General features: G+C 68.1%; 53 protein-coding genes and 1 tRNA gene (2 of these 54 only partly in view). 20 read left to right on the forward strand and 34 right to left on the reverse strand.

Annotated elements, in window-relative coordinates; all coding sequences use genetic code 11:
• Window positions 1–246, forward strand: partial view of a metallophosphoesterase gene (locus IEV67_RS07230; RefSeq protein ID WP_188435919.1) — the 3' end only. The gene continues 7,005 nt to the left of window position 1, outside the view; 246 of the gene's 7,251 nt are visible here — the last part of the coding sequence; its start codon lies off the left edge, out of view; it ends in the stop codon at window positions 244–246.
• An 85-nt stretch (window positions 247–331) separates the two neighbouring features.
• On the opposite strand, the gene IEV67_RS07235 is transcribed toward IEV67_RS07230, so the two are convergent.
• From IEV67_RS07235 to IEV67_RS07260, 6 genes are all read right to left on the reverse strand, one after another.
• Entirely contained in the window at window positions 332–1,474 is a 1,143-nt protein-coding gene (locus tag IEV67_RS07235) for a 5-(carboxyamino)imidazole ribonucleotide synthase (protein ID WP_188435920.1), read from the reverse strand.
• A 122-nt stretch (window positions 1,475–1,596) separates the two neighbouring features.
• Window positions 1,597–2,151, reverse strand: coding sequence for a PH domain-containing protein (locus IEV67_RS07240; protein ID WP_229702877.1), 555 nt, complete (start codon window positions 2,149–2,151; stop codon window positions 1,597–1,599).
• Window positions 2,152–2,227: 76 nt separating this feature from the next.
• Window positions 2,228–2,992 carry a biotin--[acetyl-CoA-carboxylase] ligase gene (locus IEV67_RS07245; RefSeq protein ID WP_188435921.1) on the reverse strand — a complete coding sequence of 255 codons (765 nt, stop codon included), beginning with the start codon at window positions 2,990–2,992 and terminating at the stop codon, window positions 2,228–2,230.
• A gap of 33 nt (window positions 2,993–3,025) precedes the next feature.
• A complete protein-coding gene (locus IEV67_RS07250) occupies window positions 3,026–3,412 on the reverse strand; it encodes a type II toxin-antitoxin system VapC family toxin (protein WP_188435922.1) in 387 nt (128 codons plus the stop codon).
• On the reverse strand, window positions 3,412–3,648 hold the full coding sequence (locus tag IEV67_RS07255) for a type II toxin-antitoxin system Phd/YefM family antitoxin (protein WP_188435923.1): 237 nt from the start codon (window positions 3,646–3,648) through the stop codon (window positions 3,412–3,414). Before IEV67_RS07255 ends, IEV67_RS07250 begins: the two co-directional genes overlap by 1 nt.
• A 50-nt stretch (window positions 3,649–3,698) precedes the next feature.
• Window positions 3,699–4,988 carry a CDP-glycerol glycerophosphotransferase family protein gene (locus IEV67_RS07260; RefSeq protein ID WP_188435924.1) on the reverse strand — a complete coding sequence of 430 codons (1,290 nt, stop codon included), beginning with the start codon at window positions 4,986–4,988 and terminating at the stop codon, window positions 3,699–3,701.
• Between the two features lie 49 nt (window positions 4,989–5,037).
• Here IEV67_RS07260 and IEV67_RS07265 point away from each other — a divergent pair, with 49 nt between their 5' ends.
• Window positions 5,038–6,111 carry a glycosyltransferase family 2 protein gene (locus tag IEV67_RS07265; RefSeq protein ID WP_505712048.1) on the forward strand — a complete coding sequence of 358 codons (1,074 nt, stop codon included), beginning with the start codon at window positions 5,038–5,040 and terminating at the stop codon, window positions 6,109–6,111.
• 5 nt (window positions 6,112–6,116) lie between these two features.
• Here IEV67_RS07265 and IEV67_RS07270 read toward each other — a convergent pair whose 3' ends face one another.
• The 3 genes from IEV67_RS07270 to IEV67_RS07280 form a co-directional block, all read right to left on the reverse strand.
• Complete coding sequence (locus tag IEV67_RS07270; RefSeq protein WP_188435925.1) at window positions 6,117–7,553, reverse strand: CDP-glycerol glycerophosphotransferase family protein; 1,437 nt, start codon at window positions 7,551–7,553, stop codon at window positions 6,117–6,119.
• A complete protein-coding gene (locus IEV67_RS07275; protein ID WP_188435926.1) occupies window positions 7,550–8,803 on the reverse strand; it encodes a CDP-glycerol glycerophosphotransferase family protein in 1,254 nt (417 codons plus the stop codon). The genes IEV67_RS07270 and IEV67_RS07275 overlap by 4 nt, the downstream gene beginning before the upstream one ends.
• Before the next feature lie 71 nt (window positions 8,804–8,874).
• Window positions 8,875–10,488 carry a S1C family serine protease gene (locus IEV67_RS07280; RefSeq protein WP_188435927.1) on the reverse strand — a complete coding sequence of 538 codons (1,614 nt, stop codon included), beginning with the start codon at window positions 10,486–10,488 and terminating at the stop codon, window positions 8,875–8,877.
• A gap of 93 nt (window positions 10,489–10,581) precedes the next feature.
• Here IEV67_RS07280 and IEV67_RS07285 point away from each other — a divergent pair, with 93 nt between their 5' ends.
• On the forward strand, window positions 10,582–11,784 hold the full coding sequence (locus IEV67_RS07285) for an aminotransferase class I/II-fold pyridoxal phosphate-dependent enzyme (protein ID WP_188435928.1): 1,203 nt from the start codon (window positions 10,582–10,584) through the stop codon (window positions 11,782–11,784).
• Window positions 11,785–11,850: 66 nt separating this feature from the next.
• On the opposite strand, the gene IEV67_RS07290 is transcribed toward IEV67_RS07285, so the two are convergent.
• Window positions 11,851–12,672, reverse strand: coding sequence for a carbon-nitrogen hydrolase family protein (locus tag IEV67_RS07290; RefSeq protein ID WP_188435929.1), 822 nt, complete (start codon window positions 12,670–12,672; stop codon window positions 11,851–11,853).
• Between the two features lie 69 nt (window positions 12,673–12,741).
• On the opposite strand from IEV67_RS07290, the gene IEV67_RS07295 reads away from it, so the two are divergent.
• Window positions 12,742–12,815, forward strand: a tRNA-Met gene (locus tag IEV67_RS07295).
• A gap of 233 nt (window positions 12,816–13,048) precedes the next feature.
• Here the strand turns inward: IEV67_RS07295 and IEV67_RS07300 are convergent.
• A complete protein-coding gene (locus IEV67_RS07300; protein WP_188435930.1) occupies window positions 13,049–15,973 on the reverse strand; it encodes a UPF0182 family membrane protein in 2,925 nt (974 codons plus the stop codon).
• Window positions 15,974–16,054: 81 nt separating this feature from the next.
• Window positions 16,055–17,149, reverse strand: coding sequence for a YlbL family protein (locus IEV67_RS07305; protein WP_188435931.1), 1,095 nt, complete (start codon window positions 17,147–17,149; stop codon window positions 16,055–16,057).
• 117 nt (window positions 17,150–17,266) lie between these two features.
• Between IEV67_RS07305 and IEV67_RS07310 the strand changes: the two genes are divergently transcribed.
• The gene (locus IEV67_RS07310) at window positions 17,267–18,724 is read left to right on the forward strand and encodes a zinc-dependent metalloprotease (RefSeq protein WP_188435932.1); all 1,458 of its coding nucleotides are present in this window, start codon (window positions 17,267–17,269) and stop codon (window positions 18,722–18,724) included.
• A 936-nt stretch (window positions 18,725–19,660) separates the two neighbouring features.
• Here IEV67_RS07310 and IEV67_RS07315 read toward each other — a convergent pair.
• Both IEV67_RS07315 and nudC read right to left on the reverse strand, forming a co-directional pair.
• On the reverse strand, window positions 19,661–21,382 hold the full coding sequence (locus IEV67_RS07315; protein ID WP_188435933.1) for an ATP-dependent helicase: 1,722 nt from the start codon (window positions 21,380–21,382) through the stop codon (window positions 19,661–19,663).
• Between the two features lie 28 nt (window positions 21,383–21,410).
• On the reverse strand, window positions 21,411–22,322 hold the full coding sequence (nudC, locus tag IEV67_RS07320) for an NAD(+) diphosphatase (RefSeq protein ID WP_188435934.1): 912 nt from the start codon (window positions 22,320–22,322) through the stop codon (window positions 21,411–21,413).
• Window positions 22,323–22,386: 64 nt separating this feature from the next.
• On the opposite strand from nudC, the gene IEV67_RS07325 reads away from it, so the two are divergent.
• Window positions 22,387–23,733 (forward strand): phosphotransferase, encoded by a 1,347-nt coding sequence (locus tag IEV67_RS07325; protein WP_188435935.1) that lies wholly within the window; start codon window positions 22,387–22,389, stop codon window positions 23,731–23,733.
• On the opposite strand, the gene IEV67_RS07330 is transcribed toward IEV67_RS07325, so the two are convergent.
• On the reverse strand, window positions 23,679–27,137 hold the full coding sequence (locus tag IEV67_RS07330; protein ID WP_188435936.1) for an ATP-dependent helicase: 3,459 nt from the start codon (window positions 27,135–27,137) through the stop codon (window positions 23,679–23,681). The two genes, IEV67_RS07325 and IEV67_RS07330, sit on opposite strands and share 55 nt — an antisense overlap.
• On the reverse strand, window positions 27,134–30,406 hold the full coding sequence (locus tag IEV67_RS07335) for an ATP-dependent helicase (protein WP_188435937.1): 3,273 nt from the start codon (window positions 30,404–30,406) through the stop codon (window positions 27,134–27,136). The genes IEV67_RS07330 and IEV67_RS07335 overlap by 4 nt, the downstream gene beginning before the upstream one ends.
• A gap of 161 nt (window positions 30,407–30,567) precedes the next feature.
• Here IEV67_RS07335 and IEV67_RS07340 point away from each other — a divergent pair, with 161 nt between their 5' ends.
• Together IEV67_RS07340 and IEV67_RS07345 are read left to right on the forward strand one after the other, a co-directional pair.
• Entirely contained in the window at window positions 30,568–30,792 is a 225-nt protein-coding gene (locus tag IEV67_RS07340; RefSeq protein WP_033104783.1) for a DUF3107 domain-containing protein, read from the forward strand.
• A 6-nt stretch (window positions 30,793–30,798) separates the two neighbouring features.
• On the forward strand, window positions 30,799–31,086 hold the full coding sequence (locus IEV67_RS07345; RefSeq protein WP_188435938.1) for a hypothetical protein: 288 nt from the start codon (window positions 30,799–30,801) through the stop codon (window positions 31,084–31,086).
• Window positions 31,087–31,110: 24 nt separating this feature from the next.
• Here the strand turns inward: IEV67_RS07345 and IEV67_RS07350 are convergent, their stop codons facing one another.
• Window positions 31,111–31,821 carry a ferritin-like fold-containing protein gene (locus IEV67_RS07350; RefSeq protein WP_188435939.1) on the reverse strand — a complete coding sequence of 237 codons (711 nt, stop codon included), beginning with the start codon at window positions 31,819–31,821 and terminating at the stop codon, window positions 31,111–31,113.
• Window positions 31,822–32,007: 186 nt separating this feature from the next.
• Here IEV67_RS07350 and IEV67_RS07355 point away from each other — a divergent pair, with 186 nt between their 5' ends.
• The gene (locus tag IEV67_RS07355) at window positions 32,008–33,522 is read left to right on the forward strand and encodes a DEAD/DEAH box helicase (protein ID WP_188435940.1); all 1,515 of its coding nucleotides are present in this window, start codon (window positions 32,008–32,010) and stop codon (window positions 33,520–33,522) included.
• 62 nt (window positions 33,523–33,584) lie between these two features.
• Here IEV67_RS07355 and IEV67_RS07360 read toward each other — a convergent pair whose 3' ends face one another.
• Complete coding sequence (locus IEV67_RS07360) at window positions 33,585–34,475, reverse strand: PHP domain-containing protein (protein WP_188435941.1); 891 nt, start codon at window positions 34,473–34,475, stop codon at window positions 33,585–33,587.
• A gap of 124 nt (window positions 34,476–34,599) precedes the next feature.
• On the opposite strand from IEV67_RS07360, the gene IEV67_RS07365 reads away from it, so the two are divergent.
• The gene (locus IEV67_RS07365) at window positions 34,600–35,616 is read left to right on the forward strand and encodes an endonuclease/exonuclease/phosphatase family protein (RefSeq protein WP_188435942.1); all 1,017 of its coding nucleotides are present in this window, start codon (window positions 34,600–34,602) and stop codon (window positions 35,614–35,616) included.
• Between the two features lie 8 nt (window positions 35,617–35,624).
• Here the strand turns inward: IEV67_RS07365 and IEV67_RS07370 are convergent, their stop codons facing one another.
• A complete protein-coding gene (locus tag IEV67_RS07370) occupies window positions 35,625–36,014 on the reverse strand; it encodes a DUF3054 domain-containing protein (RefSeq protein WP_229702878.1) in 390 nt (129 codons plus the stop codon).
• 36 nt (window positions 36,015–36,050) lie between these two features.
• On the opposite strand from IEV67_RS07370, the gene IEV67_RS07375 reads away from it, so the two are divergent.
• Both IEV67_RS07375 and IEV67_RS07380 read left to right on the forward strand, forming a co-directional pair.
• Window positions 36,051–37,463 carry an aminopeptidase P family protein gene (locus IEV67_RS07375; protein ID WP_188435943.1) on the forward strand — a complete coding sequence of 471 codons (1,413 nt, stop codon included), beginning with the start codon at window positions 36,051–36,053 and terminating at the stop codon, window positions 37,461–37,463.
• Window positions 37,460–38,077: a YdcF family protein gene (locus IEV67_RS07380; RefSeq protein ID WP_229702880.1), complete on the forward strand. Its 618-nt coding sequence runs from the start codon at window positions 37,460–37,462 to the stop codon at window positions 38,075–38,077. Before IEV67_RS07375 ends, IEV67_RS07380 begins: the two co-directional genes overlap by 4 nt.
• A 44-nt stretch (window positions 38,078–38,121) precedes the next feature.
• Here IEV67_RS07380 and IEV67_RS07385 read toward each other — a convergent pair whose 3' ends face one another.
• Genes IEV67_RS07385 through IEV67_RS07400 form a run of 4 tightly spaced genes read right to left on the reverse strand, consistent with a single transcriptional unit; the run spans window position 38,122 to window position 40,905 of the window.
• Entirely contained in the window at window positions 38,122–38,787 is a 666-nt protein-coding gene (locus tag IEV67_RS07385) for an SDR family oxidoreductase (protein WP_188435944.1), read from the reverse strand.
• Window positions 38,788–38,806: 19 nt separating this feature from the next.
• Window positions 38,807–39,454: an alpha/beta hydrolase family protein gene (locus tag IEV67_RS07390; RefSeq protein ID WP_229702882.1), complete on the reverse strand. Its 648-nt coding sequence runs from the start codon at window positions 39,452–39,454 to the stop codon at window positions 38,807–38,809.
• The gene (locus IEV67_RS07395; protein WP_188435945.1) at window positions 39,451–40,083 is read right to left on the reverse strand and encodes a DUF4870 domain-containing protein; all 633 of its coding nucleotides are present in this window, start codon (window positions 40,081–40,083) and stop codon (window positions 39,451–39,453) included. Before IEV67_RS07395 ends, IEV67_RS07390 begins: the two co-directional genes overlap by 4 nt.
• A 33-nt stretch (window positions 40,084–40,116) precedes the next feature.
• Window positions 40,117–40,905, reverse strand: a complete 789-nt coding sequence (locus IEV67_RS07400) for a YflT domain-containing protein (protein WP_188435946.1) — start codon at window positions 40,903–40,905, stop codon at window positions 40,117–40,119.
• Between the two features lie 67 nt (window positions 40,906–40,972).
• Here IEV67_RS07400 and IEV67_RS07405 point away from each other — a divergent pair, with 67 nt between their 5' ends.
• From IEV67_RS07405 to IEV67_RS07420, 4 genes are read left to right on the forward strand one after another with little or no spacing between them, the layout of a single operon-like run.
• The gene (locus IEV67_RS07405) at window positions 40,973–42,241 is read left to right on the forward strand and encodes a magnesium transporter MgtE N-terminal domain-containing protein (RefSeq protein WP_188435947.1); all 1,269 of its coding nucleotides are present in this window, start codon (window positions 40,973–40,975) and stop codon (window positions 42,239–42,241) included.
• Window positions 42,241–42,798, forward strand: a complete 558-nt coding sequence (locus IEV67_RS07410) for a DUF1003 domain-containing protein (RefSeq protein ID WP_188435948.1) — start codon at window positions 42,241–42,243, stop codon at window positions 42,796–42,798. The genes IEV67_RS07405 and IEV67_RS07410 overlap by 1 nt, the downstream gene beginning before the upstream one ends.
• Window positions 42,795–43,934 carry an Mrp/NBP35 family ATP-binding protein gene (locus IEV67_RS07415; RefSeq protein WP_188435949.1) on the forward strand — a complete coding sequence of 380 codons (1,140 nt, stop codon included), beginning with the start codon at window positions 42,795–42,797 and terminating at the stop codon, window positions 43,932–43,934. Before IEV67_RS07410 ends, IEV67_RS07415 begins: the two co-directional genes overlap by 4 nt.
• Before the next feature lie 31 nt (window positions 43,935–43,965).
• Window positions 43,966–44,469, forward strand: a complete 504-nt coding sequence (locus IEV67_RS07420; RefSeq protein ID WP_188435950.1) for a YcxB family protein — start codon at window positions 43,966–43,968, stop codon at window positions 44,467–44,469.
• Between the two features lies 1 nt (window position 44,470).
• Here IEV67_RS07420 and IEV67_RS07425 read toward each other — a convergent pair whose 3' ends face one another.
• A complete protein-coding gene (locus IEV67_RS07425) occupies window positions 44,471–44,884 on the reverse strand; it encodes a twin-arginine translocase TatA/TatE family subunit (RefSeq protein ID WP_188435951.1) in 414 nt (137 codons plus the stop codon).
• 91 nt (window positions 44,885–44,975) lie between these two features.
• Between IEV67_RS07425 and IEV67_RS07430 the strand changes: the two genes are divergently transcribed.
• Window positions 44,976–45,611, forward strand: coding sequence for an O-methyltransferase (locus IEV67_RS07430; protein ID WP_188435952.1), 636 nt, complete (start codon window positions 44,976–44,978; stop codon window positions 45,609–45,611).
• Between the two features lie 64 nt (window positions 45,612–45,675).
• Here the strand turns inward: IEV67_RS07430 and IEV67_RS07435 are convergent, their stop codons facing one another.
• The 3 genes from IEV67_RS07435 to dapE all read right to left on the reverse strand — a co-directional run bounded on the left by IEV67_RS07435 (window position 45,676) and on the right by dapE (window position 48,209).
• Window positions 45,676–45,843 carry a DUF3117 domain-containing protein gene (locus IEV67_RS07435; protein WP_084595462.1) on the reverse strand — a complete coding sequence of 56 codons (168 nt, stop codon included), beginning with the start codon at window positions 45,841–45,843 and terminating at the stop codon, window positions 45,676–45,678.
• A gap of 93 nt (window positions 45,844–45,936) precedes the next feature.
• Window positions 45,937–47,154 (reverse strand): putative hexosyltransferase, encoded by a 1,218-nt coding sequence (locus tag IEV67_RS07440; RefSeq protein ID WP_188435953.1) that lies wholly within the window; start codon window positions 47,152–47,154, stop codon window positions 45,937–45,939.
• Window positions 47,136–48,209, reverse strand: coding sequence for a succinyl-diaminopimelate desuccinylase (gene dapE, locus IEV67_RS07445; protein ID WP_188435954.1), 1,074 nt, complete (start codon window positions 48,207–48,209; stop codon window positions 47,136–47,138). Before dapE ends, IEV67_RS07440 begins: the two co-directional genes overlap by 19 nt.
• A gap of 148 nt (window positions 48,210–48,357) precedes the next feature.
• Here dapE and dapD point away from each other — a divergent pair, with 148 nt between their 5' ends.
• Window positions 48,358–49,311 carry a 2,3,4,5-tetrahydropyridine-2,6-dicarboxylate N-succinyltransferase gene (dapD, locus tag IEV67_RS07450; RefSeq protein WP_188435955.1) on the forward strand — a complete coding sequence of 318 codons (954 nt, stop codon included), beginning with the start codon at window positions 48,358–48,360 and terminating at the stop codon, window positions 49,309–49,311.
• Between the two features lie 258 nt (window positions 49,312–49,569).
• Window positions 49,570–51,006: a DEAD/DEAH box helicase gene (locus tag IEV67_RS07455; RefSeq protein WP_188435956.1), complete on the forward strand. Its 1,437-nt coding sequence runs from the start codon at window positions 49,570–49,572 to the stop codon at window positions 51,004–51,006.
• Between the two features lie 86 nt (window positions 51,007–51,092).
• On the opposite strand, the gene IEV67_RS07460 is transcribed toward IEV67_RS07455, so the two are convergent.
• From IEV67_RS07460 to IEV67_RS07485, 6 genes are all read right to left on the reverse strand, one after another.
• Window positions 51,093–52,388: a citrate synthase gene (locus tag IEV67_RS07460; protein WP_188435957.1), complete on the reverse strand. Its 1,296-nt coding sequence runs from the start codon at window positions 52,386–52,388 to the stop codon at window positions 51,093–51,095.
• Between the two features lie 181 nt (window positions 52,389–52,569).
• Window positions 52,570–53,682 (reverse strand): succinyldiaminopimelate transaminase, encoded by a 1,113-nt coding sequence (dapC, locus tag IEV67_RS07465; protein WP_188435958.1) that lies wholly within the window; start codon window positions 53,680–53,682, stop codon window positions 52,570–52,572.
• Between the two features lie 6 nt (window positions 53,683–53,688).
• Complete coding sequence (gene fdxA, locus IEV67_RS07470; RefSeq protein WP_188435959.1) at window positions 53,689–54,009, reverse strand: ferredoxin; 321 nt, start codon at window positions 54,007–54,009, stop codon at window positions 53,689–53,691.
• Window positions 54,010–54,018: 9 nt separating this feature from the next.
• The gene (locus IEV67_RS07475; RefSeq protein WP_188435960.1) at window positions 54,019–54,402 is read right to left on the reverse strand and encodes a histidinol dehydrogenase; all 384 of its coding nucleotides are present in this window, start codon (window positions 54,400–54,402) and stop codon (window positions 54,019–54,021) included.
• Window positions 54,403–54,479: 77 nt separating this feature from the next.
• Window positions 54,480–54,794: an AzlD domain-containing protein gene (locus tag IEV67_RS07480; RefSeq protein ID WP_188435961.1), complete on the reverse strand. Its 315-nt coding sequence runs from the start codon at window positions 54,792–54,794 to the stop codon at window positions 54,480–54,482.
• The gene (locus tag IEV67_RS07485) at window positions 54,791–55,504 is read right to left on the reverse strand and encodes an AzlC family ABC transporter permease (RefSeq protein ID WP_188435962.1); all 714 of its coding nucleotides are present in this window, start codon (window positions 55,502–55,504) and stop codon (window positions 54,791–54,793) included. The genes IEV67_RS07480 and IEV67_RS07485 overlap by 4 nt, the downstream gene beginning before the upstream one ends.
• A 96-nt stretch (window positions 55,505–55,600) precedes the next feature.
• On the opposite strand from IEV67_RS07485, the gene IEV67_RS07490 reads away from it, so the two are divergent.
• On the forward strand, window positions 55,601–56,149 hold the full coding sequence (locus IEV67_RS07490; RefSeq protein ID WP_188435963.1) for a helix-turn-helix domain-containing protein: 549 nt from the start codon (window positions 55,601–55,603) through the stop codon (window positions 56,147–56,149).
• Window positions 56,150–56,167: 18 nt separating this feature from the next.
• Here IEV67_RS07490 and IEV67_RS07495 read toward each other — a convergent pair whose 3' ends face one another.
• Window positions 56,168–56,808, reverse strand: the 3' end of a protein-coding gene (locus IEV67_RS07495; RefSeq protein WP_229702884.1) for an MFS transporter. 991 nt of this gene lie beyond the right edge of the window; only the last 641 of its 1,632 coding nucleotides appear in the window; its start codon lies beyond the right edge, outside the window; the stop codon is at window positions 56,168–56,170.

A 56,808-nucleotide genomic window follows, 5' to 3' on the forward strand; every position in this document is an offset into this window, starting at 1 on the left:
ATCGTGATGCAGAACGGAACCGTCATCGCCTCCGCGCAGATCCTCATCAGCGCGGGAGCCGACGGCGGTGCAGGCGACGGGGGCGCAGGCGGAAACGTCGACCCGAACGAGGGCGTCGGCGGCCACCTGCCTGCGACCGGTGCCGACTACGCCTGGCTCGGCTGGGTCGCGGGAGGCGCGATGCTCGTGCTCGCCCTCGGCGCGGTGCTGATGATCCGACGCCGTCGGATGGCACTCACCGAGTGATCGGAACGGTCTGAGCGACGCAGAACGCCTCCCTGCCCGTCGAAAGGCAGGGAGGCGTTCTGCGTTGCTGAATGACCCGCCGAACTCAGGCGAAGTGGGCGGCTGCGGCGCGCGCGGTGTAGACGACGTCGTCGAGGTCGTCGCCCACGACGTTCACGTGACCGACCTTGCGCCCCGGGCGTGCGGCCTTGCCGTACGTGTGGATCTTCGCCGACGGATGCTCCGACATCGCGGCGTCGAAGCGGTCTTCGAATGCGCCCTCAGCAGGGCCACCGAGGATGTTCACCATCGCCGCCCATGCCGCACGGGGCGAGGCATCGCCCAGCGGAAGATCGGCGACCGCGCGCAGGTGCTGCTCGAACTGCCCGGTGACGGCTCCGTCCTGGCTCCAATGTCCGCTGTTGTGCGGGCGCATCGCGAGCTCGTTGACCAGGATGCGCTCATCGTCCGTCTCGAACAGCTCGACCGCCAGCATCCCGGTCACACCGAGTCCGTCTGCGATCTGCCGCCCGATCCCCTCGGCGACCTGCACCAGCCGCTCACTCGTCCCCGGTGCGGGTGCGAAGACCTCTGCACAGACCCCGTCACGCTGCACGGTCTCCACGACGGGGTACGCGACCACCTGTCCGCTCGGCCGGCGCGCGACCTGCTGAGCGAGTTCGCGAGTGAACGACACGAGTTCTTCCACGAGCAGCGCATCGCCTGCGCCGGTCGTCTCGTCGGCTGCGAGGGCATCGAACCAGTCGGCGGCGTCCTCAGCGGCGCGCACGACACGCACGCCCTTGCCGTCGTACCCGCCACGCGGGGTCTTCACGACGGCCCTGCCGCCGTGGTCGTCGAGGAACGTCTGCAGCTCGGCGGCGTTGCGCACGGCGGCCCAATCCGGCTGCGGCACGCCGAGTTCGGCGAGGCGCGCACGCATGACGAGCTTGTCCTGCGCGTACTGCAGGGCGTCCGGACCCGGATGCACGGCTACTCCTTCGGCGACAAGCGCGTGCAGAACGTCCTGGGGCACGTGCTCGTGATCGAACGTGACGACGTCGACGTCCTTGACGAACGCGCGCACCGTGTCGAGGTCGCGATAGTCCCCCACTGCGGTCGCCGCCAACTGCGCCGACATCCCTTCGGTCTCAGCCAGCACCCGGATGTCGAGCCCCAGCTCCACCGCCGGAGCGATCATCATCCTGGCCAGCTGTCCGCCGCCGATCACTCCTACACGCAACGCCATCGAGATCTCCGTTCGTCGCGTCCATTCTCTCGCATGGCGTGGGACGTTTCGACTCGCTGGCGCTCGCTCAACGCGTTTCGTCTCGCTGCGCTCGCTCAACGACCCGCGAAGGAGGGGTGCGCTCAGTGGTCGGAGTCGGGATCGGACATCGACTGCGCGTCGCGGTGAGCGAGGATCTGGTTCACTTCGATCTGATCCGCCAGAGCCTCGTGCACGAGTGTGACGTTGGGCACGTTCGCGAGCCGCAACGGGGTGTCGACCCCGTTGGAGAGTGTGATGGTTCCCGCACCCCACATGCGCTGCACGACACCCCGCCGCACGCCGATCGAGTACCCGCGCACGTGGGACATCTCACGACTCCGTCGCGCGCCCATCCCCTCGCGCACGACCACGCGCCGCGTGGTGACCACATAACTGCGCGATGCCCAGATGAGAAACGGAATCAGCACGCCGAACAGCACCAGGGCGGCAGCTGCGGCGATCAGCATCCAGTCCTCGAAACCGGCAGGAAGGTTGCCGTAGAAGAAGCCAGTGGCGCCAGCGACCGCGATGAGCAGCAAGGCCGACCAGAACAGCCCCCGCGCATGACCGCGGAACCGCGCGATGAGAAGCTCTTCGGCGGGTGCGCCTGGCGGCGGCATCATCGGCCGCCCTCCGAGTGTCACGGGCTGGGTCACCACTCCATTGTGCCTGGCACCACGGACATCGTCCGCCAGCGGTCGGCGTGTCCCGCGCGGGCGGTGGGATGTTCGCTCACCTGAGGCTCGCGTGCACGACGTCGCCCGCCGCGATCAGATGCTCGACGCCGTCACTGCTGACGCAGAGCCGCCCGTCCGGTTCCAGGCGCAGCGCGGTGCCGTGCAGGACCGTGCCGTCTGGCAGCGAGACGTCGACCTCTCGTCCGAGGCTGGCGCAGCGCGCCGACACCGCGGCGTGCACGCCGCTGCGCACAGCATCCCCCCACATGACGAGCGACGCGACGAGATCGCCCAACCGGCCGACATATGCGGCGACGAGCAGATCGGCGTCAGCGCTCTCGCCCAGGGCGGCGAACGACGTCGCCGTGGGAACCGGCAACTGCTGCCCGGTCATCGCAGTGTTGACGCCGGCGCCGACGATGACCGCGTCACCGGTCGATTCGGCCAGGATGCCGCAGATCTTGCCCCCGTCGACCAGGACGTCGTTCGGCCACTTGACGCCGACGTCGTGACCAGGGAGCTGTGCGGAGACGGCCTGCGCCATCGCCACTCCGGCGATGAGAGGGATCCATCCCATCGCTTCCGGCGAGGATGGCAGGTCTCGGAGGAGAACCGAGATCGCCAGCGCGGAGCCGGCCGGCGACACCCAGGAGCGGTCGAGCCTCCCCCTTCCGGCCGTCTGGTTGTCGGTGAGGAGCACCGACAGGTGCGGCCACGCCTCGGTGTCGGACGAGAGCACGCGCAATGCCGCGTTCGTCGATGCGGACTCGTCGATCACCTCGAAACGGGATGCGACGGCTTCGGCCTCTGGGAACTGCATGACCGTCAGTCTACGGAGCGGGAGTGTCCGGCTTCAGAGTCGCGCATCGCTGATCCAGTCTTCGTCCAACGCAAGCAGCGTCGCGTCGCTGGTCAAGAACGTGAACCGTTCCTGCTTGGCCTGCGCGAGCAGAAGCCGATCGAACGGATCATGCCTGGCGAGAGATTCGAATCCCAGCAGGGTCCGGGCGTGTGAAGCAAGCAGCGGAAGCTCGGTCAGGCCCGACGATCGGAAGATCTCGGGGAACGTCTCACCCCCGGGCAGCGACATACGCCCCAGCATGTGTTTGATCGTGATCTCGGTGACGGATACTGACGAGTAGTGCACCTGAGTCGCGGCATCTATGCTCCTGCGGCTCGCCTGACCGAGTCGGGGGCTGTCGTGCACCAGCCAGATCAGCGCGTTCGTGTCGAGCAGCATCAGCTGCGTCGCCCGTAGAACAGCTCGTTGATCTCGTCGTCCACGCCGTCGAACAACGACGTATCGTGCTCGGGTTCGTCTGCCGCGAGACCGTAGACGACAGTGAGCTCACGGTGAGGGACGATGTCCACAAGCGGTCGGCCCGCACGCGCGATCGTGACCTTCTCGCCTTCGAGAACGCGTGCGATCAGCGAAGAGAGCTGACTCTTCGCTTCGTGCATGTTCATCTGGGTCATCGTCCTAGCTTAGCTAAGTCGGGCCCGCTCTGAAAGAGGTTCCGGGGGGCTCAACCGTGGAGCTCTTCGTCTTTGTCCTCTTCGTCGTCGTCGTCCTCGTCGGACTTGATCGTGCCCATCTCGCGGATCTGCCACTCATCCCACTCGGCCATCAGCTGAGCGATCGCGGCGTGGAACTTCGTGGTGGCGACGCCCGGCGTCGTGTCGCCGAAATAACGCTGCACCCACATGCGCAGCTTCTTGATGGCGTCCTCGTCGCCACGGACGCGTTCGACTTCGCGCACGACGTCGGCCGCGGCATCCGCGCTCAGCCACTCGCAGTCGGAGAGGTACCCGCCGGTGTCGACTGACGCGCGCTCGTCGACCGGGCGGGTGATCATGAGGGGCTTGCCGGCCGCGAGACGGTCGTAGACCATCGCCGAGATGTCGACGATCGCGACGTCGGCGGAGGCGAGTTGCCAGCCGAGCTCTGGACCGTCGTCGTAGACGTGCTGTGCGCGGGGGTCCGCATTGTTCGCCGCAGCGATCGCCGCGATGATTCGTCGGTGTGCGGCACCGTACTCGTCGTCGACGACGCCGCTGCGCGGGTGAGGACGATAGACGACACGGTGCGTTCCGGTCGCCAGCAGTGCACCTACGAGAGTCTCGCCATGAGTGACGATCGATCCATAGTGCGCGCTGGGGCGATCGCCCTCCCACGTCGGGGCGTACAGCACGACGACGCGCTCATCGGGCGAGTAGGGCAGCGTGCCCGAGAAGTGATCGGCCTGCGGACGCCCGATCTCGATCGTGCGGCGGTCGACGTCGTAGTCCCAGAGCGTACGGGACAGACGATCACGCGCGGCCTGGCCTGCGACCAGCGCGTAGTCGTAGGCCTTGTACTGGTTCGTCGTCATGTACATCTTGTCGGACTCGCCGTGGTTGATGAACACGTGCCAGCGCCGGCCGTAGCGGAACATCTGAAAATTGCGCGTGTTCTGGTTCACGTACAGCACGACGCGGATGTCCTGGTCGCGGATGAAGCGCTCAAGATCGCGCACCGTCGGCACGAACGCGACCGGCGGCGCATCCTCCGCGATGAGGTGCTCCGCCCCGATCGGGTTGCGCGCGAGCACGACCACAGGCCAGAGCTTGTCGAGTTCGGCGAGCGGGCGGTACCACTGGCGCATCTGGTACATGTTCACCGCACCGTCTGCGAAGTACACCGCGACCCTGTAGTGCTGCTCCGGATGAGGAGGCATCGCCTCGAGGGTGCGTCTGACGCGCTGCACCGCCATGCGCGAGCGCACCGCCTTGCGCAGCAGGCGATACGCCTTCTTGACATCTTTTACAGCACCCACATGACAAGAGTACGCAGGCGGCGCCACCTCGCCATGACATGATCGGGGGGTGGCAGAGAACGATTCGGCAACGCCTTCGAACGGCGTGTCGTTCGTCATGCCCGTACTGAACGAACGCGCCTACCTCGAGCACGCCGTCGCCTCGGTGCTCGAGCAGGAGCTGGAAGGGCCCGCGGAGCTCGTCCTCGCACTCGGGCCTTCGACCGATGGGACGACCGAACTCGCGCAGCGCCTCGCCGCAGACGACGACCGCATCCGCCTGGTCGACAACCCCGACGCGCACATCCCCGTCGGCCTCAACGCCGCGATCCGCGCCAGCCGCTACCCGACGATCGTCAGGGTCGACGCGCACTCGGAGCTCTCCCCGGGATACGCGCATCGTGCGCTCGCGACCCTTCGCCGCACCGGTGCCGCGAACGTCGGCGGGGTGATGCGGGCCGACGGGCGCACGCCATTCCAGACCGCTGTCGCCCGCGCCTACAACTCTCCCATCGGACTCGGCGGCGGTGCGTACCACGGCACCGCTCACGAGGGTGAGGCTGAATCCGCCTATCTGGGTGTCATGCGCCGCACCGTGCTCGAGCAGGTCGGACTCTTCGACGAATCGATCCGTCGAGGTGAGGACTGGGAGCTGAACCTGCGCATCAGGCAGGCCGGGCACAAGGTGTGGCTCGATCCGCAGCTGTCGGTGACCTACTGGCCGCGCGAGAGCTGGTGGCGTCTGGCGCGTCAGTTCCGGGCCACCGGCGCCTGGCGAGGCGAACTCGTGCGGCGCTACGGCCGCAGCAACGGCCTGCGATTCTTCGCGCCGCCGGCACTGGTGCTCAACGTCGTACTCGCCCTGATCGTGGCGGTACTCCAGGTGACGGGCATTCTGAGCGGCGCCTGGTCGATCGTGGCATCCGTCGTCTATCTGCCCCTGGTCGCCTACCTCCTGCTCGTGATCGCGATGGCACTGCGCACGGGAGGCGGCAGAACCCCGCGCGAGCGCATCTGGACACTCGCGGTGCTTCCGACCATGCATCTGGCGTGGGGGGCGGGCTTCCTCGTCGGTGTGCTCCGGGGCGCCCGCGGCACCGTCGACGCCTCGCGCCTCGGTACGCAGAACACGCCGCTGCCATAGGCGCGCTACGCGTCGACGAACCCGAGATCCAGCAGCCGGGAGACCACCCGCTCGGCCGCATGCCCGTCGTCGCGGGAGTTGAACTGCCTGCGCCACGCGGCGTATCGCTCGGCGAAGAACCCGGGCAGCGATTCGTCCATGAGGGCGTCGGCGAGCTCGTTCTGCGTCGTCACCAGCGGCCCCGGCGCGCGTTCCGCGAGATCGAAATAGAACCCGCGCAGTTCGCCGCGATAGTGGTCGAGGTCGGGAACCATGAAGTACATCGGCTTGCCCGTCACGCTGTAGTCGAACATCACCGAGGAGTAGTCCGTGATGAGTGCGTCGGCGACCAGCAGCAGCCGTGCCGTCTCCGGATAGCCGGTCACATCGATCACCCGCGCACCGGACTGGTCGCGCCCAGGACGCAGCGTGCGCGAGTGCCCGCGCACCAGCACCACGGCATCCGTCTGCTCTGCGAGCAGCTGCGGGTCGACGAAATCGACGATCTCGCTGCGGTCATCGCGCCATGTCGGCGCATACAGCAGCACCCGCTCATCGGGACCGATGCCCAGCGCCCTGCGCGTCGCCGACCCGTCATCGGTGGTGAGGATGTCGTTGCGCGGGTAGCCGTCGGTCCAGATTGGCCGGCCGAAGAACGCGTATGCCTTCTTCAGGATGCGCTCCGAGTACGTGTTCTGGGCGAGCAGTACGTCCCAGCGGCGCGACTCTTTCACGACCGCGGCCATGCGCCTCGGGTCGAATCCGCGCCGATGCAGAGCGAGGCGTTTCAGCGGCGTCCCGTGCCACGTCTGCAGCACCTTCTGTCCCGCCTTGCGTGCGAAGCGGCGCCGCATCCAGTCGTTCACGACGAGCAGCCGCGCTGCTCCCCGCGCGCGCCACCACTCAGGGCTCCCCTCGACCACCGCGATCGCGCCCTCCGGGACGGCGATCGACATGTCGACGACGCTCCAGTACCTGGTGACATTCGGGGCGCGTGCCGCGAGCTCCCGGTCGATCGCCCGCGGGTTGCAGCCGACGCTCTGCCCGTAGAAGCTCTCGAAGAACACGGCGTTCTCGTCACCGCCGGCCTGAGCGACGTAGCGCTCCTCCAGCGTCGACTGCCCCTCGCTCGTCTCGTGGATCAACGCGAGCGGAGCGGCGATCTCGACGTGGGCACCGTGCAGGGCTATCCGCATGCTCGCGAGCAGCGAAGGGTCGATCTCGACGTCGTCGAGATCGACGCCGTCGACGCCCAGCGCGTACGATCCCGATGGCAGCGGTAGCTCTTCACTCCCCCAGCGGATGCTGCGAAGCGGGATGACCGCCTTCCAGGTCTTGCCCCCACCGGTGATCCTGCCCAACGCGCGCGCCCGCGGTCCTTCGAGCGTCGCCGTGGTCGGCTTCGGCCCCGTGCCTGCGATGACCAGTGTCTCCGCCTGCTCATCGATCCGGGCAGTCGTCATCGTGCTCCCTTCGGCGCGGGGATCCCCCGCAGGCGGATCGCCTGGTACACCCGACGGCTGTTGTGTCCGTCGCGGTATGCGTGCATCTGTGCGCTGAGCGTACTGGATCGCGAGGAACGCGCGGCGAACGCATCGCCGTCCGCGAGCAGCGCACCGAGCTGGGCGAGAAGATCGGTCCATTCGGTCGCCGCGTCGTCACCTGCGACGTCTTCGAATCGTCCGTAGAACCCGCGCGTGCGGGCGTAGTCCGCGGCATCCGGCGCGAGATACAGCACCGGCATTCCCAGAAGCCCCACGTCGTATGCCAAAGACGAGTAGTCGGTGATGAGCGTGTCGAAACGCGGCAGCGCGGGAGTGATGTCGGGGACGACGTCGGATCCCAGCATCCGCACTCGGGCGCTGGGCAGCGGCGGCTGATAGGCCCCGGCCCCCAGCGGGTGCGAACGGATGAAGAGCACGGCATTCTGCTCCTCGAGCAGCGCGATGATGCGCACCCATTCCGCGGCGGTCGGCACGGCGACGTCATCGCCGCCGTCGCGCCAGGTCGGTGCATACAGAAGTGCGCGAGCGTCCTCAGTGAGCGGACCGGACGCGGCATCGAGCAGGGCGGATGCCGTCTGCCGCCGCTCTTGGTCGGTGCCGGACGACAGCACGTCCACGCGCGGTTCCCCTGTGACGACGACGCGCGCATCGCCCAGTGCGAACGCGGACTCGAGCCGGCCCCGTGAGCGATCGGATGCCGCGGGCAGCACGCGGATGCGTTGTGCGGTGCGGCGGTACAGTAGAACCACCAGGCGCCGCAGCGGCCCCGCTCCTGGAACGTTCGGAACCTGCGTGGTCGCGGGTGAGTCGAGTCCGATGCGCTTGAGCGGGATGCCGTGCCACAGCTGCACGACGAATCCGCCCGAGACGGCATAGCGGTTCACATCGCCGAGACCATGCGTCACGACGAGCACGCCGGCGCGTGCGGTGGCCCACCAGCCGCGCAGCGACGACTTCGAGATCGTCGGGATGCCGAGAGCCGCGGCATCCGCTCGCTCACGAGCAGAGGAAGTGAGCCAGACGGCGTCGTGTCCCTCGGCCGTTGCGATCTTCCACATCGCCAGCGCGCCGTCGCCGATTCCTGCGCCGCAGCCGAACACCCAACGCTGTGCACGAGGCACCAGGGCAGCGCCTATTCCGCCGACGGCATACAACGGGATGCGAAGAAGCTTGGCCGCATTGCCGGAGCCGAAAGAGAAGGACGCCACCCCGCGAGCCTATCGCGGGGTGGCGTCCTTCTCTGGGAAACCAGTGGCTGCAGACCACCGATTCGGCCATGTCAGAGGCTGAGCTCTCCCAGTGTCACGTCGATGTCGTACGACTTGCCGTCGCGGACGTAGGTGAGGCTCGCATCGCTGCCGGCCGCCGCTGCACGCACCTGGGCGGTGAGGTCGGTGGCGCTCGCGATCGGTGCGCCGTTGAAGGCGGTCACGATGTCGCCCTTCCGCAGACCCGCGGTCTCGGCCGCACCGCCGCTCACAGGAGCGTCGGCGATGTACGCGCCGGCGACCTCGGATCCTTCCACAGATGATGCGTCGCTGACAGAGGCGCCGAGCAGACCGTGCGTCGCGGCGCCGTCCTCGATGATCTCCTCGGAGATGCGCTTGGCGACATCCGACGGGATCGCGAAACCCACGCCGATCGAGCCGGACTCCTCGGCACTGCCGGCGGTCGCGATGGCGACGTTGATGCCGATGAGCTTGCCCTCGCTGTCGACGAGCGCACCGCCCGAGTTTCCGGGGTTGATCGCGGCATCCGTCTGGATCACGGCGATCGAGATCGACTCGGTCGCGTTCTGGGTCTCGGTGCCTGGAAGGTCGAACTGGAACGGACCGCCCTCCTGACCGGAGTCGCCGCCGTCATCCTCGCTGTCCTGATCTGCCGAGTCCGGAAGTGCGGACGACGCGATCTGGATGCTGCGGTTCAGCGCGCTGACGATGCCGGTGGTGACCGAGTTCGATAGGCCGAGCGGTGCGCCGACGGCGACCGCTGTGGAGCCGACGTTGAGCTCGGACGAGTCCGCGAACTCGATCGGTGTCAGGTCCTCAGCGCCCTCGAGCTTGATGACCGCGAGGTCGTAGATCGGGTCGGTGCCGACGATCGTCGCGTTGTAGATGTGGCCGTCGGAGCCGGTCACCCTGATCGTGGGATCAGCGGCCGCACCGCCGAGGGTCACGACGTGCGTGTTCGTGAGAACGTAGCCGTCCTTGTTGAGGACGACACCGGATCCGCTGCCGGACGCGTTCTCGCCGGCGACCTCGATCGTGACGACCGAGGGCAGCACTGTGGTCGCGATCGCGGTGGTCTCGTTCACGGAGCCGGGGTTGTTCACAGTGATGGTGTCGGTCCCCGTTGCGGTGGAGCCGACCGGCTGCGACCAGAGGTTGCTGCCGAGGTAGCTGCCACCGAGCCCGGCCGCGCCACCGACGAGCGAGGCGGCGACGATCAGCGCGGCCACCTTGCCTGCGCCGAACGGCTTCTTGTCCTTGGTCTTCGTCGCGGTCTGCGTCGTCGTGCCGTCAGATGCGACCGAAGCGCTCGCAGCACCCGCGCCGTACTCGCCGAAGAGCGGCGTGGTCGGCTGAGTCTGGTGCGCCCTGGTGTGCTCGCCCTGCTCGGGATACGTCGGTGCGGGAATGCCGAACGCGGCGCCCTGTGCCTGATTTGACGGGGCCTGATCCGACGGGGCCTGGCTCGACGGGGCCTGGCTCGACGGGGCCTGGCTCGACGGGGCCTGGCTCGACGGGGCCTGGGCCGACGGGCCCTGAGCCGTCGGCGCGTGATGCGACGCGAACGACGCAGGCATGTCGTGACCGGCACCGCTGCCGCCCTGCTCCTGCGGCGCAGGCTGCTCGGGTGACGCGGACTCGTTGGTGTTCTTGTCTTCGTTCATGGTCTGCTCCTTCAACAAGTTCAGAGTGCCGCTCGTAGCTGTGCGTTCGTTATGGCCGAGGTGAGTGTCGGCTATGGCCTTAGCCTGGTTTGCATGAGTGCTATTCCCGGCGCCTGGCGGCGCACCGCGGCAGGGGCCGGCCTGCTGTCTCCCGACGGCGTCGTCGCGCCCACCATCTTCGCAGAGATGTCTGCGGCTGCGATGAGAACGGGAGCGATCAATCTCGGGCAGGGCTTCCCCGATGAGGACGGACCTGCCGAGGTTCTCGAAGCCGCCCGCGCCGCTATCTCGCAGGGCGTGAACCAGTACCCGCCCGGGCGCGGATTCGCCGACCTGCTGGAGGCGATCAGCGAGCACCAGCGCCGGTTCTACGGGCTTTCGGTGGACCCTGCGACAGAGGTGATCGTGACCGCCGGCGCGACCGAGGCGCTGACAGCGACGCTGCTGGCGTTGATCGACTCCCCCGATGACGAGGTCGTCGTGTTCGAGCCGTACTACGACTCCTATGCGGCGGCGGTGGCACTGGCCGGTGCGCGACTGCGCACCGTTCCGCTGCGCCTGCCGGATTTCCAACCGGACCTTGAGGTGCTCGCAGCATCCGTCACCGATCGCACGCGGATCATCCTCGTGAACGATCCGCACAATCCGACCGGCGTGGTGTTCTCGTCAGAGGTGAAGGCCGAGATCATCCGCCTCGCCCACCTGCACGACGCGATCATCGTCACCGACGAGGTGTACGAGCACCTCACGTTCACGGCTCCGCACGTGCCGATCGCGACGCTGCCCGGGGCCGCAGAGCGCACGCTGACCATCTCGTCCGGGGGCAAGACGTTCTCGGCGACCGGATGGAAGATCGGCTGGATCCACGGACCCGCCGATCTGATCACCGCAGTACTGACCGTGAAGCAGTACCTCACGTACGTGAACGGATCGGCATTTCAGCCGGCGATCGCCGTCGGCCTGCGGCTGCCGGATGCGTTCTTCGCGGATGCCGCTGCCACCCTAGCCGGTAAACACGAGATCCTCGCGGCCGGGCTTCGCGATGCCGGGTTCGAGGTGATCGCGCCACAGGGCGGATACTTCACGGTCGCGGATGCTTCGGGGCTCGGCGGAACGGATTCGATGGCCTTCTGCAGGGCGATGCCGGACAAGGCCGGGGTCGTTGCGATTCCTCTGGAGGCGTTCGTGAGCGCGGAGCACCGTGGCGATTACGCCGGGCTCGTACGGTTCGCCGCCTGCAAGCGCGTGGACGTGCTAGAGGAGGCTGCGCGGCGGTTGGGCGCCGCCTCGTTCTGAGTCCTCGGTTTCGACTCGCCTTCGGCTCGCTCAACCCGTTTCGTCGCGGTCGCTGCGCTCCCTTGCTCAACGCCCCGCATGACCACCCCGCGGCACGACGCCGTAGCGGCGCAGCCGCAGCACAGGGTTCACCTCGCGCACACGGGCGACGGCATCCGTCGTGAGCTCTGCCACGGCAATGCCCTCGGCGGTGCCCACTCCTGCGATCACCACGCCCTGCGGATCGATGATCTGAGAGTGCCCGACTCCGATCGGCGCCGGGTGATCGGCGGAGATGACGTAGACCGTGTTCTCGATCGCACGCGCCGCGAGCAGCGTCGTCCAGTGATGCTCTTTGAGCGGCCCGCGCACCCATTCCGCCGGAACGACGATGACGTCGGCGCCGGCATCGACGAGCGTGCGGGCGACCTCGGGGAAACGCAGGTCGTAGCAGGTCATCATCGCGACGCGCAGCTCGCCGATGTCGAGCGTCTCGGGGGCGCCGAGTTCGCCGGGCTCGATCCAGTCCGACTCGGTCTGCCCGAACGCGTCGTACAGATGCTGCTTGCGATACGTCGCGCGCAGGCCGGCGGCATCCACCGCGACGAGCGTGTTGCTCACCCGATCCCCCGCCGATTCCACCAGGCCGGCGATGATCGTCACTTCATGAGCGGATGCCGTCGCCTGCAGCGCCAGGACGAAATCTCCATCGAGAGACTCGGAGTTCTCGGCGAGCGTCGCGTCCATCGGATCGACGAAGTAGCTGGAGTACTCAGGGAACACCACCAGGCGCGCTCCCCTGGCTGCGGCATCCGCCGTCAACTCCGCGATGCGGGCGCGATTGTCGGCTCGTGAGGCCGTCGGGCTGAACTGGCAGACGGCGACGGTGAGTGCGGCGGTCTCGGACATGCCTCCATCCTCGCGCAGTTCGCCCGTGGTTAACCAGCGCCGAAACCCGTGTTAGGCTAGTAGACGTGCCGCGGGGTGGAGCAGTTCGGTAGCTCGCCGGGCTCATAACCCGGAGGTCGCAGGTTCAAATCCTGTCCCCGCAACGAGAAGCGACACAAGAAACGCCCCTGATCAGGAGAAATCCCGATCAGGGGCCTTTCGCTTTCCCTCTCGGATTTCACCGAGACGCCAGTTTCAGCGTGAGACACCACGTGCACATTGGTGTCTCAGGCAGTCAATGACGCGTCACGCAACTGATGATGTCTCAGCCTGCGATGACACCCCCCTCACGAAAACGGGCGCCCCTCGCGGGACGCCCGTTTTTGCTGTGTCAGACCTACTCGGCGGCTTCCAGCGCCAGCAGATCGGTGATCGCGGCGGTGAGGCGCTTGTCCGCCTCGGCGAACGCCGTGAGGTCGCCGGCCTTCAGTGCCGCCTCGCGGTCGGTCAGCGCTGTCTGCGCGTCGGCCAGGGCCGCGGCGCGGGCATCCGAGTCGGTGGGCGGGACAGTCGTGCCATCATCCGGCGGCGTCGTTCCCTCGTCCGGCGGCGTCGTGCCGTCGCCAGGGTCGACCGGCTCGACCTCTTCATCTCCGCCACTCGCGCCTGAGTCTCCGCCGAAGATCACGTCGAGCGCCGCCGTGAGCGTGTCCTCGAACGCGATGCTGTCGCCGAACGTGACCAGCACCTTCTGCAGCAGCGGCAGCTGAGTGCCCTCGGACGACTGCACGTACACCGGCTGCACATAGAGCAGACCGCCACCGACGGGCAGCGTCAGCAGGTTGCCGTACTTGACCTCGGACTTACCCAGCGTCAGCACGTTGAGCTTGTCGGCGATCGTCGTGTCGGAGTCGAACGTGTTCTGCACCTGACCCGGACCGGGCACAGTGGTGTCCGCGTCTATCTCGAGCATTCGCAGCTGGCCGTAACCGTCTGCCTTCTCGCCGGCAGTCGCTCCGGCATCCGAATCGACCGCGAGATAGCCCATCAGGACGTTACGGCTCGTCGTCCCCTGAGAGGACGCAGGGATGAACGTCGAGAACATCGAGAACCGTGGCGCATCCTGGCCCGGCATCTGCATCGACAGGTAGTACGGCGGCTGCAGCTGGTTGTCGTTGCGCGGGTCGTTCGGGGTCTGCCAGCGGTTGTCCTGCTGGGCGAAGGATCCGGCGGTGTCGACGTGGTAGACGCCGAGGATCTCGCGCTGAACCTTGAACAGGTCGGTCGGGTAACGCACGTGGCTCATCAGGTCGGCGGACATCTCGCTGATCGGCTCGACGGTCGCGGGGTAGACCTTCTCCCATGCCTTGAGGATCGGGTCTTCGGCATCCCACGCGTAGAGCGTCACCGATCCGTCGTAGGCGTCGACCGTGGCCTTGACCGAGTTGCGGATGTAGTTGATGTCGTCGATCGCGAAGTTCGGCGCTGCGGTGTTCGAATCGGCGATCGCGTCCTGCAGGCTCACGCTCGTCGAGTACGGGTACGTCGAGCTGGTCGTGTAGCCGTCGACGATCCAGACGACCTTGCCGTCGACGACGCTCGGGTACGGGTCACTGTCGAGTTCGAGGTACGGCGCGACCTTCTGCACGCGGCTGATCGGGTCGCGGTCGTAGAGGATCTGGGAATCATCGTTCACGAGGTCGGAGAACAGGATCTCGGCCTCCTGGAACTTCAGCGCGTACAGCAGCTTGTTCAGCGTGTTGCCGACGCTCGGGCCCCCGTCGCCCTCGAACGTGTTCTTCGTCTCGTTCGCGCCGTCCTGGCCGCGCGGGTAGTCGATCTCGACCGGATCGGTGCCCTCCGGCGCGCCCACGATCGAGTACAGCGGCGAGTCCTCACCGAAGTAGACGCGCGGCTCGTACTCCTCGCTTTCCGTCAGGAACCCGGAGGACGGGATGCCGCGCTCGAGGAACACCGGTTCGCCCTCGCTGGTGCGCTGGTTTCCGGCGGCGGCCACGAGGCCGTAGCCGTGGGTGTAGACCGCGGTGCGGTTGTTCCAGCTGTTGCTGTCGCCGAGCTTGTCGACATTGAGCTCGCGCACGGCCACGACGGTGTCCTGCGTCTCGCCGTCGATGTTGTAGCGGTCGACGTCGAGCGTCTCCTGGAACTGGTAATAGTTGCGGAACTGCTCGAGCTGCTGCACCGTCGGGCTGATGATGCTGGGGTCGAGGATGCGGATGGATGCCGTGGTCTCGGCGTCATTGCGCAGCTGCCCCGCCTCAGCAGTGGTCTCCGCCTTGAACGGTGTCACTTCCAGGTCAGCGATGTCGTAGGCGCTCTTGGTGCCGTCGATGTTGCGCTGATAGAACTCGGCCTGGAAGCTGTTCTGGTTCGGCTTCACCTGGAAGGTCTCGACCACCCACGGGTAGCCGATACCGACGACGAGGGAGGCGACGATCAGCAGACCGGTCGCCACCAGCGGGAAGCGCCAGCGGCCGATGATGGCGGTGACGAAGAAGAGGATGGCGACGAGCGCGGCGAGGATCGCGAGGATCGCCATGCCGGGGATCGTGGCATTGACGCTGGTGTATGCCGCACCGGTGATGCGGTCTTCCTCGGTGACGAGCGTCTTGTAGCGGTCGAGCCAGAGGCTGGCTGCCTGCACCAGAAGGTAGAGCCCGGCGAGCACGGCGAGCTGGATACGGGCCGGCTTCGAAATGCGCAGTTCACCCTGGCCGATGCGCACCGAACCGTACAGGTACGACACGAGTGCGGTGACGATCAGGGACAGCAGGATGACGGCAGAGACGAATGCCAGCAGGATCGAGTAGAACGGCATCGCGAACAGGTAGAACCCGGTGTCCATGCCGAACTGCGGGTCGACCTCACCGGTCGCACCGCCGGTGAACCACAGCCAGACGGTCTCCCAGTTGCCCGCGGCGGCGAAGCCGGCGAACAGACCGAAGAAGATCGGCATGCCCCACATGGCCAGGCGGCGCAGCGGCTCGATGACCTCCTGGTAGCGGTCGAGCTGCGAGCTCAGCCGCACGTAGACCGGACGCAGCCGGTACGCCAGCTGGATCACGATGAACAGCGGCACCGCCATCCCGAGGAAGCCCACCACGAACATCACCGCGGTGGCGAGCCACTGCGTGGTGAGGACGTTCGCGAACTGCAGCTGGTCGAACCAGAGGAAGTCCGTGTAGAGAGCGGCGAAGACGAAGAAGGCAGCGATTATCGCTGCGATGATCACCAGCGAGATCGTGATGATTCGTCGGGAGGTACGGGGCGTGGCCGGAGTCGGCGCCGAGGTCGTGGTCACCCGTCTATCCTAGGCGCGGCATTTTGTGTGCGGGCTGTAACAACGGTGACGGAGAGGTCACAGTCCGCTCTCAGCGCAACGTCACGCCGCGGATGCCGTGCACGTGGGCAGCGCGTCGACGTCGCCGCCGTTCGCGATGACCTCGAGCGCGTCGAGCGACTCCTCGAGCGTCGAGGTACTGATCACCTGCAGCCCGTCGGGGACGTGCCCGACGACCTCGTCGCAGTTCGACGACGGGGCGAGGAAGTAGTCGGCACCGGCGTCGACGGCTCCGTAGAGCTTCTGGCGGATGCCGCCGATCGGGCCGACCGTGCCGGCGGCGTCGATCGTCCCTGTGCCGGCGATGTCGTTGCCGCCGGTCATCTCCCCCGGCGTGAGCTCATCCACGATGCCGAGCGCGAACATCATGCCGGCGCTGGGACCGCCCACGTTGTCGAGCTGGATCGTCACGTCGATCGGGAAGTCGTACTGCGTGGTCAGAGTGACGCCGATGAGCCAGGTGTCGACGCCGTCGGTGGTGTCGAGCTCCGGAGTGATCTCGACTCCGATCTGCTGATCTCCGTCACGGAGCACCGTGAGCTCGACCGCGTCGCCCTCGGCTGCCTGGATGGCGGCTCGCAGCTCGGCGGCGCTGGTCACCTTCGTGCCGTCGATCTCCGTGATGACGTCGTTCTCTTCGAGCTCGCCGGCTGCGGGCGAATCCTCGAGCGCTTCCACGACTGTGACCTCAGCGCCGGTGTCGTAGCCGAGTTCGTTCAGCGCGGCAGCCGTCGCCTCGTGCTGCGAGTCGACCATCAGCGCGGCGTTGCGTTCGTCGCGGTCTTCGCTCGTCACGCCCTCGGGGAACACCGCGTCGATCGGGACGACCGCGCGCGACGAATCCATCCAGGCGAGCGCCAGCTCGAACCACGAGGGCGTGCGCTCCCGGTTTCCGACGACCTGCACGGTCAGCAGGTTGAGGCTGCCACCGGTCTCGAATGTCTCCGCGCCGTCGATCGCGATGAGCGGCACGTCTTCGCCGTCTTCACCCGCGGCTGTGCCGAGCGTGTCGTAGACGGGACCTGGGCGCTGGATCACATACGGCGTCGGCAGGAAGGTGAGCACGACGAGCGCGATGAGCGCGACGATCAGCGCCCAGACGCCCAGGCCGACCCTGGGTGTGCGCGTGTGAGCCAAGTGGATCCTCCGTCGTTCGCGACCGGCGTACAGCGATCTGCCCGCGTCGGGGTCGCGTGCAGAATCCTGCAACTAGCGTAGATGTCACGGCTAGCGACGTGCTGAGAGGCGACCGACATGGCAGACAACGACCCCAACCCCGAGGACTTCCAGGAGTTCCTCCGGAAGATGATGTCCGGCGCGGGCGGCGGAGACTTCGACCTGAGCGCGCTTCAGAACGCCCTCGGCGGCGCGGACGGTTTCGAGATCGATCCCGCGATGATGGCCGGGCTCATGCGACAGCTGCAGGGCGCGTTCGGCGGCGACCCGTGGGAGAACACCCTGCGCCAGGCGCTGCACATCGCGAACCGCGAAGGGCAGGGCATCACCGACGGCTCGCGCCACTCCCTCGTGGATTCCTTCGCACTGGCGAATCTCTGGCTGGGCGAGGCGACGACGATCTCGGAGCTCGCCGAGAATCCGCAGGCGATGACGCGCGGCGAATGGGTCGAGAAGACCCTACCGGTGTGGAAGGAGATCGCCGGTCCCGTCTCCACCAGCATCGCGGACGCGCTCACCAGCGCGCTCGACACCCAGGTGCCCGACGACATGCGCGAGGCCATCCAGGGCGCCGGCCAGCTCATGCGCGGACTCGGCTCCTCGGTGTTCGCCGCGCAGTTCGGGCGGGTGCTCGGCAACCTCTCACTCGAGGTGGTCTCCGGAGGCGATGTCGGCATCCCGGTTCTCCCGGCCGGCACGGCCGCCCTGATCCCCCAGAACATCACCGCGTTCGGTGAGGGTCTGGAGATCCCCGAGGATCAGATCGCGCTGTACCTCGCGACCCGCGAGCTGGCGTACGCCCGCCTGTACCGGCACGCGAAGTGGCTGCACCTGCATGTCATGTCGCAGATCACCGACTTCGCCCGCGGCGTGACCGTCGATGTCGAGGCGCTCGAAGACGTCGCGAGCCGCCTCGACCCCTCGAACCCCGAAGAGCTGCGTGCGGCGATCGAGGGCGGCGCTCTGCTGCCCGCGCAGACCGAGGCGCAGCGCGACGCCCTCGCCCGTCTGGAGAACATCATCGCCATGATCGACGGCTGGGTGGATGTCGTCACCGCCGAGGCCACTTCGCGACTGCCCGACAGCGTGCGGCTGGCGGAGGCCGCACGACGCCGACGCGCGGTCGGTGGGCCGGCCGAAGACGCGCTCGGTGCGCTCGTGGGGCTCAAGCTGCGCCCGCGCCGCATGCGCGAAGCATCCGCGATGTGGCGGAAGGTGACGGATGCTGTCGGCATCGCCGCCCGCGACTCGCTCTGGGACTACCCGGATCTTCAGCCGACCGCCGCCGACATCGACGACCCGACGGCGCTGATCGAGCGGCTCCAGGCTCGCGCGCGCGGTGAGGCGCCCGTCGCCGACGAATTCGATGAAGCATTGAGCCGCCTGCTGGCCGGTGACGATTTCTCCGAAGAGGAGAACTCGGACGACGCCGAGCCTGGCGACGCCAAGCGTGACGCTGAGTCGGACGACACCGAGCCGGGTGACGCCGAATCGGGCGATGACGAGAAGAACCAGGGCGGCGAGACCCCGGTCTGAGCGCGGGCGCCCTGATTCTGGCGGTCCTGAGCAACTCTGGCGGCCAGACGGGCGATCTGCGACCGCCAGAGTTACGGCTGGCCGCCAGAATTGCCCGCGAGTACGGCCAGAATTACACGCGAGCACGGCAACAGTCGCGCCCACTCGCACTGCACATCGGCCGCAGGCACGGTTTTCTCCACTGATCAGCCTTCGCCGCCCCACGGGGAACGGCCGGTGGGCAGAATCGGTGCATGTCGCCCATCACACCGCCCACGCTCACGCGTCTCGATCCTGCGTACCCCCTGCTGTGGCGCGACGTCGACACCGTGCAGTTCGGGATGGAGGGCAGCGTGCGGGTGTCGGTCTCCGAGCCGTGGGTCGACCGGCTGCTGCAGTCGCTGCGGGATGGATTCCGCCCGAGCGCATTCGACGTGATCGCGCACGGTGCCGGCGCCCCGCGAGACGCCGCCCGCGACTTGCTCACCGCCCTCAAGCCCGTGCTGCGCACGGACCCGCCTCCGCTGCCGCCCATCTGGATCGAGAGCCTCGACATGACCGATTCGCGGATCGCGGCGCGTACCGAGATCGCCATGGTCGACGAGGGCTTCCGCACGACCGTGCGCGGGCACCCCGGCGCTGTGGCCGTCGTGCTGGTGGAGGGTGCGGCATCCGCCCGCCAGTTCGCGAATCACCTGCGCGACGACCTCACCCACCTCCCGATCGCGTTCGAGGCGGGCGGCACGACCATCGGTCCGCTCGTGGTCCCCGGCCGCACGCCGTGCCTGTCGTGCCGTGACGCGCACGAGCGCGAGCGCGACGCGGCGTGGCCGACGTTGCACGCGCAGCTGGTGGGCACGGCATCCGGCCGCATCACCGCCGCACGCACAGCCGAGGCCGCCGCGCTCGCCGCGCGCATCCTCGCCGAGCCGGGCCGCACGAGCAGGTCGGTGCGGATCAGCCCCGACGGCCGCCGCGTCTGGCGTTCGGTGCGCTTTCACGCAGAATGCCGGTGCCGCGAGCAGTCGTTCCGATCTCCTGAAGGAAGCGAGACGGCTGACGCTCCCCTCGCCCTGCGGAATGCGACCACGACAGTGCGAGAGTTCGAGCGGCGCGCGTGATGCCGACGTAGGCGAGTCGCCGTTCCTCGTCGATGGCATCGAAACCGGTCGCATACGAGATCGGCAGCGCACCCTCCGTCCACCCCGCCAGATGCACGTGCGGCCATTCCAGGCCCTTCGCCGCATGCAGCGTCGACAGTGTCACGTTCTCGACGGTCGGCTCATGCTGGTCCTTCGCCCGTGCCATCAGCGTCTCGCTGAAGGACCGGAGCGTGGTCTCGCTCGGCGCCTCCTCCGCGAGGCGCAGGATGGCGCGCCGCGCCTCCCAACCGTCGCGCTGGGCGCCTCCCGCGGCAGGGGGTTCATCGCTGAGGCCGAGCTCGCGCAGCACCTTCTGCACGTTCGAGAGGAAGCCGCGTTCCGTCGGCGCGACGGAGGCGCCTCGAAGCGCGAGCACGGCCTGACGCACCTCCGGCATGTCGAAGAATCGCTTGCCGCCGAGCACGCGCGATGCGATACCCGCCTCGCCGAGAGCCTGCTGGATCACGCCGGATTGCGAGTGCGCCCGGTACAGCACGGCGATCTCGGACGGCGAGGCGCCGGCAGCGATCCGGGCGGCGATCGAGGCAGCGATACCGGCGGCCTCTTCCGTCTCATTTCCGTAGGCCGTGACGGTCGGCGTCTCTGCAGTGAGCGACTCGCGGGCCGCGACGAGTTCGAGCGCGCCGGCGCGGCCCTTCATCAGCGCGTTGGCAGCGGCGAGGATCGGGGGCTGAGAGCGGTAGTTCGTCTCCAGGCGCACGACCGTGGCATCCGGGTAGCGGCGTCCGAACTCGAGCAGATACTTCTGATCGGCACCCGCGAACGAGTAGATCGTCTGACTGGCGTCGCCGACGACGCAGATGTCGCTGCGGTCGCCGAGCCACATCTCCAGCAGGCGGTTCTGAAGCGGCGAGACGTCCTGATACTCGTCGACGGTGAAGTGCCGGTACTGCTCGTGCACGGACGCCGCGACGCGCGGCTCCGCCTCCAGCATTCCCGCGCATGCCAGCAGCACGTCTTCGAAGTCGAGCTGACGACGGTCATCTTTGAGGGTCTCGTAGCCCTGCTGCAGTGCGGCGAGCTGCTCGGTGCTGATCCGCCCGACAGAGCGTCCGAGCGCGGCGTGCTGCTCGATCGAGAGCATCGAGACCTTGCGCCATTCGATCTCGCTGGCGACGTCGCGGAGCGTCGCCGTGTCCGGACGGAGACGCAGCTGCTCGGCGGCCTGGCCGAGCACACGCACCTTGTTGTCGATGATGCTCGGTGCGGGGGATCCGGCGAGGGTCGGCCAGAAGAAATTCAATTGCGCGAGGGCGGCCGCGTGGAAGGTGCGGGCGACGACCCCCTCGATGCCGAGGCCGCGCAGGCGTCCACGAAGCTCACCCGCTGCCTTCGCCGTGAATGTGACGGCCATGACACGACTCGGCGAGTACGCTCCGGTGTCCACACCGTGCGCGATGCGATGCGTGATGACACGGGTCTTGCCCGTACCGGCACCGGCGAGCACGGCGACGGGACCGCGCAGCACGGATGCCGCTTCCCGCTGCCGTTCGTCGAGCGCGTCGAGCGCACTCACTTCGACTCTGCGTTCTGACTCGCCGCGCTCACTCGGCGACCCGCTCGTTCATTGCACCCGGCGCCCGATCCTCGTACCAGCCCTGGATGAGAGCTCTCGCGATGGACGCCGGCCCTGGCAGGCCCACCGGGCCCCCGCCATCGAGCGCGCTGCCGATCTCATCGCGCGTGAACCAGCGCACGTCGATGATCTCCTCGCCATCGGGGCGTGCGCGGCGTTCGTCGGATGCTGTCGCGCGGAATCCGACCATCAGGGAACGCGGGTACGGCCACGGCTGCGACCCGATGTAGCGGACCGAGTCCAGCCGAACGCCGGCCTCCTCCTCGATCTCGCGGTGCACCGTCAGCTCGAGCGATTCGCCCGCCTCGACGAAGCCCGCGAAGCAGGAGTACATCCGACCATGCCAGTTCGCGTTCGCACCGAGCAGCAGCTTCTCGCCGTCCTCGCTCTCGACCGCGACGATCACCGCGGGGTCCGTGCGCGGGAAGATGTCGTGCTGGCAAGCGCTGCACCTGCGCGACCATCCGCCCTGACGGAGTTCGGTGTCTGACCCGCACTTCGCGCAGAAGCTCGCATCACTCAGCCAGCCGGCGAGCGCGATCGCTTCGACGAGGAGCTCGGTGTTCTCCGGGTCGAGGAGACCACCGGTGTCGCGGAGGCCGAGCCATGTCTCGGCCGGTGCCGCATCGATGGATTCTGCGGAAACGGCCTCAACAGCGAGGAGGAGGGGTCCGGTGTCGCTGTGCCTGCCGAGCAGTGCCCATTGAGCGTCTGCGACCTCGTCAGCGGCGACGGTGACCAGCACGCCGTCGGCGATGCGGACGCGGCCGTCGCGCACGACGACAACGCGGACATCCCCGGATGCGCGCAGCGCCTCGAGGATCCCCGGCTCATCGCGCAGATGCGCGGCGCGGTCGAACAAGGCACGGCGGACAGTCATCGACTCCCTCTCTCGCAGGCGTGGCGTAGGCGCAACAGCACCCGAGCGGACCTAACCTGGGGGCATGGCACGGTCTCCCTTTACTCTAGCGGCGGCGGTCACGGCCGCACTGTCCGGGGCGGAGGTCGTCGGGGCGCGAACTCTGACAGCCGACGGCGACGGTCGGTTCGACTCAGCGGTCGTGACACTCGCCGACGGGCGCGAACTCGCGATCCGTGTCGGCGATGACGATGAGACGGCGCGCGAACTCGCCTCAGAGTCGCTCGCGCTGCGCGCGCTGACCGCAGGTGCACGCGCCATGCTCCCCTTCCGAGCACCCGAGTACGTCGGCGAGACGCGTCTCGCCGACGGTCGCGCACTCGTGACCGAACTGCTGCCCGGATTCCAGATCGAAGCGTCCCATGTGCCGGCAGGTCGCGGAGCGGCAGAGTCGATGGGGGCATCGATCGCTGCAGTGCACGCGCTGCCTGCATCCGTGGTGCGCAGTGCCGGACTCACCGCCCGCAGTGCGGAGGAAGCCAGGGAAGAAGTCCGCCAACTCGTCGATCGCGCCGCGGCGACCGGGCGCGTCCCCGCACGCCTGACTGTGCGCTGGCGCGAGGCCGTGGAGGACGACGATCTCTGGCGCTTCGAATCCGCAGTGACGCTGGGCGGCGTGCAGGCGACGTCGTTCCTGTTCGAAGACGACCCCGACGCCGGCCCGTCCGTGATCGGCCTCGTGCACTGGCACGGCCTCGCACTCGGGGATCCCGCAGTGGATCTCGCCTGGCTCTCGTCCGCAACGGATGCTGCCGGTGACGTGCACGCCGCATACGCGCAGGCGTCTGACCGGACGCCGGATGGCGCGCTGGCGATGCGGGCGCGGCTGCTGGCCGAACTCGAGTTCGCACGCTGGCTGGTGCACGGCGATGCGCTGCACCGCACGGACATCATGGACGATGCCGCCGCGCTGCTCACGGCCCTGGCCGAAGGGCTCCGCGAGAACGACCTGTCCGTCATCGCGCAGCGCAGCGAGGGCGTCGACTCCGCCATGGACGCGCTGGGACGAGTGCCCGAGACAGCTTCGACGCGAGTGAACATCGCCATGGAGACCGACGCGTACAACCCTCGGGACCTGCTGCCAGGCGAGGACGATGCGGTCGCAGACGAACCCGGGGGCGGTCGCGCCCCTGGGGGTGACGCCGTAGGCGGCGACGTGTACGTCGGCGATTCCACCGAGGATCTCAGTGACCTCGCGGATTCTGACCTGCTGCCTCGGGACGAGTCAGCCCAGAGTGATGACTCGATATTCCCCGTCGCCCAGCCTGTCGACGCGTCCCCGGCCGGGAGCGACGACGCCGACCCCGCGGATGAGGCTCAGCGCGCCGCGCGCGCCGCGCTCCAGCGCTGGACCAACTCCTCCTCCGAATAGACCCGGTCGCCACGGATGACGAGATCGTCAGCGACGTAGTACAGCGCGACGTCGATCTCGTCGAGCGGCACTGCGAAGCGGCGGTGATAGGCGAGGCGATACAGCGCGAGCTGCAGCATCCGCTCTTCGCGTTCCGAGGCGTTGCGCGGTGCCTTGCCGGTCTTCCAGTCGACGATCTCGATACGTCCGCCGCGATCCTCGCGGCGGTACACGGCATCCAGCTTGCAGATGACGATGTGGCCCTCGCCCGCACTGCCGGTCGCGCCCGCCGCGGTGCCCCCGCCCAGCGCGAAGTCGATCTCGATCTCGACGGCGATGGGCTGGCGCGTCGCCCATTCGCTCCCCTCGAAGATCTCGCGCAGGCGCTCGAGGTCGGCCTCATCGGCTGCTGACACACTCCACTGGTCGGGCTGCTCCTCATCGGAGTCCCACAGTGCGCTCTCGGGGCCGGCACCGGCCCCGACGAGCCCGGACCGATGCTCCACCCAGGCGTGGAAGAGCGTGCCGAGGCGGGTCTGCCGGTACGGCCGCTCTGGCATGGGCCTGCTGAGTGCACGCACCGTGCCGTCGAAGTCGGTCACGTAGTCCTTGAACTTCGATGCGGGCACGCGCGCAGGCGGTTCCGCACGTATGCCGCGCTGACGTTCGGCACGCTCGGCGAGCAGTCGTCCCAGCTGCGCAGTGGGAACCGGCTCTCCCTCGACAGCACGCACGCGCGCGGCAGCGGACTCGACCACCGCACGCCGGCCCCCCAGAGGGTCGAGCGGCCACACACTGGTCTTCCCCTCCCCGGCGTAGGGATTCTCGTCGTCGTCGACCGCTGCGATCGCTTCGAGCCCCAGCGCGTCGATGGCCTCGCGCAGGTACGGGCTCGCTTCACGAGGACTCTTCTGCCCCGCCCAATGCGCTCCGGTCAGGAGCAGATCGGTGCGCGCACGGGTGATCGCCACGTAGGCGAGCCGGCGCTCCTCCTGCTGCTGATAGTCACGGTAGGCGTCCTTGAAGACCGTGAGGGCGCCAGGTGCGGCCTTGCTCCTGCTCGTCAGAGAGGCCACGCCCGCCTTGAGCCACTTCTGCGGATCGAGGGCGGCATCCGCCGGCGGCTCCCACAGGAAATGCGGCAGTGCTGCGCTGTCGCCACGCAGCGCGAACGGCAGCACACCGAATCCGAACCACCCGGACGTGTCGGTCGGACGAGAGGGAAGTTCCCCCTCCACGAGCCGCACCACGGCGACGGCATCCCACTCGAGCCCCTTGGATCCGTGGATCGTGAGCAGTTGGACGACGCCGGGCTCGGGCGGCTCCGGCCTGGGCATCAGCTCATCCGTGCTCTCAGCCTTGTCGAGCCACGCCAGCAGCGACCCGATCGTGCCGCGATCATCGGCGGTGAGAAACGCACGCACCTCGTCCGCGAAGGCGCGCAGTTGCGTCGCCGCCACGCGTGCGGGTCCTCGGGTCTCGTTGGAGGCGAGTTCGATGTCGAGTCGGAGTTCGATCTCGATCAGGCGGATGAGCTCGGGAATGGGCTGACCGGACGCTCGCCGCAGGCGTTCGAGCATCTCCCCCGCCGCACGTATCCGCGCCCGGCCCTCTTCGGTGATGCGTTCGATGAGTCGATAGTCGTCGCGGAGCCCGCGCACCACATCGACGGCATCCACGATCGACACGGCTTCGTCGGCGCCCCGTGAGGAGCGGATGCGCGCGCGCAGCTCGTCGGGCAGCGGCAGCAGTCCGCTGTCACGTCTGGACAGTTCCGAGGCGAGGTCGTACAGCGCACCCATGTCGGCGAGGCCGACGCCGAACCTCGGCCCTACGAGCAGTCGGATGAGCGCGGAGCCCGCGTTCGGATCGTGGAGGACACGCAGCGTGGACACCACATCGACCACCTCCGGCGTGGTCAGTAGACCGCCGAGGCCGAGGATGCGGTGCGGGATGCCCCGCGCCGCGAGCGCCTCGGCGAAGGTCTGCATGTGACGCTTGGATCGGAACAGGACAGCCCCCGTGTGGGGTGACGCCCCCGCGCGCGCCGATGTCGCGTATACCGCTCGCCGCTCGGCGAACCACTCCGCCACCTCAGCCGCCTCGTCATGCACAGTGAGCGGGTACCGGATGCCGACCGCGCCGGTCCCCGCGCCGGGGCGCGGCTCGAGCGGCGGGACGTCGAGTCCGGGGCGTCGAAGCGGCTCGAGCACCCGATTGGCCACGTCGAGAATGGTGCTGTCGTTGCGCCAGCTCGTCATGAGGCTGAAGTCCGCAGGCGCCGTATCGCGGGCGAAAGTGCGCGCGAACGCGTAGAGGTTGTCGGCGCTCGCACCGCGCCAGCCGTAGATCGACTGATGCGGGTCGCCGACCGCCATGACGGCCGAGTCCCGGAACACTTCGGCGAGGAACTGCGTCTGGATCACCGAGGTGTCCTGATATTCGTCCAGCAGCACCACCCGATGCTGCTCGCGCAGGTCGGCGCGCACATCGGGTGATGCTTCCACGATGTCGTAGGCGCCGCTCACCTGATCTGCGAAGTCGAGCACACCCCTGCGTTGTTTCTCGGCGATGTACGACCGCACGAGCGCGGTGAGCGTGGGCAGCGCGAGCAGATTGTCGGCGACCTTCGCGATGTCGGCGTTGCTGCGATACGGCGCGAAAGCGACCGCATGCTCGCGCGCGATCCGCTCCGCCCTCTCCAGATCGGCTCGGTGGTCGAGCGCGTCGCCGGCGAGCCGCTGCACCGCGTCGACGACTGTGCCGACGGCGTACTCGATGCCCTCCAGCTCCGGCAGGTCGGCCCGCAGCACGACCTCGCGCGCCAGCATCCAGGACCCGGCCTGGCTCAGCATGGCGACGTCTGGGTCACGGCCGATCCGCGGCGCATGCTCGCGCACGATCGAGTCGGCGAACGCGTTGTACGTCGAGACGCGGGGGCGGATCATCAGATCCTCCGCCGTCCGCGGCGAGGTCGGATCCCATCCGGTGTCGAAGTGCTCGGCGAGCTCGCCCAGAACCTGCGAGCGCACCAGCGAACGCTGTGCGCCAGGAGATGCCTCGTCGACGCGTCTCAGCATCCCGGCGGCGATGATCTCCGGGACATGCGGGAGCAGGCCGCGCTGACCGTATTCGTCGATCACCGCGAGCCGCGCGGCGATGCGTTCGGCCAGTTCGCCTGCGGCCTTGCGGGTGAAGGTCAGCCCGAGGATCTCGTCGCGACGCACATGCCCGTTCGCGACGAGCCAGACGACGCGGCCCGACATGGTCTCGGTCTTCCCACTGCCCGCACCGGCGACGACGAGCGCAGGCGTGGGTGGTGCCTCGATGACGCGCTGCTGCGCCGTCGTGGGTGGCGGCTGTCCGAGTGCCGCTGCCACCTCGAGCGCCGAGAGGCCTCGGCCCCGTTCATTCCACGACGTCATGCACTGACCGCCGGCACTGTGTGGATGCGGCACGGGTGCACACGCCACTGCACGTCGGCGCAGTGCGCCTCGACGTGAGCGGTGAAGCTGTCTCCCGACATCCCCCTGGCCGCCGATGCGAGCCGGTTCAGGAATCGGGTGCGCGCATCACCCATCAACGTGTGCTGATGGGCCACACGGTAATCGCTGCCGGCCAGCGTGTTGGCGACGAGCAGCAGCCGGGCACCCGCGAGCGCGCCGGCATCAGCACCGTCGATCAGACCATGGTCGACCGCGACCTGATAGGCCGCGAGCTGCGCGTGCTCCTCGACCTTGGCATCCGTGGTCGGCTCGTTCTTGCCGGTCTTCAGATCCACGACGACGACTCGTTCTCCGTTCATTCCTTCAGCCATGTCGGTCCAGCCGCGACCCCGCGCGGCAGCATGCTCTCCCGCGCCGGTCGGGTACGCCTCGACCCGATCGATGAAACCGTGCACGACCGCCCTGTTCGGGCCGTCGGCATCCTCGCCCACGTGCACGGCCGGCGCCGCGACGAGGTCATCGTCCACGCCCGGCCCCTCGACGGCTGCCACGTCCACGGCGAAACGGAACTCCACCTCGCTCGCGAGCACGCGTCCGCGATCGCCCTCCACCTCACCGAGGTAGGAGTGCAGGCGTTCGACGTACAGATCGGCGCGGCGGCGCTCCTTGCGCCCGATCCACTCCGTCTCGAAGTCGAGCTCCGGCCAGTGCTCGGCGAGGACAGCCCGCAGCTTCTCGAGATCCCCGTCGGGCACCGTCTCCATCGCCTCATGGATGATCGTGCCCATCCCGGCCGACGGCGGCAGCACCGTATCGCCGCCGAGCGCCGAGATCGCCCAGTTCAGTTCGCATTCCTCGAACGATTCCATCTTCGAGGGTGAGACGCGCGCGGCCTCGATCGACAGATCGTGCAGTGGGGCGGACGTCGACACCGGGGCGATGCCGTACCACTCCCGCGGGTCGGCGCCGGGCACGCCTTCACGCGCCAGCACCGAAAGCTGACCCGCTGCATCCGCGCGCGTGTCGGCGTCAGCGGAACTCGTCAGCGTGCGCCGATGACGCGCGACGAGGCCGCGCAGGGTGAGCGGATGCTCGGCTGCCGGATGGGCGGAGGCGGGAGGCGGCTCAGGCAGGAACCCGAAGAACGCGCTGGGTCCTGTGGCATCATCATCCACCGCTGTGACGACGATGCGTGAGCGCGCCCGCGACAGCGCCCGAACGAAGAGGCGCAATTCGTCATGCAGGGCATCACGGCGCCGATCCAGTACGCCGGGCGCCGTCTCGGGCTCACCGGAGCGAGCGGCGGTGACGGCATCGGCCAGGCGCCACGTCTCGAGTAGACCTCCGCGCAGCCGGACGTTCGGCCACACGCCGTCCTGCACTCCTGCAACGATGACGGCGTCGAACTGCGTGCCCAGCGCGGTGGCCGGTGTCAGCAGCGTCACGAGCCCCGGCCGGTCGGGTGTGGAGAGCGTGTCCTCCGGCACTTCGCTGTCGAGGATGTCTCGCACGAACACTTCAGGACGCTCGTTCGGAGTGCGCTCGACGAAGCGTTTGGCCGCGTCGAAAAGCGCGACGAGCGCGTCGAGCGCCCTGGCGGTCTCTCCCCCACCTGGCTGCTCCGACGCGGCTCGCCAGTACTGCTGCAGCTTGGAACCGTCAAGAGCCCGAGCGCCATCCCAGATACGCCAGAGCAGCTCGTGGATCGTCTCCCCCGCATCGGCCGCGGCGGCCGTCTCGGCCAGCGTCGTGGCGAAGCGGGAGGCGACTCTGGCCTCCGGCGCGTCGACGAATGTGAAGTGCGCTGGAAAGGCCATGGCCTGGCGCAGCAGCTCGGAAGCCGGCGTCGATCCCCCGTCGGCGAGCTCGACGTGGCGCAGCCGTGCGCGCAGGCGACGGAGGCCGACGGCATCCATCCCTCCGAACGGCGAACGCAGCGCGTCGATGAGCATCTCGGGTTCGCGAGCCTCGACCGGGGTGAGCGCCAACCGCACGATGCCGACGATGTCGCGCACGACGCCCTCGCTGCCGAGTGGCCGCTGCACACCGGCTGCCCGCGTCGGCACTTCGCGTGCCGCGAGTTCGGTCTCGAGCGACGTCACCTGCCTGGTGTCGTGCGCGATCACTGCCATGTCGCTCCATGCGATCCCATGCGTGAGATGCCAATCGCGGAGCGTGCCGGCGATGCGGTCGGCCTCTTCGTACGGCGATGGGGCGAGGAACGCCTGCACAGGGACGTCGACAGAGGACGGCTCGTCGGGGGTCTGCGGTGCGGGGCCCGGTGCGCGACGGTGCTCGACTCGTCCGGCGACGCCGATCGCCTGAGTGACGGTGCGGGTCAGATCGGTGAGCGCCGGCCTCTGACGATGCGGCGTCTCCAGTACGAAAAGGCGCTCGAGCACCCCGGAGAGCTCGTGGAACAGCTGCGGGCTCGCCCCGCGGAACGCCCCGGAGGAGATGTCGGGATCGCCGAACGCGAGGACCGCGATGCCCCGTGCGCGCAACGCGCGCACCATGGTGATGCCGCCTCTGGTGATCTCCTGCGCGTCATCGATCAGCACGACTCGCAGCGGCGCGAGCGGGCCGAGGATCGCAGCATCGGCATCGCGGAGGATCGCCGCCGCCTCACTGAGCAGATCCGCCGCGTCGCGGTACGCGGTGCGCATGCCGGCGAGCACGGCGCGGTACTCGTCGACGAACGCGCCGACCGCACCCCAGACCGGCCGCTGCGAAGCCTGCAACTCGTGCGGCTGCACTCCCAGTTCGGTGCACTCCGCGAGGAAGGCGCGCAGCTCGGAGCGGAACCCTTTCGAGGCGCGCACGTTCGCGCTCAGAGACTCGGGCCATCGCGACGGGTGCCCCGCGGTCTCATCGTCGAGGTCGCCGGCGAGCAGATCGGCGATGATGCGGTCCTGGTCGGCGCCCGTCAGGAGTGCCGGCGGCTCTTCACCCGCGTTGACCATCGCACCGCGGACGAGCTGGAAGGCGAATGATCCGAGGGATCGGGCCAGCGGGCCAGGAGTCGCCTGACCGATGCGCACGCCGATGCGGTCGCGCAGCACGGTCGCCGCCTGGCGGTTCGGGGTCAGCACCAGCACCTCTTCGGGCGCGAGCGCGTGATGGCCGAGAAGCGCGGCGACCCGGTCGATCAGGGTCTGCGTCTTGCCTGTTCCTGGAGCGCCGATGATGACTCCGGATGCATCGACAGCCGCGCCCACGACGGCTCGCTGCCCGGCATCCTCTGTCATGGCATCCACGCTAGCCCGAGCTCCGGACACTGCCGAACCGCGTCGCGGAGCAACCGCACCCCCGCTTGTGCGCCCAGGGCGAAACCGGACGCCACGCCCGATCCGGCTCGACACCACCGGGGTAGAGTTGGGCGCAGTCCCCGAATCTTCAAGGAGCACGAGTGGAAATCCGCATCGGCATCATCAACACCGGCCGCGAACTGAACTTCGAGACGTCCACCAGCCCGGACGATGTCCGCGCCCAGGTGACCGCGGCCCTCGAGCAGAACGCCGCGCAGGTGAGCTTCACCGATGTGAAGGGCAACTCCTACATCGTGCCGACCGCGAACCTCGCCTTCATCGAACTCGGCACCGAAGAATCGCGTCGCGTCGGCTTCGTCGCCTGACCCGCGATGTACATCCTTCTCGCACTCATCTCCGCGTGCGCTCTGGGCATCGCCGTGCACTTCGTGCTGCCGCACCGCTCGCTGCGGGGCGTCGTCGTCGTGCCTGCGATCGCGGCCGCCGTCGCGGCCGTCGTGTACACGCTCATGCAGTGGTCGGGCATCGGCGAGGACAACGGCTGGGTGTGGCTGGCGAGCATCGGTGGCGCCGTCATTGTCTCGGCCCTCGTCGGATATGTGCTCACCGTCATGCGCCATCGTGCGGATGCCGAGCAGAAGGTCGCGCTCGGGATCTGAGCCGCCTCGTGAGCGACGCAGGAGTTACGCGGCGAGGCCCATCGCATCCATGCGGCGCGCGTGCGCACCCATGAGTTCGGTGTAGACCGGCTCGACCCTGTCCTCGTCCTCGGCCAGGCGCTCCGGCCGCAGCGCCTGACGTGCCACGAGCACGGTGTCGCCGACGAGCCTGCGCGCCCACATCGACAGCAGTGAGCGCCACTCCTGGTCGGACTCGATGGTGCGCTTGAGGATCTCGACGATCTCGCCGGTGTCATCGTCCTCGCGCAGGATGTCGGCGATCCGGCGCCCTGTGTCGCCGTAGCTGGAAGCGAGCGCGAGATAGAAGTCGTCCAGCATCCCGGCCGTGATGTACACCGCGAGCAGTGTCTCGCGCGGCCTGGCGCCGATCGTCTTGCGGCGGAAGGCATCGAGGTGCTCGCGGAACGGCAGCATCAGCTCGGTCGCGTCCTCGCCCTGCTCGCGGATCACATCGACGATGCCACGGTGCTTGCTGAGCGCGGCGCCGGCCGCACGCGTGATCGCGGCCTTCTCCTCGAGTTCGGGCGTCGCCCTGATCAGCCGCGTGAGCGTCTCGAAGTATCCGAGCTGCAGATACGCGGCCTGGCCGAGGAACCGGTTCAGCTCCGGCGCGAGTTCCGCGAAGTCGACTCGCATCGCCCCGCCGACGTCTCCACGAGCGCGGAGCGTCAGAGTACGCCTGGGGGCATCACGTTGCCAGAACCACTTCACCACGGGTTCAGACTACCGGCGCCGCGACGGGGAGAACGGGTCTTCCGGCCGATTCGCTCTGCTCGGGTACTCTGGAAGCAACCCTGCCGTAGGAGCAGGGGCCCGCGCCTGTGGCACAAGAGACGGCGTGGATCCGTAACGTGGCGCTCTCTTCCTTCCCGAAGGCCCGCCGGACAGGCAATAGAACAAGTGACAACATTCGCTGATCTCGGTATCGATCAGGACATCGTCGACGCAATCGCTGCCAAGGGCATCATCGACGCGTTCCCCATCCAGGAGCAGACCATCCCCCTCGGGCTCCCAGGCCAGGACATCATCGGCCAGGCGAAGACGGGTACCGGAAAGACCTTCGGTTTCGGCGTCCCCGTCGTGCAGCGCCTCGGCAAGAACCCGGAGCCCGGCGTCAAGGCGCTTATCGTCGTCCCGACCCGTGAGCTCGCAGTGCAGGTGTACGAAGACATCGACCTGCTCACCAGCAACCGCTCCACCAGTGTCGTCGCCATCTACGGCGGCAAGGCCTACGAGGGCCAGATCGACCAGTTGAAGGCCGGCGCGCAGATCGTCGTCGGCACGCCTGGTCGCCTCATCGACCTCGCCGGCCAGCGTCTGCTCGATCTGTCGAACGCGACTGAGGTCGTGCTCGACGAGGCGGACAAGATGCTCGATCTCGGCTTCCTCGCCGACATCGAGAAGATCTTCCAGAAGGTGCCTGCCGTCCGGCACACCCAGCTGTTCTCCGCGACCATGCCAGGCCCGATCGTGGCACTCGCACGTCGCTTCATGAACAACCCGATCCACATCCGCGCGAACGACCCGGACGAGGGGCTCACGCAGGCGAACATCGAACACCTGGTGTACCGCGCGCACTCCCTCGACAAGGACGAGATCATCGCCCGGATCCTGCAGTCCGAGGGTCGCGGCAAGACCGTGGTCTTCACCCGCACGAAGCGCGCGGCCCAGCGGCTCAACGACGAACTCGGCGACCGCGGGTTCAACGTCGGCACCGTGCACGGCGACATGGGTCAGGAGCAGCGCGAGCGCTCGATGGCCGCGTTCAAGGCCGGCAAGCGCGATGTGCTGATCGCCACGGACGTCGCCGCCCGAGGCATCGATGTCAACGACGTCACGCACGTCATCAACCACACGATCCCCGACGACGAGAAGACCTATCTGCACCGCGTCGGCCGCACGGGCCGTGCGGGCAAGACCGGCATCGCCGTCACGTTCGTCGACTGGGAGGACCTGCACAAGTGGGCCCTCATCAACCGCGCCCTCGACTTCGGTAAGCCCGAACCCGTCGAGACGTATTCGTCGAGCCCGCACCTGTACGCGGAGCTGAACATCCCCGAGGGAACCAAGGGCCGACTGACGACGGCGCCCAAGACGCAGTCCGTCAAGACGCAGCGCACCCCGCGCCCTGAGCGCGCGGCTGACGCTGCTGCCGAGCAGGGTTCGGGCGACGGCACCACACGCCGTCGCCGTCGCCGTCGTGGCGGCTCTGACGACAAGGTCGGTTCGACGTTCGCCGAAGGCGTTGCACCGAGCGAGTCGGCGACGTCGGATGCTGCACCCGCCGTCGATCGTGACGCCGAAGGTGCCGGCACGCACGACGGCAAGGGCGGCGAGCACCACGACGGCAAGTCCGCTCCGCAGCGTCGCCGCCGTCGCCGCCGTTCGGGTGGCGCTGCGCCGGCCGGCGCGTAAGTTCTTACTCCAGTGGGGCGGATGCTGCGGCATCCGCCCCACTGTCGCATGCAGACGGTCCCTCAGGCGTACCGCGGCTCGGAGCCTGTCGCACGCTCGATGATGCGCGTGACCATCACGTCTGACGTGGTGTTCTCACCGGGCAGGTTGGGCTTGCCGGCACCGTGGTAGTCGCTGGATCCCGTCACGATCAGGTCGCGCTTCACCGCCAGTTCGCGCAGGATCTTCTTGCCCTGCTCGGTGTTCTCGCGGTGATCGATCTCGAACCCGCCGAGGCCTGCATCGATGAGTCGCTCGATGAACGGGATCGGCATCATCCGGTCGCGGCCCGAGGTGACCGGGTGCGCGATCACGGCCACTCCCCCTGCGCCGGTGATGAGGTTCACGGCGGTGAGCGGATCGGGGGCGTAGTGCGGTTCGTAGTAGCCCTCGCGCGGATGCAGGATGCCGTCGAAGGCCGCGCTGCGATCGCTGACGATGCCTCGTGCGACGAGAGCATCGGCGATGTGCGGGCGTCCGACCGTGGCATCCCCTGCCGTCTGCGCGAGCACATCCGCCCATACGAGGTCGTAGTCGCGACCGATGTTGCGCACGATCCGCTCGGCCCGGCCGATGCGGTCCCCTCGGATGCGATCGGTCTCTGCGCGCAGCGCACCGTCGTCGGGGTCGAACAGGTATCCCAGAACGTGCACGCTGCGCCACTCGTACTTCGCGGACAGCTCCATTCCGGGGAGGAATGTCATGCCGAGGGATGCCGCGGCCTCTGCAGCCTCGTCCCACCCCGTGCTGCGGTCATGGTCGGTCAGGGCGAGTGTGCGGATGCCGTAGGCGTGCGCCTGCCGCACGACTTCAGCCGGAGCCTGAGTGCCGTCGGAGTGATTGGAATGCAGATGCAGGTCATTCGGCCCCGAGAACCTGTTCGCACCGGCGCCCGGCACCGCGTCATCCGTCATCCTCTGAGCGTATCGCGGCGCCATACGGCAGGGCGGTGCCGCGGCACCGTGCTGCCGCGCCCGGCCGCGACGCGCAGGTCATCGGACCAGACGATTCACAGTGTGCGGCCGTAGGCTCGAGGGGATGTTTCGACTCCTGGGGATCCTGCTGACGGTACTGTTCGCGATCGCGACCGCGATCGTCGTCTGGCCGCAGTTCTTCCAGCTCGAGCAGACCTTCCCGTTCGCACAGCTCGTCGCCGTGCGCGGCGCGGTGCTGGTCGGCCTGCTCGCGATCGCCGTGCTGTCGCTGCTGCTGCTGTTCGCCAGGCCGCTGCGCGGATTCGCGGCGTCCATCCTCATCGTCGCCCTGCTCGGGTCTGCGGCGATCGGCGGGATCGGCGCTCTGCGAGGTTTCGGCACGGGTGAGCTTCCCGCGAAGGCCGAGGCGAGTGTCCGCGTGCTCACCTGGAACACGGCGGGAGAGGCTGTTTCGGCCGAGACGGTCGCCGACGCGATCCTGACGCAGGAGGTCGACGTCGTCACTCTCCCTGAGACCGCGGAATCCGTCGGCGAACGCATCGCGGTCATGCTGCGCGAGCAGGGGCGCCCGATGTGGGTGCACCACGTGCAGTTCGGCGATGTGCCGAACGGACCGCAGGCGTGGGAGACCACCATCCTCATCTCGCCCGAACTGGGCGATTACTCGGTGATCGGATCATCGGAGGACGGCACCAGCAACACGAGCTCAGTGCCGAGTGCCGTCGTGATGCCGGTCAACGGCAGCGGACCTACGATCGTGGCTGTGCACGCGGTCGCGCCGCGCGTCGAGGCGATGGAGCGCTGGCAGTCCGATCTGGAGTGGATCGCGGATCAGTGCCCCGCGGGCGATTTCATCCTCGCCGGTGATTTCAACGCGACGATCGATCACATGGCCTCGCTCGGGCTTGACGGCGGCGACATGGGCTACTGCCGGGATGCCGCGAGCCGCACCGGCACCGGAGTCACCGGAACCTGGCCGGAGTCGTTCCCCGAGCTGCTCGGCGCCCCGATCGACCACGTGATGGCCAGCCAGAACTGGGAGCCGACCGGGTCCCTCGTGCTGGACGCGGCCGGCAGCGACCACCGCGCACTGGTCGTACAGCTCGATCCCGCCGGCTGAGTCCGCCCTCACGCGAGCCTACGACGCCGCATCCACCGCGTGAGCGCCACGACGGCGCGCCATCCGATCAGGAACAACGCCAGTGTCAGCGTCGCGACGATCATGAAAGCGATCGCGGTCCCCTGCCCGCTCAGTGCACGCAGCACCAGCCCCACGACCACCGTGACGGCCCAGATCACGACGCCAGGCAGCATCCGATCCGCCGGGGTACGGCGGATGAGCATGACGGCGTGCGCGGCGAGCACGGCGACCAGGAACGGCCATGTCGTGCCCAGCAGCCCCGGAATGTCGCTGAAGACTCCTTCGGCGTGCGAGAGCCGACCGATCACGCAGAACACCGCCACGAGGATCACGTCGATGACGATGATGAGGGCGATGGGCATGCGAGACGCAGTCATGTTCCCCAGCCTAAGTCGGAGTGAGAGACTGGATGCATGAACACCGGAGAGAGCGACACGATCGCCGAGGCCCCCGTCACGAACCGCAAGCAGCCCTTCCCCCGCGGATTCCTGGACACGATCTCGACCGGCTGGGCAGAGCGCCCCGAGTCGATTCCTGCTGCGCGCCCGCAGGCCGCGTATGCCGCCGCCCGGCGCGCAAAGGTGTCCGCGGCGTTCCCCGGCAAGCGCCTCGTCATCGCGGCAGGCTCGCTCATGCAGCGCAGCAACGACACGGACTACGTGTTCCGCGCGCACTCCGCATTCGCGCACCTCACCGGGTGGGCCGCCGACACCGAGCCGGACTCCGTGCTCGTCTTCGAGCCGCGTTCTTCGGGGGCAGAGGATGCCGGTCACGATGTCACCCTGTACTTCCGCGAGCGCGCGGACCGCACCACGACCGAGTTCTACGCTGACGCCACGGTCGGCGAGTTCTGGATCGGTCCTCGCCCGTCGCTCGCCGGCGTCGCCGCGGATCTGGATGTCGCGACCGATCACCTCGCCGCCTTCGAGGCCGGCGCGGACGATGTCGCGCTCGGTGATGCCGAACTCGATCGGGTCGTATCCGAACTGCGTCTCGTGAAGGACGAGTACGAGGTCGCCGAGATGCGCCATGCCGTCGACGCCACCGCGCGGGGGTTCGACGACATCATCCAGGCGCTACCGGATGCCGCGAAGCACGCTCGCGGCGAGCGCGTCGTGGAGGGCGTCTTCCACCGTCGAGCGCGCGAGGACGGCAACGGCGAGGGGTACGACACGATCTCAGCATCCGGTCCGCACGCCTGTTATCTGCACTGGACGCGCAACGACGGCGCGGTGGTGCCAGGCGATCTGATCCTCGTGGATGCCGGAGTCGAGGCCGACAGCCTCTACACCGCCGACATCACGCGCACGCTGCCCGTGAATGGAACGTTCAACGACGTGCAGCGCAAGGTCTACGAGACGGTGCTGGAGGCTGCGGATGCCGCGTTCGCCGTGGCACGCGTCGGCGTGAAGTTCCGTGAGGTTCACGAGGCGGCGATGAAGGTCATCGCGACGCGCGTGGCCGAGTGGGGCGTGCTGCCGGTCAGCGCCGAGGAGGCGCTCGATGCGGATGCCGGTGGCCAGCACCGCCGCTACATGGTGCACGGCACTTCACATCATCTGGGCATCGACGTGCACGACTGCGCACAGGCGCGCCGCGAGATGTACTACGAGGGCGTGCTCGAAGCGGGCATGGTCTTCACGATCGAGCCCGGTCTGTACTTCCAGATCGACGACCTCACCGTTCCGGAGGAGCTGCGCGGCATCGGCGTGCGGATCGAAGACGACATCCTCATGACCGAGGACGGTCCTGTGAACCTGTCGGCCGACATCCCGCGCGCCGCGGATGACGTCGAGGCGTGGATCGCGCGGGTGCAGCAGGCTTGAGCGGACAGCGCGGCCACTTTCGCCGGCTGTTCTGGGCGGGATTCGCAACATACACGGCGTTCGCGGTGTGGGCCGATTTCGTGCACTGGCGTTCCAGCCGACGGATGCTGGGCACCGCACCGGGTGCGGCTGAGCTGACGAGCCGGACCGGCACGGAGGCCGTGGTCGTGCTCGGCTACGGCAACCGCGGCGAGCGCGCGAACTTCGTGAACCGCTACCGCGTCCGCGCCGGCATCCGCTCGATCGATCGCACGGCCGACAGCGTGCTCGTGCTGTGCGGCGGAACGGTCGAAGGCGACACGTCGGAGGCGGTGATCATGCAGCGCTACGCGCGCGAAGAGCTCGAGTACACCGGACGCATCGTGCTGGAGACGGAGAGCCGCTCGACATGGGAGAACATCGAGAACGCGATCCCGCTCATCGAGCACGCCGACATCATCAAGATCGTCTCGAACTCCCCGCACGCCGAGGTGGCTCGAGAGTATCTGTGGCAGCAGCGTCCGGATCTCGCCGAGCGGCTGGTCCGTGCGGACGAGCACCGTTTCGGCGAGATCGTGCCGATGAAGATCGGTGCGGCCCTGCGGCTCGTCCTTTTCCGCTGGCAGCACCGCTGACGGGCCGCCGACGCGCCGGACGTGCGATGTGGGCGACCGCGCCGTCAGTAGCGCGCCGAGAAGCCACCGTCGGCGTGCAGCAGCTGCCCGGATACCCAACGGCCCTCATCCGACAGAAGGAACGACACGAACGCGGCGATGTCGCCCGGAGTGCCCAGGCGGCCGAGTGGGTGCGCCGGGATCAGCTCCTGCGCGAAGCCCTCGTCCATCCATCCGGTGTCGATCGGACCGGGGTTGAGAACGTTCGCCGAGATACCGAGTGATCCGAGCTCTCGTGCTGCGGAGATCACGACGCGGTCCAGCGCCCCTTTGGAGGCACCGTATGGAAGATTGCCGGTGGTGTGGTCGCTCGTGAGTGCGACGACAGCGCCACCGCTTGCAGGAATCTGCCGTGCGAACGCCGCGACCAACAAGAGGCTTGCGCGCGCGTTGACGGCCACATGTGCGTCGAAGCTCTCTGCGGTCGTGTCCAGGATGCCGGAGTCAACATCATGCGCGTGACTCAGCACGAGAGCGCTGATCTGGCCGCGATCGCGGGTGACGGCGGCGATGAGTTCATCCGGCCCGGTGCGGGTGGAGAGATCGCACGGGAAATCGGCGTCGGAAAGGTCACTCGTCGCGACCTCCCACCCGTCGGAGGTCAGTCGAGGGACGATGCCTGCGGCGATGCTGTCGGCGCGCGCCGCACCAGTGACGAGTGCAAGGGCCATGACGCCATGCTACGAGACCTCAGTCCGCGGTGAACTCCGTCACGAGCGACGCCAGAGACGCGCCCACGACCTCGGGTGCGCGCTTGTTGCCCTTGACCTCGAACGAGTGACCGCCGCCCTCGATCCACACGATGCGGGCAACCTGGCAGGTCGCGACGGCCTGCTCGAACTGCGACAGCGGCTGGATGAACGGGTCATTCGACCCTTCGACGAAGAGCTGGGGCACCGTGATCGCCGGCAGATGCTCGGTGCGCGGCTTCTCCGGCTTGCCAGGCGGATGCAGCGGATAACCGAGGTAGATCAGTCCGTCGACGCTCATCCCCTCGGCGACCGCCATCGACGCCATCCGGCCGCCGTATGACTTCCCAGCGGCCCACAAGCCGTTGCCAGGGGCGAGCGAACGCGCATGCGCCACCGCGGCCCGCCACGTCGCGATCGCGTGCGATGCGGGCCCCGGCATCCGTCTGCCCTGCTCCCGGTACGGGAAGTTGAACCGCAGGGTCGAGTAGCCGGCCGCGTTCAGCGCGCCCGTGAAGCCGGCCAGGAACGGATGCTCCATACCGGCCCCCGCGCCATGCGCCACGACGACTGTTCCGCGCCCCGCTGCCGGAGCCCACAGCGCCGAGACGGTCGTCGTGCCGTTCGGCAGCTCGACCTCGAAGTTCACGACCGGATGTACGGGATGGCGAAGGGCACCTGAAGCACCTTGCCGCCCGATGCCTTCACCGTGCCGATGATGACCAGTACGACGTGCAGGATCGAGACGGCGAAATAGAGCGTGATCGGGATGCCGAGAGGGAAGAATCCCGTCATCCCCCGATCACCTGAGAATGCGACGAGCACGATGATGTGCACGATGATCAGCACGATCGAGACCGTCAGATACGTCAGTGCCCAGTTCGCCGCGGATCGCGCGTTCTGCCGTGCGATCTCGCCCTTGCGCGCGACGGAGCGGTAGACGGATGCCATCACCACCGCCGACACGATTCCGCTCAGGAACGGGATGCCGATGAAGATCAGGAAGCCGAGCGCCCAGGAGAGCGTGCCTGTCGACGGCTTCGCCTGCGGCATCGGATACCCGTATGCGCCCGGAGCACCGTACTGCGGCGCACCGTATTGCGGAGCGGCGGGATACTGCGGAGCGGCGGGATACTGCGGGCCGCCCTGCGGCGGTTGCGCTACCGGATACTGCGGAGCCGGGGCTCCATACGGCGGCTGCGCCGGAGAACCATAAGGAGGCTGTGCAGGAGTTGCTCCCTGCGGCGGATGCGGGTTCGAGTCGTCAGGCGTGCTCATGTGTTCTTCTCCCTTGTGCACCCGGGTCGCCGGTCAGGCTGTGCCGCGGGAACCCTCGTCGTCTGTCTTCGGCTCGGGGGCCGACTCGGTATCGTCTGATGCCTCTTGCGGTTCGGCAGACGCAACCGGCGTCGTCGGCTCTACCCGCTCACCGTAACGCGGAGCAGAATCGGCCTGCGATGGGGTGGAGTGCCCATCCGGCGCCGGGTCAGCCGGACGCGGCGGAACGACGTGCCCGCCGATGCGCTCCCCCTCGGCACCGTCGTGCACTGCGGTCTTCTTCTGAGACTCCGACTCGACACGCTCCCCGTACCTTGGCGGCTCATCGAGATTCACCGGGGGCCTGACCACGGTCGTACGCTGATCGCCGACGACCTCGCGCGCCTTCGCCAGTGACGTCGGCAGCACCGTCACCTCGTAGTGGTCTGCCGCGAGCTGCGTGACGCTCGCGAAATCGCGGCGACGGCGCACGATCGCATAGGTGATGAGGCTCATGATCATTCCGAGCGCGACGCCGATGAACACGAAGCCGACGAAGAGCTGGATGGGTGCATCGGGGTTGCCGATCACGAGGATCGCCGAGAGCAGGAGTCCGATGAGCACGCCGTTCACTGCGCCGGAGCGGGCGGCTGCGGCGTATCCGAGCCGACCGGTGATGCGCTCGATCGTGCGCACACCCTGCCCCACGATCGCGATGTCGCGTGCGGGCACTTCGCCGGCGATCAGCTTCGACACCGTCTTCTGCGCTGCCTCGTAGTCGCGGACGGACGCGACGGTCTCCCCCACGGCTGTACCGGCGGCTGGGCGGTTCAACATGCTCATATGCCCATTGTTCCACGCGGTGCCCTCACAAGCCCGCGATCCGCGGGTCGGAGACTACGCTGGGAGCGTGAGCACACAACGGGTTTTCGTGGCGCGCCTGGCCGGGTGCGCAGTCTTCGACCCCGTCGGCGACCGGCTCGGCAAGGTCCGGGATGTCGTCATCGTGTACCGAAGTACGGCGTCCCCGCGAGTGATCGGCCTCGTCGTCGAGATCCCCGGCCGCAGACACGTGTTCATGTCGATCGGACGGGTCACATCGATCCGGTCGGGACAGGTACTCACCACCGGTCTGATCAACGTGCGTCGTTTCCAGCCGCGACCGGGCGAGGTGCGCGTACTCGCCGAGATGCTCGGTCGCCGCGTCGAACTCGCCGACGGTACCGGCAGCGCAGTCATCGAGGACGTCGCGATCGAGCCGAACCGCCTCGGTGAGTGGAGTGTCAGCCAGCTGTTCCTGCGCAAGCCGAAGACCAGCGCCTCGCCGTTCGCCAAGGGGCCGACGACCTTCGCGGCATGGAACGAGGTTGCCGAGAAGCGCGCGCCCGGTGAGTCGCAGTCCGCCGAGCAGCTCGTCGCCTCCTATTCCGAACTGCACGCCGCCGACCTCGCGACGACTCTGCTCGACCTGCCGCAGCAGCGCATGATCGAGGTCGCCGGTGAGTTGTCCGACGACCGCCTCGCCGATGCACTCGAGGAGATGCCGGAAGACGAGCAGGTGCACATCCTCGACGGCCTCGGCGACGAACGAGCCGCCGACATCCTCGACCAGATGGAGCCGGACGACGCAGCCGACCTGCTCGCGCAGCTGCCGAAGACACGCCTCGAGCAACTGCTCGGCCTCATGGAGCCCGAAGAGGCGGAGGACGTCCGCACTCTGCTGCGCTACGGACCCGACACCGCAGGTGGTCTCATGACGACCGAGCCCATCATCCTGTCCGCGGATGCCACGGTCGCTGAGGCACTGGCCCTGATCCGTCGACATGAACTGCACCCGGCGCTGGCCGCAGCGGTGTTCGTCACCCTCCCGCCGTTCGAGACTCCGACGGGTCGACTGCTCGGCGTCGTGCACTTCCAGCGGATGCTGCGCTACCCGCCGCACGAGCGTCTCGGTGCGATCGTGGACGAGACGATGGAGCCGATCTCGGTGACCGCATCCGCCATCGACACGGCCCGTCTGCTGGCCAGTTACGACCTCGTCTCACTCCCCGTCGTGGATGCCGCCAACCGACTGGTCGGCGTCGTCAGCATCGACGACGTGCTCGATTATCTGCTGCCGGACGACTGGCGCACCCAGGACGCCGATGTCGATGCGGTGCCAGAGGGAGGTGCGCGATGATGGCCAAGGCAGACCGCTCCGCGCTGGATGCCCCGCTCGGACGCGGAAGCACCCGACAGCGCCCCACATCCAGAGACCGCTTCGGCCGGTTCACGGAATGGGTCGCGCGCGCCATGGGCACGCCCGCGTTCCTCCTGATGCTCACGCTCTTCTGCGTGGCCTGGATCGGGTGGAACACGCTGATGCCTGACGCGTTGCGTTTCGACGCCGCAGCATTGGGCTTCACCGCTCTGACGCTGATGCTCTCGCTGCAGGCGTCGTACGCCGCGCCCCTGATCCTGCTCGCGCAGAACCGGCAGGATGACCGCGACCGGGTGCAGATCGAGCAGGACCGACAGCGCGCCGAGCGCAATCTCGCCGACACCGAGTACCTCGCCCGCGAGATCGTCGCGCTGCGGATGGCGCTCGAGGAGCGCAACAATCAGGCCGTGACGCGTGACGTGCTGCGGCAGGAGCTCAAGTCACTGCTGGCCGATCTCGACGATGAACGCGACGACGATTCCACTGAGCGCGGGAACGGCGCCGCCCCGACCACGCGGAACAGCCCGCGCACATGACTCTCGCAGACCGCGTGCGTGAAGCCGTCGGCGCGGTGACGGATCCTGAGCTGCGCCGCCCGATCGGCGATCTCGACATGCTGCGCGAGATCACGGTCGATGGCGAGCATGCCGACGTCGGCATCGCGTTGACTATCGTCGGGTGCCCCGCCGCAGACCGCATCGAGAGCGATGTGCGCCGTGCCGCGGCATCCGTCGCCGGCATCGCCGAGGTGACCGTCGATGTCGGGGTGATGACGCCCACCGAGCGCAAGGCGCTCACCGAGAAGCTCCGCGCCGGAAGACCGGCGCGGCAGATGCCCTTCGGACCCGACTCGCTGACCCGCGTCATCCTGGTCTCCAGCGGCAAGGGCGGCGTCGGCAAATCGACGGTCACCGCGAACCTCGCAGTCGCACTGGCGGCGCAGGGTCTCGCGGTGGGCCTGGTCGACGCCGACGTGCACGGGTTCTCGATCCCCGGGCTGCTCGGCATCCCGGCCGGCACCCAGCCGACCCGCATCGACGATCTGATGCTGCCGCCGGTCGCGCACGGCGTGAAGACGATCTCGATCGGGATGTTCCTCACGGGCGGCGAAGCGGTCGTCGCCTGGCGCGGTCCGATGCTGCATCGCGCGGTGCAGCAGTTCCTCACCGACGTGTACTTCGGCGACCTCGACGTGCTGCTCATCGACATGCCGCCTGGGACCGGCGACATCGCGATCTCGATCGGCCAGATCCTCCCGCACGCCGAGGTCCTCGTCGTCACGACGCCGCAGGCCGCAGCATCCGATGTCGCGATCCGCAGCGGACTCGTGGCCAGGCAGACCGGTCAGCGCGTGATCGGCGTGGTCGAGAACATGGCGGCGTTCACTCTTCCCGACGGCACCGTCGTCGACCTGTTCGGCTCGGGCGGCGGCGCCGAGGTCGCCGCCGCGCTCTCTGTCCCCACGGCCGGCGCCGACCAGGCCGCCGAGGTTCCGCTGCTCGCGTCGATCCCGCTCAGCCCTGCCCTGCGCACGGGCGGCGACAGCGGTGTTCCGGTCGTTCTCGGGGACCCGGAGGATGCTGCGGCGCAGGCGATCCAGTCCCTGGCCGACACGCTCGCGCACCAGGGCCGTGGGCTCGCCGGCAGGTCGCTGCCGATGTCACTGTCATGAAGAGATGTCGCTGTCGTGAAAGACTCGTGACGTGACCAGCGCCGCCTCTCCCCGCTCCATGCCTGTCGATCGGGAGCTGCTCCGGGGCATGTCCGCTGACGCGACCATCTACTCGCTGACCCGCCCGCTCGCGCTCATCGCATACACCGCGCTGATCGCCGCGTTCGTCCTCAATGCCATCGTGCTCTCGATCGTCGGTGGAGTCGACGAGGAGCAGACGACCACGCTGACCTGGACCCTCGTGGCGATCGCGGCCTTCGCAGTCGCATCGATCCTGTTCACACGCGCTCAGGTGCGCCGGGCCATCACGACGGCTATGCCGTCCGGCTCGACCGTGGGGGTGAGTCTCGGTGATGAGACGATCACGCTGTTCGCGAAGAACGGCGTCTCCGACATGGCCTATTCCACATTCCGCGCTGTGCGCGTGGGCCGGCATGCGGTGATCCTGCTGCTGCGCGGCGCCTCGATCGTCACCGCTGTGCCACGCGCACTGCTGAGCGATGCGGACATCGCGCAGCTCAAGTCGAAGATCTGAGTCAGGTCGCCTCGAGGTCGAACGGCGGCGGTGTCTCACTCGTGAACGCCGGGCGCACCATCGGCGAGCGCGGCGTGTCGAGCACAGGCGTCGCGGCACTCGCCGCCACCGCAGCCGTGCCCGTCGCCGCAGAAGCGGTGGCTGCCGACGTCGAGGGCGCATCGTCCATCAGCGCGTCGCGGATGATCCTGCGGGGGTCGTACTGACGCGGATCGAGTTTGCGCCAATCGACGTCATCGATCTCCGGGCCGATCTCGTCGCGCATCCTGCTCTTGGTGTCGCGAAGGTACTCTCCCGCCTTGCGGACGAAGCCTGCGAAAGTCTCTGCGGCCTTCGGCAAGCGCTCGGGACCGATGATGACCGCAGCGATCACACCGATGAGCAGAAGCTTCTCGAAGGTGAGACCGAAATCCATGTACACAGGCTACTACTCGCCGCGCCTGCCTCAGTCTGACAACGCTTGCGAATACTCTGAGCAGAGCAGCAAATCCATTGGGAGCAGGGTCATGAGCGAGAACGACGCGAACGCACGCTACATCCGCGAGGCCATCATCGAGCCCGCCGCGATCTCGCGCGCTCGATCGCACGCGCTCGAACTGGGCGCGGCGCCGGTGAGCCCGGCCATCGGCGCTCAGCTGGCGGTGCTCGCCGCTGCCTCCAACGCCCGGTCGATCGTCGAGATCGGCACCGGCGCAGGTGTCTCCGGCCTCTGGCTGCTGCGCGGCGCACCGCAAGCCGTGCTCACGTCGATCGACAACGAGCCGGAACATCTCGCCGCCGCACGTCGCAGCTTCAGCGAGGCGAAGATCGCGCCGACCAAGGCACGGTTCATCACCGGCCGCGCCTCCGATGTGCTGCCGCGCATGAACGAGGCCTCGTACGACATCGTCCTCGTCGACGCCGACCCGGAGAACGTCATCGAGTACGTGGAACACGGATTGCGCCTTGCGCGCACCGGCGGCATCGTGCTCGTTCCCCGCGTGCTCGCGGGCGGCAAGGCAGCCGATCCCGTTCAGCGTGACGCCGTCACCAGCGCGTACCGCTCGCTTGTGCAGGAGACCCAGGAGTCCCCCGCGGTGCTGGCGGCGATCTCGACCGTCGGCGAGGGACTGCTGCAGCTCGTCAGCATCCACAGGGACTGACGAGACGAACAACAAAGGGGCGACGGATCGATGATCCGCCGCCCCTTTGAAGTGAAATCGGAAGTCAGCTCACGACGCCTGCCAGCACGTCGTGCAGCTCCTTCGCTTCGGCATCGTTCACGGAGACGACCAGACGGCCGCCACCTTCGAGGGGAACGCGCACGATGATGAGTCGCCCCTCCTTCACGGCCTCCATGGGTCCGTCTCCGGTCCTCGGCTTCATCGCTGCCATCGTGGCTCCTTTTCCCTCGGTGGTATTCATCAAGTTTATCGGTATGCTTCCGCCTCGGTGCGCACGGCGGAAGAATACGTCATGAACGCGAGGTCACGGCACCTGCCAGTAAGTGTTCCCGAGCGCATACATGTGATAGATCCACACCCACTGGCCGAGAAGACACAACGCCAGAACGCCCAGACGATACAACCGTGACCGGGGCACCGCGACGGCTCCCCACAGCGGTGTGAGCGGCATCAGCAGCCGGAAGGTGCTCGACTGCGGGAAGAAGACCGCGATCAGGTAGAGCAGATAACTCGCACTCCACAGCCGCAGGTCGACGCCGACCCTGCGCACCTGCGGCGCGAACAGCAGCGCAGCAGCGCTCCCGCCGACGAACAGCAGCAGTGCGACCAGCCCCCACCACGCTGGCATTCCCCACTGGGCGAACCAGAACTGCGCGGACTGCCACCATCCGTCGAACGGGATGAAGCCCTCGGCGTCGATCCCCCAGTTGCGACGCCAGCTGAGCTCGGTCGCGAGGTATGCGCCGGGGTCTCCCGTGACGATGCCGGCGATCACCTGCCATGCGAACCCGGTCGCCGTCGCCAACGCACCGAGCGCGATGATGTGCACGACTTCGCGTGGCGGCAGCGGATCGGTGCGGCGGCGCACCCACCTCAGGATGCCGTAGAGCCCGAGATACAGAGCGAAGGCGAGCACGCCCGGCCGCGTGAACGCCATGACCACGACGACGAGGTACAGCCAGCCGAACCTGCGCCGCGCGACGAGATCGAGCGCGATCAACAGCAGCAGCACAAACAGCACTTCGGCGTAGCCCACCTGGAACAGCGCCGCCAGCGGCCCCCAAGCGAAGAACGTCGCAGCCCACAACGCCGCCGAGTTGCCGATGCGCCGGTGCAGCAGTCGGTAGAGCATCACGCACGCGAAGAAGCCGGCCACGAGCGAGATCAGGAGCGCACCCGCGCCCCAGGATCCGAACGGGATGCCGACCACCTGCGCCGCGTATGCGTAGAGCGGCATGAACGCCCAGGCATTCTCAGCGACCTGGCCGGACTCCGTCAGCGGCAGGACGGACGGATACCCTTCCCACGCCACGAGCCAGTACCACTGCGCGTCCCAGCCGAGAACGAAGCTCCCGACGGTGGCGTCAGGACCGAAGCGTGAACCAGGACCGGACAGTTCGGCGGCGATGGCCAGGAATCCCGTGGTCACCAGACGTCCGAGAACGTAGATGATCGCGATGCGCAGGGTGACCGGGATGTTCGCCCACCGTCGCGCGGCCGTGATCACGGCGCGGTGAGCCACGCCCGCAGTCCGTGCTCCACCGCGTCGATCTGAGCGAGCGGCACGCGCTCCTCATCGTGGTGCGCGAGGTGCGGATCGCCCGGCCCGTAGTTGACGGCAGGGATGCCCAGGGCGGAGAAGCGCGCGACATCCGTCCAGCCGTACTTGGGCCGAGGCTCGGCGCCGACGGCGGCGACGAACTGCTGTGCGATCGGGGCATCAAGACCGGGCCTGGCGCCCTCGGCCGAGTCGGTGATCTCCACCTCGAAGCCCTCGAGCACGCCGCGCACGTGCGCCGCGGCGTCTGCCGCGCTCTTGCTCGGTGCAAACCGGTAGTTGATCTCGACCTCGCAGAGATCGGGGATCACGTTGCCCGCGACGCCGCCGACGATGCGCACGGCGCTGAGGCTCTCGCGGTAGGCGAGGCCTTCCACCGTGACCTCCTTGGCCCGGTATTCGGAGAGCCGGGAGAGGATGGGCGCGACGCGGTGGATCGCGTTCTCGCCGATCCATGCGCGTGCGCTGTGCGCGCGGACCCCGTGGGTGCGCACGATCGCGCGGAGCGTGCCGTTGCATCCGCCCTCGACCTGGCCGTTGGACGGCTCGCCGAGGATCGCGAAGTCGGCAGCGAAGAGGTCGGGACGATCGGCGGCGAGCAGATTCAGGCCGTTGAGGGATGCCGCGACCTCTTCGTTGTCGTACCACATCCAGGTGATGTCGACCACGGGCGCAGTGAGCTCTGCGGCGAGCTTGAGCTGAACGGCGACGCCGCCCTTCATGTCGACGGTGCCGCGACCCCAGAGGTACGGCTCATCACCGACCATGATGTCGCGCGTCGGCATGTTGTCGTTGATCGGCACCGTGTCGATGTGTCCGGCGATCACGACGCGCTGTGCGCGCCCCAGGTTCGTTCGGGCGACGATCGTGTTGCCGTGCCGGATCACCTCGAGATGCGCCAGCGGTGCCATCGATGCCTCGATGACGTCGGCGAGCGTCGCCTCATCGCCGGAGACGCTCGGAACGTCGCAGATCGCACGGGTGAGATCGACGGATGAGGCGGTCAGATCGAGCAGCATGTCCTCCAGCGTAGTCTTCGCGAGAGCGGGTCGTTGAGCGACGCTTCGACTCGCTTCGCTCGCTCAGCGCGGGTCTCCGCGAGCCGAAACGGGCTGAGCGAGCGCCAGCGAGTCGAAGCCGCCGTGCTTCACCGGTACCGTTGAACCCATGAGCAACGCGCGCACCGTCTGGGGTATCGGCCTGACCACGATCGCCGGCGACGGCACTGTCCTGGACGCCTGGTTCCCCGAGGTCTCCACCGGCGATCTCCACACTGCGGATGCCGCGGCCGCCGCCGCGACCTTGGGGGCGCTGGCCGACGTCGATGACCGGCGCAACGTGCGCACCGAACTCGTGCAACTGCAGATCGATCTCGACGTGGCTCCGGCTTCCACTGCGGACGCGTACCTCCGACTGCACGCCCTGTCGCACCTCGTCGTGCGCCCGAACGAGCTCAACATGGACGGCATCTTCGCGCATCTGCCGAACGTCGCCTGGACCACGGCCGGACCGATGCTCCCGGCTGATGCGGCGCGATTGCGTCCGCTGCTGCAGCGCCACGGCATCCAGGTGCAGGGTCTGGACAAGTTCCCGCGCCTCACCGACTACGTCTTGCCCGCCGGTGTTCGCATCGCCGACGCATCCCGCGTACGTCTCGGCGCGCACCTCTCCCCCGGGACCACCGTCATGCACGAGGGCTTCGTGAATTTCAACGCCGGCACGCTCGGCGCCTCGATGGTCGAAGGCCGTATCTCCCAGGGCGTCGTGGTCGGCGAAGGCAGCGACATCGGCGGCGGCGCTTCCATCATGGGCACGCTTTCCGGCGGAGGCACGGTGCGCGTCTCGATCGGTGAGCGCACCCTGCTCGGCGCGAATGCCGGCCTCGGCATCGCTCTCGGAGATGACTGCATCCTCGAAGCCGGGGTGTACCTCACCGCCGGCTCCAAGGTCGTGCTGATCGATGGCCCGAACACGGCCGACGGCGGCAAGCGCATCGTGAAGGCTGCTGAGCTGTCCGGCAAGAACGGCCTGCTGTTCTGGCGTAACTCGGTCTCAGGGGCCATCGAGGCGAAGCAGCGGACGGGTGTCGGGGTCACGCTGAACGAGGCGCTGCACGCCTGACACGTCGATCGCATCAGGCACCGGCGCGCCAGGACAGCGTGCATGCAGCTTCGGGCATGCACGCCTGCTAAGGTTGAAGAGTTGTCCAGATCGACTTGAGGCAACTGCGTCGTCGTCACGGGGTCTTCCCAGACCGTAGCGAGCTCAACAGCTCCTCCACCAGTTGGCGTTTCGAACGGCGAACCTCTGCGCACTTCCTGTGCGCGGTCGCCCATCACACGAATCAAGCGCGCTGACGCGTGCTCACGGAGTACTTCTATGCCTACCTTCCTCGAACTCGGCGTGCCCGCGCCCCTCGCTTCGGTCCTCGCCGCTGACGGCAAGACCGAGGCGTTCGCCATCCAGCGCGACACGCTTCCCGACTCGCTCGCCGGACACGACCTGCTCGGTCGCGGCCGCACCGGCAGCGGCAAGACCATCGCCTTCGCCATCCCGCTGGTGGCGAGCCTGATCTCATCCGGTCGCAAGAGTCGCCCCGGCCACCCTCGCGGCCTGGTGCTCGCACCGACCCGCGAGCTGGCCACCCAGATCGCCGCCGTCGTCGCTCCGCTCGCAGAGGCCGTCGGCCTGCGCGTGACCACCGTGTTCGGCGGCGTCAGCCAGCGTCCGCAGGAGCAGGCGCTGCGCAGCGGCGTCGACATCGTCGTGGCCTGCCCCGGCCGCCTCGAAGACCTCATGAAGCAGAAGGTCGTCTCGCTCGACTCGGTCGAGGTGACGGTGCTCGACGAGGCCGACCACATGGCCGACCTCGGCTTCCTGCCCGGCGTCACCCGCATCCTCACGGCGACTCCCGCCGGCGGCCAGCGTCTGCTCTTCAGCGCGACGCTCGACCGCGGTATCGACTCGCTCGCCAAGCGCTTCCTCTCCAACGCGGTCAGCCACGAGGTCGACGAGTCCAGCGTCCCCGTCGGCGAGATGACGCACCGCGTACTCGTGACGACCTCCACCGAGCACAAGACCGGCCTCGTCCGCGATCTCGCCTCCGGCACCGGTCGTCGCATCCTCTTCACGCGCACCAAGCACCAGGCGAAGAAGCTCGCCAAGCAGCTCACCGCCGCCGGCATCCCCGCCGTCGACCTGCACGGCAACCTGTCGCAGAACGCGCGTGAGCGCAACCTCAGCGCATTCTCGGCCGACCCCGCAGACGGTGGCGTGCGCGTGCTCGTCGCCACCGACGTCGCAGCGCGCGGTGTGCACGTCGACAACGTCGACCTGGTCGTTCACGTCGACCCGCCCATGGAGCACAAGGCGTACCTGCACCGCTCGGGTCGCACCGCACGCGCGGGTGCCGCGGGCACCGTCGTCACCGTCGTGCTGCCAGAGCAGCGCCGCGACGTGAAGGACCTGCTGCGCAAGGCGCAGATCAACGCCGCACTCGAGGACGTCAACGCGGGCATCGTGACCGAGCTGGTCGGAGAGCGCGCGGCACATGTGCGTCCCGCTCCTCCGCAGCCGGTGCAGCAGCAGCCGAAGAAGGCCAGGCAACCCCAGCAGAGCGGCGGCCCTGCCTCCGGTTCGCCGGCCCGCCGTCGTCGTCGCCCGCAGGGCCAGGGCGGCCAGGGCCAGTCCGCGGCTCAGGGCGACAGCCAGCGCTCCGGGCAGCAGGGGCAGCGCTCCCGCGGTCTGCAGGTCGGCCAGCGCGTCGACACGCGAGGCTCGCGCCGCGCACAGGGCGGCGGATTCCAGGGACGCTGAGTCCCGCGCCGTACCTGCCTCACCGCATACGAAGAAGGCCCCGAACTCCTCAAGAGAGGATTCGGGGCCTTCCGCGTTCATCCGCCTCAGCGGATCGGGAACTGACGCTCCGGAGATCCGGTGTACAACTGCTGCGGGCGACCGATCTTGGTCTGCGAGTCGAGATTCAGCTCACGCCACTGGGCCAGCCAGCCCGGGAGACGGCCGATCGCGAACAGCACGGTGAACATCCGCGTCGGGAAGCCCATGGCCTTGTAGATCACGCCGGTGTAGAAGTCGACGTTCGGGTACAGACGACGTTCCTTGAAGTAGTCGTCCGCGAGGGCGAGCTCTTCCAGCTCCTTGGCGACGTCGAGCAGCGGGTCTGTGACGCCGAGCTCGCGGAGCACCTCGTCGGCTGCTTCCTTGACGAGCTTGGCGCGCGGGTCGTAGTTCTTGTAGACGCGGTGCCCGAAGCCCATCAGCTTCACGCCGTCTTCCTTGTTCTTCACGCTCTCCACGAAGCGCGAGACGCTCTGGCCCGAGTCGCGGATCTCTCCGAGCATCGTGAGGACGGCTTCGTTCGCACCGCCGTGCAGGGGCCCTGAGAGCGCCTGGATGCCGGCGGAGATCGACGCGAACTGGTTAGCCCCGGTCGAGCCGACGAGACGCACGGTCGAGGTGGAGGCGTTCTGCTCGTGATCCTCGTGCAGGATCAGCAGCAGCTCGAGCGCCTTCGACATGACGGGATTGACCTCATAGGGCTCCGAGTGCACGCCGAAGTTGAGCTTGAGGAAGTTGTCGACGAAGCTCAGCGAGTTGTCCGGGTAGAGGAACGCCTGTCCGACACTCTTCTTGTGTGCGTACGCCGCGATGACCGGCAGCTTGGCGAGCATGCGCACCATGTTGAGTTCGACGTGCTCGGGGTTGTTCGGGTCGGTCTGGCCCTCGTAGTACGTGGAGAGCGCGGCGACGGCCGAGGAGAGCACCGACATCGGGTGAGCCGTGTGCGGCAGTGCCGAGAAGAAGTGCTTCAGATCCTCATGCAGGAGAGTGTGACGACGGATGCGGTCATCGAAGTTCGCCAGCTCGTCGGCCGACGGCAGCTCTCCGTAGATGAGCAGCCAGGCGACTTCGAGATAGCTGCAGTTCTTCGCGATCTGCTCGATCGGGTAACCGCGGTAGCGCAGGATGCCCTTGTCGCCGTCGATGAACGTGATCTCGGACTTGGTGGATGCCGTGTTCACGAAGCCGTAGTCGAGGCCGGTGTATCCGGTCTGCTTCGTCAGCGTCGAGAAGTCGATGCTGTCGTTGCCCGCCGTGCCACGAAGTACTGGGAATTCCGCTGTGGTTCCACCGATCGTGAGAGTCGCCTTCGCCTGCTGATCTCCCGCTGCACTCACGCGGTCCTCCTTGTACGTTGACTCGACCTGTCGATCTGATTCGCCGTTGGTCGAACTGTCGAAGGCGATGCATGGCGCTGAGCGCCTGGTCGGATCTCGACCGAATCGCCTTTACAGCCTAGTCGCCGTATCGGCCTACTGTGACATCCGCCAAGAGATGGCGACGGGGCACCGTGGGAACCTACAGAGAAGCTCCGCGTAACCGTCGTGCCCCTGCTGCGACCCGCTCGAGCGGCGCCGTCAGCGACAGCCGCACGTGCTGGCCGGAATCGGCGCCGTAGAACGGCCCCGGTCCCGCCAGGATGCCGAGGTCGGCGAGGCGCCCCATCGACTCCCATGCGTCCTTGCCCTCGGTCGCCCACAGGTACAGTCCCGCCTCAGAGCCGTCGATCCGGAACCCGGCCGCCTGCAGCGCAGGGCGGAGCAGATCGCGCCGTGCTCGATAGAGTTCCTTCTGCGCGGCGACGTGCGCGTCATCTCCGAGCGCCGCGGTCATGGCCTGCTGCACCGGCGCCGGCGGCATGAGTCCGAGGTGCTTGCGCGCGGTGAGCAGGTCGCCGACGATGCGCGCGCATCCGGCCACGAAGGCGGCACGGTAGCCGGCGAGGTTCGATTGCTTGCTGAGCGAGTAGACGCTGAGCAGGTTCATGCGCGAACCGTCCGTCACGCGGGGATCGAGCACCGACGGCACCGGTTCTTCGGCCCACTGGCCGTCCCACCCGAGTTCGGCGTAGCATTCATCGCTCGCGAGCACGGCGCCCAGCTCACGGGCGCGGCGCACAGCGACGGAGAGCTCTTCGACCGTCCAGGTGCGCCCGTCCGGGTTGCCAGGGGTGTTGATCCAGATGAGCCGTGCACCCTCGGGCCACTGAGCAGGATCGTCTTCTGCGACCGGCGTCGCACCCGCGACGCGCGCTCCCACCTCATAGGTCGGGTATGCCACCCGTGGAAACACGACGATGTCGCCCTCGCCGAGTCCGAGCAGGGTGGGAAGCAGTGCGACCAGCTCCTTCGAGCCGATCGTGGGCATCACGTTGGCGACTGTCAGATCGGGCACTCCGCGGCGCCGCGCGTACCAGTCGACGATCGCCTCGCGCAGTGCGGGAGTGCCGACGGTCTGCGGGTACGCATGCGCGTCGGTCGCGTCGGCGAGCGCCCGGCGGATGATCTCGGGCGTCGGGTCGACGGGAGAGCCGATCGAGAGGTCGACGAGACCTTCCGGATGCTGAGCGGCGCGCTCACGGTAGGGGACGACCGCGTCCCAGGGGTATTCGGCCAGGTCGTGGACACCCACCGCCCGTTACTCTCCCTGCGGGGGAAGAGCGGCGATGATCGGGTGGTCGTACTTGATGACGCCGACCTTGGCCGCGCCTCCAGGAGACCCGACCTCATCGAAGAACTCGACGTTCGCCTTGTAGTAGTCCGCCCATTCCTCGGGCAGGTCGTCCTCGTAGTAGATCGCCTCGACAGGGCAGACCGGCTCGCACGCGCCGCAGTCCACGCATTCGTCGGGGTGGATGTACAGCGAGCGCTCGCCCTCGTAGATGCAGTCAACGGGGCATTCGTCGATGCAGGCACGATCCTTGACATCGACGCAGGGAAGAGCGATCACATACGTCACGCCTTCAGTCTACGACCCGTCAGCTGTGGTCTGCCTCGGCAGGCGCTTCAGGTTCGGCCACGCGATCACGAGCAGCGCAATCCCGGCGACGAGATAGATCCAGATCTGCCCTATCGGCGTGTTCGGCACGATGACGGAGCCCCCCGGACCCGGCCCGGAGATGATCATCACCATCCCCAGCATCCCGAGCGCAGTGGCGACGGTCGCTCCGCGATCGTGTGTCAGGGCCCGCACCGCGATGAGCAGTGCCGCGCATGCGATGGCCGCCACGATCATGCCGACCGGGATCACGCCCCACATGAGGCTGTGGGCGATGGTTCCCGCGGTCCCGTACACGACGCCCACGAGCGCGGCGGCGAGCCAGGACAGTCCTCGGGAGATCCAGTTCGGCACTCCCCCACTTTACGCGTACCCGCGTCCGCTGCTGCGCGGTGGGCGCGCGGTCGCCGCCGCGTCACCCGCCGGTGCGGTCAGGCGGCCCAGCCGACCAGACGCAGCAGTGCCGCGACGGCCGCCGCAGCGATCACCACCACCAGGAATGATTGACGCAGGTACAGCAGCCCCGCGGCGACGAGCACGGCGGGGATCCGGGCGTCGACAACGACCGCCTGACCACTCCCCAGCGTCTGCACGGCGACGAGTGCGGCGAGCAGCGCGACCGTCAGCAGGTCGGAGATTCGGGCAGGGCGAGGCGCCTCGAGCAAGTGCGAGGGGATCAGATAGCCGAACGCCTTCAGCGCGACGCAGATGCAGGCCGCGAGCAGCACCGCGCTCCAGACGCTCACGTACTCACCTCCGTCGCCGGACCGGATGATCGGACGTCGTCACGCCCCAGCCAGTTGAACCAGCCGACCACGATCGCGACGACAGCCGCCACCAGCACCGGCAGCCCTGGCATCATGACGGGCGTGAGGGATGCTGCGATCACCGCTGCGGCGACGCCGACGGCGATCGCCTGCCGCTGCTTCAGCCGCGGCCAGAGCAGCGCGAGGAAGGCGGCCGCGGCTGCGGCATCCAGTCCCCAGGACTTGGGGTCGCCCAGCACGTCGCCGAGGAGCGCACCGAGGAGCGTCGTGATGTTCCATCCGATGAAGACTCCGAGTCCGGTGACCCAGAAACCCAGCCGAGAGAGCGACGGCGTGGCCTGTGAGATCGCGACTGCCGTGGATTCATCGATCGTCACCTGCGCGGCGGCGGTGCGGCGCCAAAAGCCGCGTCCGATGGTGGACGACATGCGCATTCCGTAGGCGAGGTTGCGCACGCCGAGCAAGGCGGCGGAAGCGATCGCCGACGGCAGGGCCGCCATGCCGCCCGCACCGAACACGCCGATGAACGCGAACTGCGATCCGCCCGTGAACATGAGAAGGCTCAGCACGCAGGTCTGCCAGATATCCAGTCCGGATGCCACTGCGAGAGCGCCGAACGAGATGCCGTAGGCGCTCGTGGCGACGGCGACGCCGAGCCCCTCGCGCCAGACTTCGCGCCGCTGTGACATGGATGCATCCCGTTCGCTTCAGTGAACACCTGACGACCATTGTGAACGCCGCGGGCGCGCTAGTCAAAGCGAACAATCGTTTGACATACTGAACGGATGGAAGATCTGGGATCGCGCATCGGACGAGCGCTTCGCCGCGAGCGCGAATCCGCCGGCATCAGCATCTCCGAGCTGGCGCGGCGCGCAGGCATCTCGAAGGCGACGGTCTCGCAACTGGAGAACGGCACAGGCAACCCCAGCGTCGAAACCCTGTGGGCCCTCGGCGATGCGCTCAGCATCCCGTTCGCCGTGCTGGTCGACCAGCAGGCGCACGCGCCGACGCTGATCCGCGCCGACGAACTCGATGGCGTCCCGTCAGCGGCTGCGCCGTACAGCGCGACGCTTCTCTCCGCGAGCCCACCGGGTGCCAGGCGCGACCTCTACGTGATCCGGTCGGAGCCGGGCGAACCGCGACGCTCGATGCCGCACCACAACGGCACGACCGAGCACGTCATCCTGATGACCGGCGCCGCCCATATCGGCCCTGCCGACTCGCCGGTCAAGCTCTCCCCCGGTGACTACCTGTCGTATGCGGGCGATGCCCCGCACGTGTTCGAGGCTCTCGAGCCCGGCACGAGCGCCGTGCTCATCTCTGAACTTCGCTGAGCAGTCGGCACGACGCCTCTACTCAGACGCAGCCACGGGAGCAGGATCAGGGATCTCGTCCGGACGGTAGCGCGGCAGGCGCGATGCCGGCAGGATCGCGAGTGCGCTGATGCCCGCGAGGATCAGCAACCCCAGCCGCAACGTGCCCAGTCGGGCCTCCTCATTCAATGTCACTGCCGCCTCGACCTGTTCCGGCGTGGCATCCGTGTCCTCGAGCACAGAGCGCAACTCGTCGTTGCTGACGAAGTTGATGTTGTCCATGTTCACCTGCGCGACCAGCGTCGGCGGAAGCTCGGGGTGCTCCATCACCGCACGACCGACACCCAGACCGAGCAACGACACCAGCAGGGCTCCCGCCACCGCGGTGCCGACTGCCCCGGCGAGATTCTGCGTCGTCCCGCGAAGCGACCCGACGTCACCGGCGAGCGTGGCCGGCGCGGCCGTGACGAGCACATTGAAGACGAGGGTGACCAGCGCACCCTGCCCGACACCGAAGACGAAGAGGCCGAGGATCGTCGGTAGGGTCTCCCAGTTGTTGTTCACGACGATGGACAGCCAGATCAGCGCCACGGTCGTGAGGATGAATCCGAAGACGCCGATCGTCCGCGGCGGGTAGCGCTTGTAGAAGCGCACCACGAGGGTCGCGGTGATGAAGACGG

This window comes from Microbacterium murale, from assembly GCF_014635185.1.
Classification (GTDB): domain Bacteria; phylum Actinomycetota; class Actinomycetes; order Actinomycetales; family Microbacteriaceae; genus Microbacterium; species Microbacterium murale.

Excerpts from the sequence above, each read along its gene's own strand:
- IEV67_RS07360 (WP_188435941.1), bottom strand. The coding sequence starts at position 34,475 with ATGACGGATGACGCGGTGCCGGGCGCCGGTGCGAACAGGTTCTCGGGG.
- IEV67_RS07335 (WP_188435937.1), bottom strand. The coding sequence starts at position 30,406 with ATGACAGAGGATGCCGGGCAGCGAGCCGTCGTGGGCGCGGCTGTCGAT.
- IEV67_RS07330 (WP_188435936.1), bottom strand. The coding sequence starts at position 27,137 with ATGACGTCGTGGAATGAACGGGGCCGAGGCCTCTCGGCGCTCGAGGTG.
- IEV67_RS07270 (WP_188435925.1), bottom strand. The coding sequence starts at position 7,553 with ATGACGACTGCCCGGATCGATGAGCAGGCGGAGACACTGGTCATCGCA.
- IEV67_RS07325 (WP_188435935.1), top strand. The coding sequence starts at position 22,387 with ATGGCACGGTCTCCCTTTACTCTAGCGGCGGCGGTCACGGCCGCACTG.
- IEV67_RS07410 (WP_188435948.1), top strand. The coding sequence starts at position 42,241 with ATGGCCAAGGCAGACCGCTCCGCGCTGGATGCCCCGCTCGGACGCGGA.
- IEV67_RS07485 (WP_188435962.1), bottom strand. The coding sequence starts at position 55,504 with ATGTCACAGCGGCGCGAAGTCTGGCGCGAGGGGCTCGGCGTCGCCGTC.
- IEV67_RS07280 (WP_188435927.1), bottom strand. The coding sequence starts at position 10,488 with ATGAACGAAGACAAGAACACCAACGAGTCCGCGTCACCCGAGCAGCCT.
- nudC (WP_188435934.1), bottom strand. The coding sequence starts at position 22,322 with ATGACTGTCCGCCGTGCCTTGTTCGACCGCGCCGCGCATCTGCGCGAT.
- IEV67_RS07375 (WP_188435943.1), top strand. The coding sequence starts at position 36,051 with ATGAACACCGGAGAGAGCGACACGATCGCCGAGGCCCCCGTCACGAAC.
- IEV67_RS07490 (WP_188435963.1), top strand. The coding sequence starts at position 55,601 with ATGGAAGATCTGGGATCGCGCATCGGACGAGCGCTTCGCCGCGAGCGC.
- IEV67_RS07235 (WP_188435920.1), bottom strand. The coding sequence starts at position 1,474 with ATGGCGTTGCGTGTAGGAGTGATCGGCGGCGGACAGCTGGCCAGGATG.
- IEV67_RS07365 (WP_188435942.1), top strand. The coding sequence starts at position 34,600 with ATGTTTCGACTCCTGGGGATCCTGCTGACGGTACTGTTCGCGATCGCG.
- IEV67_RS07345 (WP_188435938.1), top strand. The coding sequence starts at position 30,799 with ATGTACATCCTTCTCGCACTCATCTCCGCGTGCGCTCTGGGCATCGCC.
- dapE (WP_188435954.1), bottom strand. The coding sequence starts at position 48,209 with ATGCTGCTCGATCTGACCGCCTCATCCGTCGATCTCACCCGTGCGATC.
- IEV67_RS07430 (WP_188435952.1), top strand. The coding sequence starts at position 44,976 with ATGAGCGAGAACGACGCGAACGCACGCTACATCCGCGAGGCCATCATC.
- IEV67_RS07290 (WP_188435929.1), bottom strand. The coding sequence starts at position 12,672 with ATGTCCGAGACCGCCGCACTCACCGTCGCCGTCTGCCAGTTCAGCCCG.
- dapD (WP_188435955.1), top strand. The coding sequence starts at position 48,358 with ATGAGCAACGCGCGCACCGTCTGGGGTATCGGCCTGACCACGATCGCC.
- IEV67_RS07245 (WP_188435921.1), bottom strand. The coding sequence starts at position 2,992 with ATGCAGTTCCCAGAGGCCGAAGCCGTCGCATCCCGTTTCGAGGTGATC.
- IEV67_RS07395 (WP_188435945.1), bottom strand. The coding sequence starts at position 40,083 with ATGAGCACGCCTGACGACTCGAACCCGCATCCGCCGCAGGGAGCAACT.
- IEV67_RS07425 (WP_188435951.1), bottom strand. The coding sequence starts at position 44,884 with ATGGATTTCGGTCTCACCTTCGAGAAGCTTCTGCTCATCGGTGTGATC.
- IEV67_RS07415 (WP_188435949.1), top strand. The coding sequence starts at position 42,795 with ATGACTCTCGCAGACCGCGTGCGTGAAGCCGTCGGCGCGGTGACGGAT.
- IEV67_RS07370 (WP_229702878.1), bottom strand. The coding sequence starts at position 36,014 with ATGACTGCGTCTCGCATGCCCATCGCCCTCATCATCGTCATCGACGTG.
- IEV67_RS07400 (WP_188435946.1), bottom strand. The coding sequence starts at position 40,905 with ATGAGCATGTTGAACCGCCCAGCCGCCGGTACAGCCGTGGGGGAGACC.
- IEV67_RS07250 (WP_188435922.1), bottom strand. The coding sequence starts at position 3,412 with ATGCTGCTCGACACGAACGCGCTGATCTGGCTGGTGCACGACAGCCCC.
- IEV67_RS07455 (WP_188435956.1), top strand. The coding sequence starts at position 49,570 with ATGCCTACCTTCCTCGAACTCGGCGTGCCCGCGCCCCTCGCTTCGGTC.
- IEV67_RS07255 (WP_188435923.1), bottom strand. The coding sequence starts at position 3,648 with ATGACCCAGATGAACATGCACGAAGCGAAGAGTCAGCTCTCTTCGCTG.
- IEV67_RS07285 (WP_188435928.1), top strand. The coding sequence starts at position 10,582 with ATGAGTGCTATTCCCGGCGCCTGGCGGCGCACCGCGGCAGGGGCCGGC.
- IEV67_RS07385 (WP_188435944.1), bottom strand. The coding sequence starts at position 38,787 with ATGGCCCTTGCACTCGTCACTGGTGCGGCGCGCGCCGACAGCATCGCC.
- IEV67_RS07435 (WP_084595462.1), bottom strand. The coding sequence starts at position 45,843 with ATGGCAGCGATGAAGCCGAGGACCGGAGACGGACCCATGGAGGCCGTG.
- IEV67_RS07310 (WP_188435932.1), top strand. The coding sequence starts at position 17,267 with ATGGCAGACAACGACCCCAACCCCGAGGACTTCCAGGAGTTCCTCCGG.